Genomic DNA, 52,814 nt, shown 5'->3' on the forward strand with positions numbered 1-52,814 from the left:
CTCTCGGCATCGCGGGCCATGATGGTGATGTTGACCCCGCCACCCGTGCCGTAGGCCTGCGCCTCGCGCCGCGACAGCACGCGCTCGCCCCGCTGCAGGATCGCGGGCACCTCGTCATGGCGTAGGCCCGCCATGCCGCCGGAATGCATCCGGGGCGCAGCGGCAAAAGCCATGGCCGGGACCATCCGCGAGTGTCCGGCCGATCCGACCATCCCGCCCGCATGCAGGACGTTGGCGAAAATGCCGCCCGCCCCAGAGAACACGCCGGAGAGCGCATTGGCGATCGGCCCGAGGATGAACCGTCGCGCCGCAAGCTGGGCGAGATCGGCCAGCAGCGAGGTGACGAGATCGCGGAAGTTCAGCTTGCCGGTCTTCACGAACTGGCCAACGGCGTTCTCGGCCGACTGGAAGGCCCCGACCAGGCTCTGGCCGATATCGCCGCCGATCTCGCGCGCCTTGCTGGCGTAGTCCGACAGCGCCGCCGTGACCGCCTGCCAGCCGGCGACGGCCGCCTCGGTCGCGGGCTCCTCTGCAGCGGCAGCAGCCCCGGCCGCCGCGCCTGCACCTGTCGCCGCTCGTCCGGCATCGCCGAGCGCCGTCTCCAGCCGTTCGGCCGCACCGGTGGCCTCAGTCAGCGCATCCGCGCTCGCCTCGTCGGTGCCGCGCACGGCATCGCGCAGCGCCTGCCAGCTTTCGAGCGGCGCGCGGGCCCCTTCCGCAAGATCGCGCGCGGCTCCGCGATACAGGTTCGCGGACTCGAGCGCCCTGTTCGCCGCGTCGGTCAGGCCGAGATCGGGCGCGGTCAGCGGGTTGTCCTCGAAGGCCCGGTCGAAGGCTGCCTGCGCCGCTGTCGTGGCAGCGCTGGCCGCGCCCTCGAAGCGGTTCTCGATCTCGCCGAGATCGAGGTCCGGCACCAGCGAGATGCGACGCTCCGAGCCCAGCGCTTCCAGCCCCTGGTTGATGCCGCCGATGAAGCCGTTGATGCGCGAGACCACGCCGTTCAGCATCGCCTCGACACCGTCGACAAGGCTGTTGGCCGCCTGGAACGCCAGATCGCCGATGGCGGCCGGCAGCAGACCCCAGATCGCCTTGATCGCCTCGTAGGCCCCCTCGAACGTGTTCGCGGCCGTGTTGCCGAAACCGACCACGCTCTCGATGGCGCTCTGCATGCCCGAGGCGGCGTCCGCCTTCAGGTCGAAGAACATCGCCGTGGCGGCGGCACCCGCCGCAGCGGCGCCCATCTTGATGCGTTCCCAGACCTCGACCGCGACGTCTTTCAGCAGCGACATCGCCTCGCCGAAGCCGCCCGCGCCGGAGACGAGACGGGTGAACTGGTAGACGAGTTCACCTGCACCAACGATCAGCGCCCCGATGCCGGTGCGGATCAGCGCCCCGCGCAGGACGACCAGCGCCGTGGCAAGGCCGCGGACCGAGAGCGCGGCAGCGGCCATCCCGGCGACCCAGCGTCCCGCGAGGAACGCCGCGAAGGTGGCGGCATAGGTGGTCAGGCGGCCGATGTTGTCGAAGAGACCGCGGATCGCGATGCCGAGCGGGCCAGAGCGGCTGGCGACCGCCGCCATGGCGTTGGCGACCGCTTCCAGCGCAGGCGCCGCTGCGACGGCAAGCTGGTTCGACAGCCCGCGCCAGATCAGCCCAAGCCGGGAGATCGCGTCGTTCGTCCGCTCGATCTGGTCGGCATCCTGCTCGGAGACGACGACGCCGAAGGCGCGCACGTCCTCGGTCGCCTGGCGCAGCGTCGCCGTGTCGATCCGGCTCATGGCGATGGAGCCTTCCTCGCCGAAGAGCTGGCCCGCGACGGCCGCGCGCTCGGCCGCAGGCACGAAGCTCTCGATGGCGGCGTTGATGGCGCCGACGCGCTGATCCAGCGGCAGCGCAATCAGGTCGGTGGCCGAAAGCCCCAGCCGATCGAGCGCCTGCGCCGCGGGACCGGTCCCGGCGGCCGCCTGGCTCAGACGACGCGTCAGATCCTTGGTCGCCTGCTCGATGCCGGACATCGAGACGCCCGCCAACTCGCCCGCCCGCTCCAGCGTCTGGATCGAGGCTACGGTGGTGCCGAGCGACTGCGCGAGCTTGGCCTGCGCATCGACGGTCTGCAGACCGGACCGGATCATGGCCACGCCAGCGGCGGTCGCGGCGGCAACTGCGGCAGCGGCAGCCACTGCTACACGGCGAGAAAACGCCGCCAGCCGGGTGTTCGCGGCCTCCATCTCGCGGCTGAGCCGGCCGAAGCCTCGCGACCCGGCCTCACCGACACCTTCCAGCTCGGCGCGCACCTGTCGGCCGCCAACCGCAGCAAGGCGGACAGAAACGCGCTTTTCAGCCACTGGAATGATCCATTTGTTCGTTGATCTTCGCCACCATCACCGCCTCGATGACGGGCAGCAGTTCGGCCATGGCGATCGGCGGCACGCCGAGGGCATCACCGAGCGCGAGCGCTGCCGACATGTCCCAGCCGATCACGGCGCCGGGCAGCACGCGCAGCTGGCCGCCGAGACGGCCGACCAGGTCCCAGACCTGCCAGCCCTCCGGCGTTTCCGGACGGTTCAGCCGCGCCGGGCAGTCCGGGCAGGCTCGCGCGCAGGCTTGGCAGTAGCGCTCGCCCCCGCCGAAGGACCATTCGGCGAGAGCGCGGAGGCGTTTTTTTCCTGTTCCAGCAGTAGGCCCTTAGAGACGTAGGTCAGCTGGAATGCCTCGAAGATCGGCCAGACATCGAGCAGCGCGTCGATTGCCTCCGGGCTAGGATCGATCGGCTTGCCGTCCGCATCGCCGATGCCCTCCCAGGCGAGCACGGCGCGGCGCGCGAGCGCCTTGGCGAAGGCGACGGCCCGCTCTTCGTCGGAAGCCTCCTCGGGCACCGCCTCGACGGCCGGATCGCTGCGCGTCGCCACCATCAGCGCGGTGGTCAGCGGGCGGAGTTGCACCCGGACACCGGGGGCGAGATCATGCCAGCGGGGCGCGTTCGTCAGGTCGAGCGTCAGCATCCTCAATACACCTCTATGTCGTTGATCAGGGTGGCGGTGCACATCCGGCCGACGACGCTGTCGCGGGCGGCCTGCCAGTCGAAGGTCGCCTGCACGCCCTGCGGCCCGGAAATCTCGATGCGCGGGCGCGGCAGGTAGACGGCGTGCACCGTGAAGGTGAAGCTCTCGCCAGACGGCAACACATAGGCGAATTCCATCTCGCAGGCCTCGCCGTTGATCGCCTGCGTCACCAGCGTCTGGTCGGCGAACCGCACCTCGATCCGACCGGTCAGCGCCGCGATGGACGGGTCGGCGCCGTCAATGCGGCCGTCGTTTCGGATCGTCTCGATGCGGTCGAGGTTGTTGGCATAGGTGATCTCGGCCGAGACCACGTTGCCGAGGGCAGTCCCATTCCGGGTGATCGCCCCGTTGAAATGGCCGAAGCGCTTCAGGTCCAGCGCAGCAGGCGTTCCGGCGCTGGTGGTCGTGCCCACTGTCTCGCCCTGCGCGACCAGCCGCGCGGTTGCGGTGAGCAAGCCCGAGCGCTGCATCTGCCAGGTGATCTGGTCGAGCACGCAGCCGGAATACATGGCGTAGCGCGGCACCTCCGGCATGCCGGTCTCGATCGACATCGAGGGCAACGTCCAGGACCCCGACTGGAACTCGTGGCTGTAGGGGGCTTCCGCGCCCGTGGTCGTGGGCGCGCCGAAGGCTGCTTTCAGCCAGAATCCGAAGGCCTCGGCGTCGAGCGGGACCACGACATCGCCATCGGCCGTCACCGCGTCCTTGATCGGCGCCAGCGGATCGCGGCCGTAGCCGAGCAGTTCCGAGTTCAGCAGCGGTTGCTCGGCACCGAGCGAGGTGCTGGCGAAGGGCATGCGGGTGAAGCCGCTCGCGGGCGGCGTTCCATAGGTCGTCTCGAACGCAAGCGCCATCAGCGCCCGCGCCCCCTGGGCTCGTGCCATGGTGTTCTCCTCGGGTTGTCGGGATCAGCCGAGCGGATCGGCCGTGGAATAGTGCAGAACCACCGGGATCACGGCGGCCTTCAGGCTGGCCGCGCCCTCGACGGGCAGATCGACCGGGCGCGGAGCTTCCGCCTCGACCCAGTCGCAGAGCCCGCCCAGCGTGCGGTCGGCGGCGATGGCCGCGCCGATGCCGGCGGTCAGCGTGTCGAAGGCGGCGTCACGGGTTGCGCCCTGCACGAACGCCTCGATCTCGGCGCGGTGCTGGTAGTGGTAGCGCAGGGGCGACAGCGTGACCTCCGGCTCGCCCGGTTCGCCGTCGCGAAGGATCAGGAGACCCTCGGCCGGCACGCGCTCGGGCAGCACCTCACCGCGCAGGGCGACGGCGGGCAGCGCCGAGAGCCGCGCATTCAGCGCGGTGAGGATGGTTTCACGAGGGCTGGGCATGGAGATGGACCACGATTGGCGACTGCGGAAAGAATACGCCTCAAGCCCAGTCGGACCAATGCAGCAGCATTCACGGACGGCGCCAATGTGCTAAGGTCGTGACGCGGGTCAGCGGTGGAACTCATCCTCGTCAGGCTCATAATTGCGACAAGCTTCGACGCCTGTAGCCACCGCGTCGAGCAGAGCCTCCACATCGTGCAGAAGATCCGCAATCCGGGGGCTGCTAATCCGATAGCGCACGAAACGACCATCGCGCATGCTGGTTACGAGGCCACACTCCGACAGACATCGAAGGTGGTTCGAGACGTTGGGTTGTGTCAGGGCCGTGCGCCCGACGATCTCGTGAACGACCAGCGGCCCGGCGCACAGAGCATCCAGGATCGCCAACCGGCTCTGGTCCGCGAGGCCGCGAAAGAACTTCGCCCGCCGCTCGGTGGCCGTCGCGACGGCATTGCGGTCCGCGGCGATTTGTTCCATATCATTCTCCGCTGATGTGTTTCGCACATCAAGATAGCAGGACCAATGCAAGCATGGCCAATGCCCAAGGCGCCGAACCGACCGCAGATGTCGCATCTTTCCGCTACCGCGTCTCCGGAATGGATTGCGCCAAGGATGCCGCCCAGATCGAGCGGGCCGCGCAGTCGGCGGGCGTGGCGCCGGAGGCAGTAAAGGTCTCCTCCGCCACCCACATCTTGACGTTGAACGTCCCCGAAGCGCGGCTGTCCGAGATCGAACGGGCCGTGGCCGCGACCGGCTACGGGTTCGATCGCATCGAAGCGGGCGACGACGAAGCGCAGGAGGGCGCAGCTTACCAAGACCCGGCCTATCGGCGCGCGCTCTGGATCGTGGTAATTCTCAACGTCGGGTATGGCATTGCGGAGATGATCGGCGGCTTCATTTCCGGATCGCAGGCCGTGAAGGCCGACGCGCTCGATTTCATTGGCGACGGCCTCATCACCTTTCTGGGTCTTCTGGCAATCGGTTGGAGCATTGTCTGGCGGGCGCGATCCGCCCTGATCCAAGGCATCTTCCTTGGCGTTCTGGGCCTTGGGGTTCTTGGGACGACGATCTGGCGCGCCTTTACCCAGACGACGCCGGACGCCGGTCTCATGGGGCTATTCGGTCTCATCGCTCTCGTGGTCAACGTCCTCGCGGTCCTGCCGCTGCTGCGGTTTCGCAAGGGTGACGCGAACATGCGGGCCGTCTGGCTCTTTTCGCGCAACGACGCGATCGGCAATGCGGCCGTGGTTGTGGCCGCGGCCCTCGTCGCGTGGCTGGGCAGCGCATGGCCCGACCTGATCGTCGCGTTCGGGATTGCGGGACTATTCCTGCATTCGTCCTGGTCGATTATCCGCGACGCGCGGGCTGATCTGAAGACAACTTGATGCTATCAGTTCGAAGCGGCCATCGCGGACATCGTCGAATAAGCGCAAGGCCCGCCACAGCAGTCATCTTCAGAACCTCTGCTCCACCCAGCTCGCCACGATCAGCCCCGGCACACCGTCCACTGCGCGCTCCGCATCCCGCGCCAGGTCCAGCCGCTTCGGCAGCTTCACCTGCGGCACCAGCAGGAAGATCGGCGCGGTGACCTTGCCGCGGCCGGTCTTCGACCGCGACACGACCGCTTGACCCTTCGTATTCAACCGTCCTTCCGCCACCAGCAAGCTCGGGCCCGTGCGGCGATAGACGAAGCGCAGGCGCAGCCCGCGCCGTCGTTCCCATTCGCCGGGCGTGATGCGGCCGCCGCGCAGGGATTTGCCAGCAGCTGGCAGCGGGATCGCCAGCCAGAACCCGTCTTTCGAGCGGATCAGCGGGCCGGTGTCATGCGCGCCGACGATGACCGGCGCTTTCGACCAGACCAGCGCCGCGGCGTCGAGGCTCTCGCCCGACCTCGGGAAGTTCTGGCTGCGGATCGAGTTGGCGAGCCGGGGGCCGAGCCCCGCGCCGGTGATCTGCAACCGCCAGGCCGACTTCAGCCCGGACCCGGCCTCGCGCATGGCGGCCGTCACCGCGCGTTCGCCCGCCGCGACCTCGGCCGCCATCATCGCGACGATGTCGGGATCGATGTCGAGCTTCAGCTTCATCACGGTCACGCCGGGCGCAGATCGACGGTCCAGACCAGCCGCTCGCGGTCGCGGACGGGCTCGCCCTGGATGAGGAAGGCGTCGCCGTCGATCTCGATGCGGTCACCGGGGCGCGGGTTCGCCACCTCGGCCACGCGCAGATCGATCCGCGTGGTCTCGGACCAGAGTCGCGCATCGCCGAAGTCGGTGATCGCGTCCGCACGCCGGGCGACGGCGCGCACCAGCACGGGCGCGCCGCCGTCGGCGATGTAGACCGCGTCCCGACCGACGTTCGGATCGGCGAAGAGCGCGCCCACGGCGGCGGCAAACGCGCTCATAAGAACGCCGCGTTCAGGCGGACCCGGCCGATGGTGTCACCCGCGCCGCTCGCCACCGCCTCGATGGCCACGCCGATGAGGGTGTTGTCGGTGGCCACGGTTGTGCAGCGCTTGTTGGTGTCGTCCCAGTAGACCTTGGCGCCGACGGTCCAGGCCTGCGAGCCGACCTTGGTGATGTCGAAGACGCCGACAAGCGCGGTCTCGACGGGCTCGCCGAGGGCGGCGGTCCCGGCCGCGATCCCGAAGATGGAGCCGACGAGCAGGCCATCGCCGGAGACGACGGCATAGGGCGCGGTCAGGGTGATCGTGTTGCCGGGCTGGACGAAGTTTTTCATGGGGGTGATCCTCGTGGAAAGACGAAGGGCGGCCCGATGGGACCGCCCGGATGTCAGGCTTCAGCATGGGGTGCGGGTTACGCGCCCGGGTTCTTGTAGAGGCCGCGCCAGTCGATCGCCTTGGCACCGAAGTCGAGGCGGCACTTGATCTCGACGCCGTCGACATCGAAGCCGTTGCGTGTCTCGATGTAGGCGCCTTGCTGACCCTCGAGATAGGCGTATTCGATGGTGTCGATCTGGTTCGGGCTAGCCGCCAGATACCAGGCGGTCTCGCTGGCGGCGTCGAGCCGGGGCTCGCTGATCGGCGCGAGGGTGCGGATCGACTGCGGCACCACGCTGGAGGTCGCGGCGGGCACCAGGTTCTGCGCGACCAGCTGCTCGGCCTTCAGTTCCAGCGAGGCGGGCACGATCAGGAAGGCGGGGCGGACGTTCAGCACCGTCTTCTTGTCGAGGCCGGTCTGCTTGGCCATCGCGGCGCGGGCCGCGCCGACGCTGCCGACGTCGAGCGCCGCGCCGGTGCCGGCGAGGTTCTTGTGGGTGGTGTGGAACAGCGCGTTGCCGTCGGCCATCGCTGGGTTGGCGGTGATGATCCCCCAGACCACGTCCGACTCCAGCTGGGCGATGGAGTTGCCGTACATCGCCGGGATGCGGGTAAAGGCGTCGAGATCGTCGTTGATCAGCGTCTGGCGGGTGATGGCGACCACCCGGCCATAGGTCTTGACCTTGTAGCTCTCCTTGCTCTCGCCGAGCGTGCCGCGCTTGAACTCGCCGCTCTCGCCGACCTCGAGCAGCTGCGGGGCCTCGCCGAGCTGGACCCTGTGCATCGCCTTGAAGTCGGTGGCCAGCACCTGGCGGCAGAACAGCATGAAGGTGCGGGGATAGGCCTCGTAGGCCTGCCGCAGGGTCTTGTTGGTGACCGCCGACAGGATCTCGGGGAAGTCCGAGGTCGAGTGCAGCGCCCGCGTCGCCACCTCGTCGCGCGACAGGCCGCGCGTGTTGACGCCGGCATTGCCGAGACTTTCGCGGGCGAGCTCCAGCAGGGTCATGCCGCGATACTGGCGCGCGGCGTCTTCCAGCTGGAACAACGTCGGGCTGTAGCGGTGCAGCAGCGCGTTCGCCACCGCGTCGCGGCGGGTGATACGTTCATCGCGTCCACCGAGGGGCACGGAGACATGCGGGAAGGTCCGGGTCTCGTCGAACTTCGCGGCGACCTGATCGAGGATCAGGCGGCGGGATTCGTCGACGCTGATGCCACGCTTGACCAGATCCTCGGCGAAGCTGCGTTCGAGGTTCAGCCGACCAGCCAGATCGTAGATGGTGGAGACGCGGTCGCGCTCGGCCTCCCGGGCGCGGGTCGCGATGGCTTCGGTGTCGGGGGCCTTCGGCTGGCTGCGCGTCTCTGGCGCGCGCGTTTGCGCCTCGGCCGCGCCGGTCTTGTCGTCGGGCATGGTGATCTCCTCGGTCGCTGCCGTATCGGTTGTGTCGTCGGCCGGGGCGGCCGGTGTCGTCTTGTCGGTCATCGGGGATGCTCCTTCGCTGGTTTCGGCGTCCCGGCGATGGAGGACGCAGTCGTGGTGTTCGCCCTTGGCGCGGAAGCCCGCGGCGGGATCGGCGCCGACCGGCACGGCCGAGATCTCGAACGGGGTCCAATCGACCGCCCGCCAAAGCTCGCGCCCGCCATCGGGTTTCGAGACGTCGAAGCGGTGGACCTGGTAGCCGATCGAGACCGCCCGGATGTGCCCGGCCTGGATGTCGCGCCAGATCGGCTCGACGTCAGCGCGCTCGCTGATCCGCACCTGCGCGATGCCGCGACCGTTCTCGATCCGCACTGAGCCGGGCACGACCGAGCCGATGACGGCGTCGAGCGTGTCGAGCTCGTGCACCTTCAGGAAGGGCGCGCCCGCGTTCAGCCGGTCGAGGCGGACATGGGCGGGGTCGAGGCTCAGCTCCTCGTCGTAGGGCTCGCCGAAGAAGGTCGCACGCCGGACGCGGGCCCCGGCCGACCAGACCACCTCGACGGTGCGGCTGTCGGCATCGGCCGTGTTCGGCGCAAGCTCCGCCGACCGGCGCATGGCCGGCAGTTCGATCATCGTGTCCATGAAGGTCAGTCCTGTTGGTCGGCCTGCGCCGGTGTGGTTTCCGGATCGGCGGGGGCTGTCGGGTCGCCCGCCTGCGCGCTGCCGGTCTTGGTGACGCGGCGCGGGTCGCTGTCGAGGACCAGCCCCAGCGCGTCGAGCTTGGCGTTGGTCGCAGCGATCTCCGCCAGCACGGCGTCCGGATTGTGGCCTTGCCGGGCGATGGCCTGTGCCAGTGTCATCGTGCCTGTCCGGATCGCCAGCAGATCGGCCATCGCGTCCTTGTAGGGATCGACTGCGTCGAACTTCGGCGGCGACCATTCGACCGGCACGTCAGGTGTCGGGATCTGGCCCGCCGCCCACGCGGCTTCCGTGAACCAGCGCCAGACCGGGGCGCAGAACATCGGGATGAAGAGCTGCCACTGCACGGCATCGATCATGCGGCGGAACTCCACGAGCCCCGCCCGGATCGAGGAATAGTTGACCTGGCTGAGATCGCCGGTCAGCAGCTCATACGGCACCCGGAACCCGGCCGAGATCGTGTGCAGGCTCGCCCGCTTGTATTCGCCGTAGCCGCCGGTGGCCGAGGGCTGGTTGAAGCGGATGTCCTTGCCGCCGCGTGCATAGGCGATGAGCCCCGGCTCGAACTGCTCGACCCGGTTGCCGTCGACATCGACCACGGCGGGCGCGATGCCCTGCTGCGCCTCGTCGTCGCCGAAGACGATGGCGGTGACGCAGGCTTCGGTCTTCTTGCGGACCAGTTCGGCCACCTCGTAATCGTCGAGATCGCGCAAGCTACGGATCACCGGGGCGCCCCAGGGAACGCCGCGTGCCTGCGTGCGCTGCTTCTCGTAGACATGGGCGACCTCGGTCGCTGGGACCGGGCGCGATCCAAGTGCGCCGTTCAGCGCGCCCCAGGCATCGCCGGGGTGCTCGGCATGCAGCCAGTAGGCCCGGCGTTTGCCGACCGGGTCGAACTCGATCCCTTGGACTAAGCGTCCCGCGCCCAAGGCGCCGGATTTCGAGGCGTCGAGGAAGTCGGCCTCCAGCACCTGCAATTGCAGCGGCACCGCCAAACCGTCGCTCGCTCGCCGCTGGCGGCGGCGCACCAGGACTTCGCCCGCCTCGACCATCTCGCGGCAGATCAGGGTCTGGAGCCCATAGAAGTCGAGCTGGCCGTCGGCATCGCAGTCCGCCGTCCAGCGTTCGAAGAGCGCGTCGACCTTGCGGTCCAAAGCCTCGTTACCACTCGCGGCGCGCGGCATGATCCCCGCGCCGATGATATTGTTGACCAGCACCGCGACGGCTTTCGCCGCATGCGGGTTGTTGCGCACCAGATCCCGCATCCGGTCGCGCAAGAGCGCCCCGGCCACCCCGATCTCGGTATCGGCGGAGGATCCCGGCGCCCGCCAGCCCTCCGTCCGCCGACCTTTCGCGGCCCCGTCATAGCCCCGTGTCAGGGCCTCGAAGGCATGCCGAGCCATCACGCGCCTGGCGGCGGCCCGAGGGGCGACGGAGGCAATAGCCTTGTCGAACCAGTTGGCCGACATCACCGATCCCCGCGCGAGAAGCCCGCCAGCCCGGCAACCGGCAGCGGTCGGCTGACACCCGCAATGGCGCGTTCGATGGTGCGGATGCGGGCCAGCAGGTCTTCGGCCGAGCCGTAATCGACTGACTTGCCGTCATAGCTGACCCGGGTCGTGCCGCTGGCATAGGCCCGGCGCAGCGCCGAGAGCTCGGTTTCCGTCCAGTCGGTCATCTTCAAAACCATCCTTCCCGCCGCCCAAGCCAGTCGGAGCGGCGCTTGCCCTGTGGGGCCTGTCCGGGCCGGTGAATTTGACCGGCGGGATCGGTGTCACCGTAAGACGCAGCCCCGAGCTGATCCTCGAGGTCGCGCCATTTCTCCTCAGTCCAGCGGTCCGCGCCCGCGATCCAGGCGGCGGCGCGGGCATAGACCCGGCAATCCAGCGCCTCGTTGCGTTCGCGCAGCTTCTGCCACTCGAGCTTCGCGAAGCCGCGTTTCGTGCGGACGGTGACCAGTTGCTCGGCCACAAGCTGCTTCAGCCACTCGCTTTCGACCCATGTCGGCAGGTGGATCGTGCCGGGCACAAAGGCCGCGCCTTCGGCGCGTTCTTCTTCAGTCGGCCGTTCCAGCCGAAGAAAGCGGTAGGTCTCAGCCTTGAAGGTCGAGACCGCTACGGTCCAAAGCCGGGCTCCGCGCCGCAGACGTTTCCCACCCTCGGTCGCATCGACAAACGTCGGCCCTGACACCGGGCTCGAGCGGTTGAACCCCTCGACACCTTTCACCGGCGACACCTGTGCAAACCCGGCGTTGCGCGACCAGGAATAGACCGCCGAGGCCTCGTAGCCCGTATCTATGGCGAGCCGCGCAATCCGAAGATGCGCCCCACGTTCATGCGGCCAGCTTCGGTCGAGCAGCGCGGTCAGCTCTGACCATGCGTCGTGCCGGTCCGGCCCGCCCTCGATCACGACGTGATCGACAAGCCAGCTTTCCAGCCCGCGGCCCCAAGCCCAGACATCGACCTCGATCCGGTCCTTCTGCACATCGGCCCCGGCGGTCAGGAACAGCCCGCCGGCAGGCACCGTGCCCGGTTTCCAAGCCTCGCGCCGGTCGTAGAGACGCTGCCAGTCTGGGGCTTCCCCGGTCTCGACCCATGTCTCGCCCAGCGACGTGTTGACGAAGGTCTTCATCGTCTCGTCCCCGCCGGAGCGCGCCGAGAGGAAGGCCCGCACCATCGCCTCCAGTCTGACCCAGGGCGAGTAGATCTCGTTCAGGTGGAAGCCCGCCACGCCCGCGAAGGGCTGCTCCGCCACCCAATGTCCTTTTGAGACGGCCGCCCAGCGGGTCTCGTCCCGCCACGCCGCATCGCATTCCGCGCAGTGGTAGCGCGCGGTTTCGGGCCGGTGGTCGCCCTCGGGCCCCTTGCTCCAGCGCACCTGTGTCCAGGTCAGCACCTGTTCCGCCCCGCAGTCCGGGCATGGCACCCAGAACCGGCGCTGGTCGCTTTCCTCGAAGGCCGCCTCGATCCGGCTGGTGCCCTTGTTCGTGGGCGTCGAGACCAGCACGATCTTTCGGTTCCAGAAGGTCACCGTGCGTTTCCTGGCGAGGTTGACCGGATCACCCTCGGCGCCCGCGCTGAACGGGTAGCGGTCGACCTCGTCGCACAGCAGCAGGCGGATCGGGCGGCTGGCCAGACCCGAGGGTGCGTTCGCACCCACGATGGTCAGATGCCCGCCCGGAAACCGCTTGTGCAGGATCTTGTTGTTGCCGTCGCGCGAGCGCGGATCGGCGATCTTGCCCTGCAGGCAGGGCGTGTCGCGGGCCATCGGCGAGAAGCGGTCCTTTGACCAGGTTTCCGCGTCGCGCTCGGTCGGCATCACCACCATGATCGGCGCGGGATCCTGATCGATGTGATAGCCGCAGGCGTTGTTCAGAACCTCGGTCTTGCCGACCTGGGCCGAGGACATGATGACCACCGTCTCAGACGAGGCGTCCGAAATCGCCTCCATGATCCCGCGCTGATATTCGGCCCGGCTCGTCCGCCATTGCCCGGGTTCGGCGCTGGCCTCAGAGCTCAGCCGTCGGTTCTGGTCGGCCCAATCGCTGATCGTCAGTTCCGGCGGTGGGCGCAGCACCTTCAGCGCCGCTTCCACCGTCCGCTTCAGGATCGGGGAGCCCGTCAATGTCAGCGCTGGCTTCGAGTTGGACATCTGGCTGCGCGAGATCATCGAGCACCTCGCGGATGGTCATTCGGATCAGGTTCCGGGTGTCTCCGACGGTTGATTGTTCGAAAACCTGCGGCGCCAGCCGGTCCGGCAGCGCGAGCAAGCGGGTGCGCAGAAGCGCCAGAACGGCGATCCAGGCGGCCTCGATCTCTTCGGCCGCAATCAGCGCGCCACGCTTTTCCTCGGCCTCCATCTCGGCGAGATCAGCCCGCGCCCGAATGAAGCGCGCCCGCTCGGCCGCGTAATCCGGCACACCGGCCTGCGCCTTAGTGGCCTGATCGCGCAGATAGCGGACATAGCCGCGCACCGATCCGATCAGGTCGTATTGGCCGCGCTCGGCCTTCGGGATCACGCCTTCGCGGCTCAGCTGCTGGACCCGGCGTTCCGACAGATCGAGCAGCCGCGCGATCACGCCGATGGGTTGCGTGGCTGACGACATGAGATGATCCGCGCACTCCGATTAAAGCCATGTAATTGCTGCGATTATACTGGATGATGTGCCCCGGCAGAGCGAAGCTGATCCTACGAAAACGATGCACCCCACGGAGCCTGCCATGACCCTCGCCGAACGCTACAACCTTGAAGCCGCCCGCCTTCTTCCGCACATGGCCGCCGACCTTCAGGTCGATCCCGCCATCACCCGCGCGACCGAGATCGACGAAATCGTCTTCCGACGCGGCGAGTTTCTGGGCGGCATGGCCTGCGCGATCCTCGCGATGATCGAGCAGAAGAACTGAGGGGCAAGATGATGACCGACCGCCACCAACTCCGCGCCGAACAGGCCCGCAAGAACCAAGAAGCCGCACTGGCGGCCTTCATTGAAAAGAAGGCCGAGTTCGACGCGATGCTCGCCCGCCTGCAGAGGCTGACCGACGACCACTTCAACGCCCGTCCTGACGAGATCAACTGGGGCCACGTCGGCACCCTCGACCACTATTCAAGCCTTCTGAAGCGCATCACCGACAGCGCGTTCGGCGAAGGCGAATTCGCAGGCTGACCTCCGGCATCTCCGGAACCTCTGCCGCGCGCGGGCGCGGCTTGGGGTCGTAGAAGGGATCGCGACGGCCGCGACCCGAATACGGAGACGACCCCATGACCCAGCTTTCCGATGCCCAAGCCATCATCCTCAGCGCCGCCGCCCGGCGGCCCGAGCACATCGCCTTGCCGCTGCCCGAGAGCCTGCGTGGGGGCGCCGCCGCCAAGATGGTTGGCGCGATGCTCGCGAAGGGCTTGCTCGAAGAGGTCGACGCCGACACGCGCAAGGGCGAACCCGTCTGGCGCGAGACCGGCGATGGCCACGGCGTCACGCTGGTAGCCACCGACGCAGGGCTCGCGGCCATTGGCATCGAACCGGACGCCTCCGCCGCCCCCGAACCCGCACCCAAGACGCGCACGCCTCGCGAGGGCACCAAACAAGCGACCCTCATCGCCATGCTTCGCGCGCCGGACGGCGCGACCATCAAGGAGATTATGGCCGCGACGGGCTGGCAATCGCACACGGTGCGCGGCGCGATGGCCGGGGCGCTGAAGAAGAAACTCGGGCTCGAGGTGGCCTCGGAGAAGATCGAGGGGCGCGGCCGGGTCTACCGGCTTTGAGCGGCATTGTTTGCCATGCACTCGCGTTGAACGTACCTTACGGATCGTTTTGATCCGCGACCCGACGATTTCCCAGAAACATCAATGGGCCAAGTCCATGTGACCATGAAGGTCGAATAGCCGCGCCTGCCGTTCAAGCGCGGCTATTTCTTGGGTTCCGAACCCGAGATCGGCCAAGATCTTGTCGACCATTTCTCGCGGCTCCGGCAGTTGGTTGACGCGCTTTCGCGTCTTGTTCCAGCTCACCATTTCCGGCGGCGCCAGAGCGATTATTTCTTTCTCGAGGCTTTCGAGTTCGGGTTTAGAGCCTCTCAACGGGATGCATGCGGCGCGGCAATGGCGACGAATGAACTCCTTGCGGACGAGTTTGGCCAACTGTGCGTCGGTGCCTACGTGACAGCTCAGTTTCCGGTTTCGCCACATCCTACCAATATTGTAATTGCAGGCCAGTTTGTGGCTTCGCTCCTCACTCCCATTGACGTGACGGCTATAGATCCGGTCCCGAAATGAGCTGGCTTCCGTGATTCCGACATAGTGTAGATCTCCGCGGTGATCAGCGAGCGCGTATACCCCGACAGCATCAGGAAGATCGTCAATCCGTCTCAGTTCCTGCGACTGCAATGCGGCGAGGCATTCTGCTGGCGAAAGAAGGAATTGGGACATCGTGAGTTCACACAGCAATCAAGGGTCTTTGGGGAAGCGGTTCGGTCGTTCCCGAGCCCAACTGCTTCGAATATCCTTCTAATGGAGTACGAGCGGACAATCGAGACAATGGTGAAGACAGCGCCCATCTTCAGGTTCTGCGCCAGCGTCGTGTGCAGGCCAAAGATCGGGAAGATCAGGATCTGCGCGACGACCGCAACGCCGTAGCCGACGATCACGTTGGCGACTGCCTCGACCAGTGACATGAGGCGGGACTGCTTCATGCCACGGCCTCATCCATCGGCCAACAGTTCAGCCGCCAGAGTTCGCAGCGCATGCGCTGCAACCAGGGGGACCACGCCGTTGCCACAGAGGCGAAGCCGGTCCACCCGGTGGGCCAGCCCATCAGCGCCTCGACGAACAGCGGGTTCAAGGTCCGGCGCGGCTCGGAGGTATTCGGCCCAGCCATCGGCGTCGCCAGGACCTGGCGGCCAAGCAGGCCGTTCACCGGCGTATTCGCCAATGTCGTCGCCCCGTCCTTGTGGTCGCGAGCCGTCGGCGTCATCCACATCTGACTGGCATGGGTAAGATCTGCCGTCCGGCGATTGCCCGCGCTCGGCTTGTTTCCGTCCGTTGCCATCGGCGTCGGCCAGTCCCGCGCCATCCGGTCCAGACCTTTCTCGTCGCGCCGGTCGCCGCCCCGGCTCCGAAAGCTGTCGGTCTGTGGCGTCGGCCACATTGCAGCCTTCGTCGCCAGATTCATCCCGTGCTGGCCCGCTGCCTGCGAGGGCGTCGGCTTCGTCTGCCGGTTCTCGTTGGCGCTGGCCCTCGGCGTCGGCCACAGGCGCAGCAATTCCGTCCGATTCCCGCCACTCGACCGGATGCCAGAGCAGGCGCGCGGGGTCGGCCAACTCGTCTCCCTCGCGGATGGCGAGGATGAAGAGCCGTTCGCGCTTGTGGGGCGCGCCGACTTCCGCCGCCGTGAAGAGGCCTGCCGCAAAACGGTAGCCCATGCCGACCAGTCCGCTGGCGACTTCGGGGAAGCCGAGGCGGAGATGATGGGCGACGTTCTCGAGGAACACGAAGGGCGGCTCGCACTCGCCGATAATGCGGGCGACATGCGGCCAGAGGTGGCGCGGGTCTTCCGCGCCCCGGCGCTTGCCCGCGACGGAGAACGGCTGGCACGGATAGCCCGCAGTGACGATGTCCACCGCGCCGCGCCACGGGCGGCCGTCGAAACTGGCAACATCGTCCCAGATAGGCGCGTGATCCAGAGACGCGTCTTCCATCCGCGCCACGAGAGTGGCTGCGGCGAAGGTTTCCCGTTCGACATGGCCCACAGTTCGATATCCGGGCAAGGCGATGGTGAGCCCGAGGTCGATGCCACCGGCGCCGGAGCAGAGCGAGAGGCCGAAGAGGCATGCGTCGCCTGTTCCGTCAGGCAGGCCTGCGGAAGGTAAAGCCAGGTCATCCATCCCTCAGCGGTCTTTGGTCTTGAGGTCGTCGTAGGGCGTTCCATCCCCGTCGAGGACGGCCTGCTTCCCGGTGAATTTCTGCCAGCGCTGGACGGCCACATCGACATAGGCCGGGTTCAGTTCGATGCCGTGGCAGACGCGGCCCGTGGTCTCGGCTGCGATCAGCGTGGTGCCCGATCCCATGAAGGGCTCGTAGATCGCCTGACCCGGGCTCGAATTGTTGAGGATCGGCCGGCGCATGCATTCCACGGGCTTCTGGGTGCCGTGGACGGTCTTTTCGTCCTGGTCCTTGCCCGAGATGTGCCAGAGCGTCGTCTGCTTGCGGTCGCCCGCCCAATGGCCCTTGCCGGACTTGCGCACGGCATACCAGGCGGGTTCGTGCTGCCAGTGATAATCGCCGCGGCTCAGAACCAGCCGCTCCTTGGCCCAGATGATCTGGGACCGGATGGTGAAGCCCGCGACCTCAAGGCTTTCCGCCACGGTCGCCGCGTGCAGCGCGCCGTGCCAGATATAGGCGACATCGCCCGGGAACAGCGCCCAGGCCTCGCGCCAATCGGCCCGATCATCGTTCAGCACCTTGCCGGTGCGCTTGGTCTTGGCCGCCCCGGCCTGGTTGCGCCAGCCCGGGTCATATTCCACGCCGTAGGGCGGATCGGTGACCATCAGAAGCGGCTTCACCGGCCCGAGCAGCCGCTCGACATCGGTGGCAACCGTGCTGTCACCACAGAGAAGCCGGTGGTGCCCGAGCAGCCAGAGATCGCCGGGACGGCTGATCGGATCCTCCGGGGTTTCCGGGATCTCGTCTTCGCCCTCCTGCGGACCGGTGCCCGCATCGAGGCTCGACATCAGCGCGTTCACCTCGTCCTCGGTGAAGCCGGTCAGGCCGAGGTCGAAATCCGCCTCCAGCAGATCCGCCAGTTCGAGGTTCAAGAGGTCCTTGTCCCATTCGGCATTCTCGCCCGAACGGTTGTCCATGATCCGGAAGGCGCGGGCCTGGGACGCGGTCAGCCCCTTGGCGACATGCACCGGCGCGGTCTTGAAGCCGAGCTTACGCGCCGCCTCCAGCCGGGTGTGCCCGGCCAGCACGACCATCGCCTCGTCTACCACGATGGGTTGGCGCCAGCCGAACTCCTGGATCGAGGCCGCGACCGTGGCGATTGCCTGCTCGTTGCGCCGGGGGTTGCGCGCATAGGGAATGATCTGCTCGAGCGGCAGGTCGACGACGTCCATGGGAATGTCCTTGGGGTGCCGGGCGGCGAAATGGGGGGCGTGAACCGAAATGCCCCCGCAGGGCCGTTTCGGTTCAGGCATGGGGTCTCGGGCCGTCAGACCCTTCGCGTGTTGCCGCGAGGCCCGAAGCGAAACGAAACGGGTGTTTTTCAGGGTGTCACTGGGAAACCCTCGCGCTTCGCCCGCCCGCATAGGGTGGACGCCGGGAAGGACCCGGAAACTTAGTCAGCGGCAATAGTCATTTTGGGAAAGGGAAATGCTTCACCTTGGAAGCTGCGTCGCGACATTTCGTCTTTGCCAGATTGAGGCGTGTGACTGCCTCCTGATACTGACTTGATTTTCCCGCAGACGAGATGAGCTCATCGACCCACACCTGGTTCCTCATCGGAGCGCAAATACCGGAAATCTTTGTCTTTCCAGAGTTCCGACTTTTCCTATATTGCCGGATGTCTCCGGTCGTAATGTTCAGTCGCAGCAACTCTCGGTGTTCGGCTGCCATTGTGGCTAGCGCAAGCTCATCGAAATATTCATCGACAAGCGGACGAACCATAGCCCTGATTTGTTCTTCCACTTTGCGTTGCTCGTTTTCTGCCGAACGCAAAGCATTACTCTCCGCCTTTGATGAGAGCGAGCAATGCCCCATAATCCATTCACTCGAGCACTTTGCGCAAGAAATGAAATACGAAATGTCGGCACCGCTCCAAGGATTGTCCTGTGTTGTGATAGACTTGACGATGGCTCCGTTACCACAAGGGCACTTCCCAACCTCAAAATCGACGGTTTCAGATGTACTCAAGGCATGCCCTCCCAACACAGCAAGACTTCCCGCAGCACTTCAGGACGTCAGCAATTAACTGGCACAACCAGAGTAATGCCTCAATGGTCTTCTGATGGAGGGCAGATCGGGGAGAGCCGTCTTCCGACGCACTCTCCCCATCATATCCTTCAGATAGCACGGATATGTTGCAGCTGTCGAAGACCAAAGTGTTGCAACATTTCACGCAGCCGCAGCATTTAGCCGCGCGGCGATCTTGGTGAGCGCGAGCTTGTGTTGCCGCCAGGCGGTGGAGCGGTCGACGCCCAGCTCATGGGTGATCTGCTTCCACGGCCGACGGGCAGCGCGCCACCAGATCAGGCGACGTTCACTCTCGCCGAGCCAGAGCACCCAATCGAAGGTTTGCTCGAGCCGCGAGATCGCGGCGGCCGAGGGCCAGACCCGCATCGGTTCGGGCTCCATGGCGAGGATCTCGCGTTCGGTGCGGATGACCTGCGGCCAGGCGTTGAAATAGCCCTGCACCTTCACCGGCGGCAGTTTGCGCAGGGTGCGGAAGGCCTCCTCGAAATGATCGGCGACGTCCTCGGCGGTCCAGATGTGCTCAGCCATGGCGCAGATCCTCGGCCGGGCGGGGACCATAGAGCCGCGTGCCCAGCTGCTCGACGAGTTCGCGCTCGGGCCAGGTCAGGCGCTGGTCATTCACGCTGACGGCCAGCAGGCCCTGTTCGCGCCAGCCGTCGCGCTTCACCTCATCAGGCGATCGGCGCTGGCCGCCATAGCCCTTGGGGTGGAACCTCATGCCGCACCTCCACGGGCGTCGAGGGCCCAGAGCAGGATGGCGATGGCATCGGCCTCGTTGTCGTCTTCGGGGCTGAAGCCCTTCGCGCGGGCCGCATCGATCATGGCCTGCTTGGGCGCGTTGCCCTTGCCGGTGGCGTGGCGCTTGATCGTGCCTACCGGCACGCCCTCGTAGGGCACACCCCGCAGCTCGCCCCAGCTGGTGAGCGAGGCCATCAGCCCGCCATAGACATGGGCCGCGTCGGTTCCGGCGTGGCGGCGGACCTCCTCGAACCAGATCGCGGCGATGGGCCCCGACAGGCGATCCAGTTCGGTCAGCCAGTTGGTGAAACGCAGATAGCGCATGCCACCGCCGTCATAGCGCCCGGGCCGGAAACTTGCGGTGCCGCTGGTGATCAGCCCATCGTGGCTGCGCAGCGCCCAGCCGGTGGTGGTGCCGAGACCAAGCGCAAGGATGCAGCGCGGGTGTTCGTGGGATTGGGTCATGAGAGACCTCCTCTTCGCGTTTGTGAGCGAGGCGAGCGGGCTGGCCGGTGAAGGCTGCGGTCTCGCCAGGCCCCGAAGGGTGGTCTGGTCAGTTCATGGGCTGGGCGGCTCGGCCGCCCGGCAAATCCTTCAGAACCTTCAGAGGGGCGCCTTGAAAGATTTCCGCCCCTAAGTAGTTGTCCTGTATGTGTAATATATAATCTTTCAATTATTCAATATTTCAATAGGTACCTGTCTCTCTCTATTAGAACGCGCGTGCACGCGTATAGGGGAAAGGGGTCCTCTTGAAAGATTGAAGGATTTGAAGGATCCGGTTTTTCCCTTTCGTTTCGGCTGCTTGTCGGCATTTCGGCTTCAAGGGCCGTTTCCGGCGGATTGAAGGATCTCCGGTCACCCGCCCCACCGCGCCATCCGGTAGACCATGGCCTGCTTGGTCGAGGAGCCGCGCATGCCCGTCGTGATGTCGCCGCTCTCGATCAGCGTCAGCAGGATTTCGTCGCGGTCGCGCGATTTCAGCCATTGTGAGGCTCGGGTGATCTCTGATTTGGTGATCCCCTTGGGCCCGGCGGCGCGGACGATTTCCTTCAGACGCTTCAGATGCGCCTCGGTCTCGGTATCCGCCACATGGCGCTCGACCGCCTCCATGGTGCGCCGCGCGTAATGGCGCACGAAGCCGATGGCCCAGTCCGCCGCGGTGATGTCGATCTCGGTGCGTACGGGATCGCGCCCGACAGCGACGATCAGCGCCAGCTTCAGCGCGTTCTCTCCGATCCGGGCGAGGATGGCGGTAAAGGCCGTGCCGGCCGCTGCCCGCAGCTCCTCGGTCAGGGTGTCGCTGAGGTCGGCAAACCGGGCGCGCGCAGCGTCGGACATCGGCACGGTCATCGGGTTCACGGCGGTGTTCTGATCGGCGGTCTTGCCGGTCAGGTTGCCCTTCACGGTCCCGCCGCCGCTCGCGACCAGCTGGAGCGCCTGGATCAGCGCGGGCGGCGCCTGCCGGATGCCCACGGCGAGGTTCTCGTCGGGATAGTCCTCATCGCTCGGCAGGATCAGAAAACGCGCGAGCGAGCCGTCGACCACATTCGCGCCCTGCAGCGCGCCCCAGAAATGCAGGGGCGTCGTGGTGCCATAGACGCAAAGGCAGGGCTGGTTGATGTCGCGCCGCTCATTGGTGCCGTCGCGGTTCGCATATTCCGCCCCGAGGAAGATCCCGCCCGCGGCCGTGAACAGCTCGGTCATGTTGTCGAGGATCTCGGTGATATGGCGCGGGCTGCGCTTCCGGTCGGCGGCGGCCGAGAGAAACATCCCGAATTCGTCGATCTGGAACAGGATCGCCGGCTGCCGATGAAGCGCCGTCAGGAGCCCGGCGCCAGAGGCGATCTTGTTGCCGCCGAGATGGTGGGCGAGACCCGCCTCGAAGAAGACCTCGTTGATGATCTCGCGGGCGTGGTTCTTGCCCGAGCCGCTGTCGGCGATCCCCACGACATAGAGGTTCGAACGCAGGTTGCTGGTCGTGCGATACCGCCGTCCCATCAACGCCCCGATGGCGCAGAGGCTCGCCCCGAGCGACAGAAGCGGTTGCGGGCGGCGGGCGGTGGCGAGCATATAGCCGGTCAGCTCGCCGACGAGACCGTCGGGGATGGTCAGGCTGAAGGCGGGATTTTCCGGGTCGGCGACGGTGGGCGCGCTCCCCTCCAGCCGGGCCAGCAGATCGGCGGCCGGATGCGGGCCGTCCGGATCGAGGCTGCCATCGAGGCGCAAGGCGGCGTCGGGCTGCCAGCCACGCTCCATGGCGAGGTGGTAGATCGTGCCCGCGCCGATCCTGTCGGGCTTGAAGCTCGCCCAGGCGCGGGCCGTGGTCGCGGGCACATCCTTGGCCGCCTGGGCCGACCAGGTGGCAAAGACCTCGCCGCCCTCATCACCAAGCGCACCTTTCAACGCCATGCCGATGCGCATCCAGCTGTCGTAATCGAGCTCGTCATTCGGCAGCCAGTCGAGTGCCGACCGGATGGCGGGCAATGTGCCGATCTGCCCGTGGTTGCGCAGGAGTGTGGCCGGTGCTGCCGAGCGCAGCCCACGCTGACGCAGGGCCTCGGGCAGGATCGCATAGGCTTCCTCGAGAAAGGCCGTCGCCGCTTCCGCCGTGATTTCCGGAAGGTCGCTGATATCGAGATCGGCCAGCCCCTCGTCGGGCCAGACATAGGGCGCGCCGGTGTCGGGGTGGTCGGCATAAGCCAGAAACTGCTGCCCGAGGCAGAGCACCTCGAGCGGATGGCGTTTGATGCCCCTAAACGGTGCGGCCGTGCGATAGACCAGCATGCGCTTCGGGGCGCGGCCGATGCGCAGCGCGGGCGTGTCGCCAAGGCGCGCCCGGGCCAGCGCCTCGATCTGCAATGCCAGTTCGGCGTCCGTCGCGATGTCGATATCGACCGCTGCCACCGCACCACCGACGATGCCGATGCCGCAGTCGGGCCAGGCAACCCAGGTCGCGACCTCGACCTCCGTGGTCGGGCGTTCGGCATGGCGGTTCCATTCCGGGTAATCGGCCCAGCCGCCGCGCTGGAACCGGCCGGGCTTCTTGGTGCCCGGGCCGATCGGCAGGATGGCATAGCCATTGGTGACGAGCCGCGCGCCGAAGCGCGCCATCCAGGACGTGTCGGCCATCAGAACGGCACCTCCGGCGCCATCGCATCGAGCCGGTTGCGATCCTTCGCCGCCAGCGCGCGCAGGTGGTCGCAATAGCCGGTGACGACCGCGTCGAGAAACCGGGCCCATTCCTCCTCGGACAGGGTCGCGAGGTCGGACTTGCCGATGGCTTCCAGATATTCGCCCCCCATCTGGCCGCCTGTGGCCATGGCCTCGGTCTCATTCGGGGTCGGATCGATCATGCCCTTCCTCCCATGACAGAGGTCCTGACAGGCGCGGCTGCAGAGCCGCTTGCGGCTGGCGTCGCGCCGAGGGTCGGTGCGACGGAACCCCGGTTCGAACCAGCCAAAGCCGCGAGGTTCCCTGTGGCAGACGGCGCAGAGGCCGGGGTCGGATGGGCGCATGGGGCGAACCTGTAACCGGAGATCTCAAGATAGCGGCCCGAGGGACGGACCGAGATGTCGCTGGGGCGCGCAAGGCGGCTCGTCTGCGCGAGGGCCTCGGCCACGCTCAGCGGCACGGGGCAGCCGGGCGCGCGCTTGCGCCACCACTCGGCCGCCTTCTGGCGGGCATAGCCCTGATGCTCGAGGCAGACCCATTCGCTGTAGGTGGCGAGGCCGCAGCTATAGGTCACCTTGAGCGACGGACGCCCGCCAGCCTTGTCGTGGCGGCTGTAGGAAACGCCCGTGACCGGAAGCCATTGTTGCTTTGGCGAAAGCACCGGCAGCGTGGCGGCGGTGGGGGCGATCTTCACCTCGCGCGCCGGGAAGACATAGCCGCAATCCGGGCATTCCGTCGCCGAGAGCGCGATGATGCTGTCGCACTCCGGGCAGACCTTGGTCGGTGCCTCGCCCCCGCCGCCATCACCGGGGCGCTTGGGCCGCACCAGATCGATCGGTCCGTGGCGACGGACATTGCCCGCGAAGTCCAGCACCAGGCAATTCTCCTTGCCCGGCGCGAGACGGGTGCCGCGCCCGACCATCTGCACATAGAGCCCGGCCGATTGCGTGGGGCGCAGCAGCGCGATCAGGTCGACGCCCGGCGCGTTGAAGCCGGTGGTCAGCACGCCCATCGAGGCCAGCGCCCGGATTTCGCCGCGCTTGAAGGCGGCAAGGATCGCATCGCGCTCGTCCTTCGGCGTGTCGCCGAAGATCGTGCGGCAGCTGATGCCCTGGCGGCCGAATTCCTCGGCCACATGGCGCGCGTGCTCGACGCCCGAGCAGAAGGCCAGCCAGGACTTCCGGTCACGGCCATGCTCGATGATTTCGGTGACGGCGGCGCGGGTGATGGCGTCCTGATCGACCGCCGCCGCCAGATCACGCGCAATGAAATCGCCCGCGCGGGTGCCCACCTTTGAGACGTCGAGCCGGGTTGCGGGCTGCTTCGAGACCAGAGGGCTCAGATACCCCGCGTCGATCAGCTCGCGGACCGGGGCCTCATAGGCGATGTCGGTGAAGAGCGCATTTTGCCCCTCATGCAGCATCCCGCAATCGAGCCGGAACGGCGTGGCGGTCAGCCCGATCACCTTGAGCGCCGGGTTGATCGCTTTCAGCGCGTCGAGGAAGCGCCGATACATCGTGCTCGACTTGCCGGGGATCAAATGCGCCTCGTCGATCAGCACAAGATCGGTGTGTCCGATTTCGGCCGCGCGGCGGTGGATCGACTGGATGCCGGCGAAAAGGATCCGCGCCTGTGCCTCGCGCTTGCCGAGGCCCGCCGAATAGATGCCAGCCGGGGCCTCGGGCCAGAGGCCGATCATCTCGGCATGGTTCTGGGCGATCAGCTCGCGGACATGGGTCACGATCAGGATGCGCTGATCGGGCCAGGCCTTCAGCACGCCCTCGATGAAGGAGGCCATGACGAGCGACTTGCCACCCGCGGTCGGAATGACCACCAGCGGATTGCCGGTGTGGGTCTGGAAATAGCCGTAGATCGCGGTGATCGCGGCCTGTTGATAGGGGCGCAGGGTCAGCATGGCGCGGCCTCCGGGGAACGGGCGTCGTTGGTCCAGGTCGTGCCATCGGCCATGCGGTAGGTGACGAGATCGTCGCCCGCATCGATGACCTCGCCCGGGATGAGGTCGGGGATGAAGAGATGGCGGCCGCAGGCCGTGCGTTGCTCGGAAGGCGCCAGCATCCGGTCGTGTCGGGCGCAGTGCCAACCACCGTCGACCGGCGTCGCATGCAGGCAGGAGCGGCAGGTCACCGCCGCGCCACCGCCGTCATGGCAGGCCGCATGGTGATCGCAGAACCGGCATTCGAACCAGGCCGGGTCCTCGCTGATCCGCGCGGGCGGATGCTGGGCGAAGATGATGCGCCCGGCCTTTTCCAGCAGGCGCTCGGCCATCGCGCGGTCCGCCTCGATGCGCTCGACATGCAGCGCGTCGTTGTCCTTGCAGACCGCGACGTAGAGCGCGCGCGTGATTCCGGTCAGGTGCATGTAGACCTGCATCTGCGCGGCATGCTGGGGCTTGGCCAGAACGACACCCTTGGCGACCAACTCGTTGAAGCTCTTGACCGAGTGGGTCTTGAACTCCAGCACATGCCAGGTCTTCGGCGCCTCCAGTAGCCCGAGGGCTACGCCGTCGAGCGAGCCGCCGAAATGCCCGCCATGGGCCTCGACCCGGAACTGGCGGCCGGTCTCGGGATCGACTTCGAGCACGGTTGCCCCGGTGGCACGCAGGTTGCGCACAAGCCGGTCCTCTTCCAACTGCCCAGTCTCGAAGAGGCGCAGCAGACGGCCGGAATGGCGCGCGGGCGTGACCCAGCGGAAGTCGTACCAGAGTGCGCGGGCACAGGATTTGCCGATGATCGACGCCCCGAGGTGATCGCGGAAACCATCGCCCTGGCGGGTCTCGTAGTCGGCATAGATCGCCGTCAGCGTCGGCGTGGAGGCTTCGGGAAGTTCTGCCATCACAGCCCCTCCCGTTCGCTACGGGCCTGTGCCTCGGCCAGAATGCCATCCCAGGTCTCTGGGTCATGGCGTTCGCGCAGGATGCCGATCAGCACGTCCTTCAGCTTTTCGCGGCGACGGCGGCCGGTGCCTTGGGCGAGAAGTTCTGCCCGCTCGCGGCACAGGTGGCGCAGGGCCGTGCGGGCCCGGTGGAACCAGTCCGGATCGATCGGCTTCTGGCCGCGCTGGCGGGCCAGATCGGCCGTCGCGATCTGCGTGCGGATCTTGGCGATGGCATCGTCGAGCTCGATCAGCCGCCGCTGGTTTTCAGGCAAGCCGGGGTTGTTCACGGCCACGGGGGCCGCGTTGGTCATGTCAGTCATGGGAATTTCCTCAGATGGGGTTGCGCGCTGCCCCGTCAGTCAGGGCGCAGGGCAGCGCGAAGGCTCAGCCCTTCTTGTTCCAGGGCGCGGAGGCCATTTTCGGCGGCACCGAAGAGCCGGCCGGATCGGGCGCGGGCTTTGCCGGGCGGGCGGCCGGGGTCGAACCACGCTCGGGCGGCAGGTAGGCGATCGCGTTGCTCTCGCCGTAGCCGTTCTTCGGTGGCCGGATCTTCACCTGGATCGTCATCGGGATCAGGTGCAGCTCCTCGCTGTCGCTGACATGCATCCGGCCCGTGGCATGGCAGATCGCCGAGAGCGTGCGCTGCGCGATTTCCACCGTGGTCGGGTTCGGGTTCACCAGGTTCAGCTGGTCGAAGATCTTCCGGCCTTTCTGCTCCCCGTCGAGAATGTCGAGCATCAGCCAGAGGAACTGGCCCATGCCGTTCCTGGTGACGCGCATCTCGCTCTCGACGATCTGGGCGCGGTATTTGCCTGCGGGCAGCAGCTCATAGGCGGTGGTGGGTTCGACGCTGGTCGCGTCAAAAGAGGTGTCGAAACGTGCCATGGTCTTGTCCTTTCAAGGCAATCATTCAGGTTGGGGCATGGCTGCGAGGAACTCTGACCACTCGAGTGGCAGGGTATCCGGCAGGCCGTAACGGTTCTTGGCGAGGAAGGCGGGGCGCTCTTCGGTGTGCATGACGCGTGCACCGGACCCGAGCGCACGGGTCACCTTCTTGTTGAAGCCGACATCGGATTTTGCGACCGAGATCTGATAGTTGGCAAAGAGCACCACGTCGGAATGCTCCTGCAGCAGCGCCGAGGCGCGGGCCTGCAGTTTGATCACATAGCGGTCGTAGGGCTCGTGCTCGGGGCTGTCGAAACGCTTGATGTCGGTATGGGCGATCTGGATGACTACCATGCCTTTGCGGTCGCGCAGCGCGTTGAGCCGGTCGAGATATTCGCGCCAGATGGTCAGCGCCTCGGCATAGCCCTTGCCAAACCCCGGCGCCTCGATCGAGGCCCAGCCGTTGCGCTTGCAGGCCTCGGCCCAGATCAGCGGCTCCAGCCAGTCGACGCTGTCGACGACGACCGTACCGAAATCGTGGTCCTCGTTTGAGAGCGCATCAAGCGCCTCGGCCACCTCCGCATAGCTGGTCGCGAGCGGGAAATGCGGGACCTGCAGCTTGCCCAGGCCATCCTCGGTCATGAGGAAGACGGGCCGGTCGGCATCGGCCGCGAAGGTGGATTTGCCCACCCCGGCCACGCCGTGGATCAGGATGCGCGGCGGGGTCAGCACCGAGGTCGTGCGCAGGGATGCGAGCGAAATGGCCATCAGCGCACCTCCTCGTTCAGCACGAGGCGGAACTTGGGCTTGCCGGTGCGGACTGTGCGCGCGGGCTCGAAGCCCTTGCGCCAGCTTTCCGGCAAAGCGCCGTATTTGCGCTCGGAGACCGACAGCTTGGTCTCGATGAATTCCGCCGGGTCCTCGCCCGCCGAGGCGATGTTCTCGGCGATCTGCGCCAGCAACGCCTGATCCCAGTCGATGCGCTTGGGCAGTTCGGCGATCACGGTGACGCCGTCATCCTCGAACCGGATCGTGCCGGTGTCCTTGCCCGCCTCTTGGCGGGTGTCTTGGGCGCGGTCCGCGTATTTCAGAGAGATGGCACCGTCGAGCCAGTCCGCGACCGACTTCGCCTGCGTCAGTTGCTCGTCGGCCGCGCTTTTCAGCAGCGCGAGCTGATCGGCGGGCAGCGCCGCGATCTCGCCCACCGGCATGCGGTGGACATCGGCCAGGGTGATGTGATTGGAGATCGTCATGTTCCGCCCCCCCTCACGCCGACATCGGACGATGGGGTTCGTGATCCACGCCGCGGATCTGTTCGGCCTCGAAGGCCTCGACATCCTCGAGCCGATAGATCACCCGGCCGCCGAGCTTGATGAATTTCGGGCCTTCGCCCGTCCACCGCCAGCGCTCCAGCGTGCGGTGCGAAATATTCCAGCGAGCCGCCAGCTCGATCTGGGAAAGGTGCCTGGTCGCCATGTGAACCTCCTTGGGATTTCTGCGAACACTTGCGGGTTCAACATGGCGGAGGGGCTTGGAGGCGCTGGGGAGGCAGCCGGTAGGCAAACTGGGAGTTCGGAAAGATCTTCGCGCTGAAACAAAAAAAGGCCGCCCCGAAGGACGGCCTTTTGGTCAAGCGTGGAACGATCTTATGGACCGCGGTAATCGAAAATCCACATCCAAGCGAACAGGCATTGAGGGAACGCTGCCCATTGGATCGATGCCGTCGGCCGCAAGCTGGTCAAGACGTTCTTTCTGTTTTTCATCCAATGCCCCGAACCAATCCGGATTGAAGAAAACATTCTCGACATGCTTCATCACAAACTGAAGGCATGCCGAGGCTCGTGTCTCGTCCGCCAGTTCTTCGAGCTGATCTGCGATGACCTTTCCGGGTGCACCGTCGATATTCCGCCAGGAAATGCAGATCATTGCGCTGGACTCACCCGCAAATGAAGAAACAAAAACCTGCTCGAGAAGCTCGTCTACGTATCCTTTTTGAAGTTCTGCGCCGTGGAGGTCAGTAAACGGCGACCACGCGCCTGCAAACATGAACGGAATAGGCGCCGCAAATTCAAAGATCAGAGAGCTAAGCACATCTGTCCGGGCGGCCACCAATGCTGCGGTTAATGCGTCATGAGTGGCCTTCAGATCGCGTCGAGCAGCTTCGTTGCCCGTGTCTATTTCATCAAGCATCTTCTGAAGCATGAACTGCTCAAAAGGTTGCAGCCCCTTATCGGCGCCCCTCAACGTTTCGCGTAAGTGAGAGCCAGCATCTTTCCCATAGAGTTCTCGGCTCATCGTCCGATAAGCGACGGCGAGACACTGGTCGGGGCGTCCGGTAAAGACTTCATTCTCGATGCAAGAAAAAATCTCCCGATCATGTTTGCTGCAAAAACCATGGAAAACGGACGCATCCTTGATGCCAATCCTCTTCACGGATAATTTGCCACCGTTTTTATTCATATCAGGAATGCTGGCGCCGTATTGCAGCACATGCCCATTCTCGGCGATCTTGGCGAGATTCGGGCCCCGCGAAACAGTGTGTGCTTTGATCACGCCGCCTTCGCAATCTCCCAAGCCCACGTCGCGTGCCCAGCACTTCTTTTGGGAAAATGCCTTGCGATTTACATCTACCGCGGCCCAAGGATTTTCTTTTGGCTGAGCATCACGACCAAGGTGGCACTTCTTATACTTCTTGCCAGAGCCACACCAACATGGGGCGTTTCTCTCTCGGCCTTTCATTGCACGACTATCATGGTATCGGGACATGCCTTTATTTGTGGGGGTAATTGTCATCGGGCTATCTGCTCAGGTTGCAAAGATTGCTGCAAGGCGTGGCAGCAGGCAAGCCTGGCTTGAAATGAACATCGCGTTACCGGCCATGGTTGCGCTCGGCTGTACTGGGTCATGCAATGGTCCACCAAGGATCACGGCCAACAGTCTGAAAATGCCATTTTCAAGCTTCAATCCAGCAATTTCCGTCGTCGAATTTGATGAAGGCCTGCCAATCCTCGCGTCGGCCAAAGGCTTTCTTGAGCGAGTTCACCTGTCCGCCATAGCCTGCCTCTTCCAGCACGGCGGCCACCCGCAGAACCGGTGACCCGGTCCAGTAGGCGGCAAACATGATCTGGAGAAGTAGCCGCTGCTTGTCGCCGCCGAAGGTGAGGGTCGTGTCACCATGCCAAACGAGTCCGCAGTCATTTGAATGATCGATGGGAAATCGCCGCTGCGCTTGCCCGGGGAACACCCGAGCCCCGAGAACCTGCGGCGAGACCGCGAGCTTGGCCGGATCGCCCGCAACATCCGCCACGTTGATGATGTGGTTGCGCTTCTGGGAGGTCTCTGGGATGCGCTCGCCGGGTGTGGAGGTCAGGATGATACGGATTTCCTGTGGTGGCTTGCGCGCGATCATCGCCTCGAGTTGCGCCCAGACACCTGGATCCCCGAGCCGCCGGGCAAACCAGACGGGGACCGAGGCTTTCGCCCTGGCGAGCTTGATGGTTCCCACGTCCCAGACGAGATCTGTGATCAAGGGCGCCGGGCGTGAAGGCCCGGCACGCTCGAACGCCACCAGCATCTTGGCAAGGGCCAGGCCAAAATCGACCCTACACGCCGCGATGTCCTGATTGGCGACCTTGACCCAGCGGCCGATGCTGTCGTGATAGCCGAATGATTTCAGCTCGGCCGACCAGGTGGCCTCAATGGGTTCATCCTCATAGTCGTCCATCCCTGCGACGACCGGGACATGCCCGCCCGACACCAACAGCTTGGCTGCGATCAACGCGTCGGTCGCGCTTCGGGAAACCTGGTGCAACGCCGATGTCTGGAGAGACATGCTGCGGGCTTCCATGGCCCGCAGCAGAAGGTCGATCGCACGCTTACCCAAGGACGTCGCCTTCGTCGTTGTCGTCCTTCAGGATGCCCCAGAGCCGCAAATACTTCTCGCCGATCAGGCGCTCTTGCGGGGTCATGTCCTTCAGGTTGCAGCCATGCGGCATGGTCACGGTCATCGAGAGCGATTTGCCCCGCCCGCCATCGGGGCCCGGGTGGAACTTGATGGTGAAGCGCGCACGGGTGACCACCCATTCCGCCACGTCGCCGGTGCCACCCAAGACACGCGCGCCGCCACCGATGTCGAGGCCGATCCGGTGTTCCGCCATCTGCCAGATCGTCCGGTCGGCACCCGACATGGATTCGAGCGTGATGCGCTCCTTCGCATCGCCCAGATCCATCAGGCGCAATTCCTTGACGGTCACGCCGGCAATCCCGTCGGCCGGGTCAGTCGGGAAGTCGAAAGGCCGCAGCAGCATGCTGAGATCGTACTCGCGCAGCGGCAGCGTCTGCTCCTCAGTAAGGGTGATGCCCAGCAGGTCGCGCGCCATGTACCGGGTCAGATCGATCCGATCCTCGCGCGTCTTGGCCACGACCTCGATCACGCCGGTCGCAGCCTCATAGGTCAGCGCCGCCTCGAAGACCGGCTTCACGATCCGACGCGACAGGGTGCTGTTGGCGTCGAATCCCAGCGTGTCCTCGGGACGCCCCTCCCGGTAGACCGCGACCTGGACCAGTTCGCATTCCTCGCCCTCAAGGATCACCCGGTGGCGGTCGAAGATGTCGACATGGACGTTGGGCGTTTCGAACCGTTCGCGGATCGCGGCCGTAAACGCGGCGAGCGAAACCGGGTCCTTCTTCACCGCGAGATCGGGATCGACGCCGAACCCGCTCCACGACCGCCCGCGGCGGCGCTCGTCATTGTAGCGCACCTCTTCGGCCAGGCGGAACCGATCGTTCTCGTTGAGGAAAACCCAGAGCGAGCGGTTGTTGGCCCCTTCGAGCGTATCGAAGACGGCGCGGTTCAGGACAACGTTCTGCAACGCGTTCTGGCCGGGCTCATCGGCCAGCGCCGCCACACGGGCCGCATCGAGGACGACACGCTGCTTTTCGTCATCGGACATGGCATCGACGGCCTTGATCAGCGGTTCCACCACCTCGGGCTCGGGCTTCGTCCAGTCGATGGGCGCAAGCGAGGTGAACCCGCCAGCAGTGAAGTAATCCTGCAGACGGATCACGGGGGTCTTGCGAAGAAACGCGGCGATGGCGGTCATGAGAGCCCTTTCTTTGGCCGGGGAGGAGGACAGAATCACAAAAATGCGATACGATGTTGTTCGATATATACCGAACAGATCGCCACGTCTACTTGCGCGGCACAATTTTGTTCGGCATATCGAACAAACGTCCTGCAACCAAGGAAACCAAGGATGATACGATGACCACGTCCCTCGGTGCGAAGATCAAGCGCCACCGTCAGGAAAAGGGATATTCCCTCGACAAGCTCGCCGAGCTGACCGACTCCAGCAAGAGCTACCTCTGGGAACTCGAGAACCGCGATACGCGAAAACCGTCGGGCGAGAAGCTGACCCGCATCGCCCAAGCTCTGGAGGTCACGACCGATTACCTGCTCGATGACAGCGAGGAGCCCAGCGACGAGGTTCTGAAAGAGGCCTTCTTCCGCAAGTTCAGCAAGCTCGACCCCGAAGACCAACAGAAAATCAACCAGATGATCGACATGTGGGGGAAGAAGGATTGAGCCTGCCGACGACGCCGAAGGGGTGGGCTATCCGCCTGACACAGATCCTGTCGATGGTCCAAGGCACCCATGGCCTTCCGCGGTTCCCCATTGATGTGGCCGCGCTGGCGCAGGATTTCTCGCGTCAGGTCTTTCCGGACGCGCCGATTACCATCGTGAAGGGGCTTCCGCTTTCCAAGGGCGTTGAAGGCATGCTGATGCCGCATCCCAGCGGTTCCGGCGAGTGGGGCATTGTCTACAACGAGACAATCCGGTCGCCGGGGCGGCGCAACTTCACGCTGGCGCATGAGCTGGGGCACTACCTCCTGCACCGGCAGGCCAACCCGGGCGGGCTCCAATGCACCAGCCGCAACATGGCCGACTGGGATGAGGCCCGTAACCGGATCGAGGCGGAGGCGAACACATTCGCCTCCTACCTGCTGATGCCCGTCGACGATTTCCGCGAGCAGATCAAAGGCCGGATCATCGATATCGACGTGATGACCGAGCTTGCGGATCGCTATGCCGTATCGCTGACCGCAGCGATCCTGAAATGGATGACCATCACCGACAAGCGCGCGATGATCGTGGTCGGCAAAGAGGGCTTCATCGATTGGGCCTGGTCCAGCGAACCGCTGTTGAAATCCGGGGTTTTCTACAGGGCACGGCAAGAGGTGATCGAATTGCCGCCCGCCTCGCTTGCTGCGCAAGAGGTGGACGGGGATGAAGGGCGCTACGGCTGCCGCCATCCGGGCGGCGTCTGGCCCGGCTCTGAACCGGTCCACGAGATGACGGTGTTCTCGCCCAGCAATGACCAGATGACGATCTCGCTTCTGCTCTACCCCGACCGCGCCCCATCGCGATGGGAGATGGCCGAACTGGAGGAAGAGGCAGTCCTCGACAGCTTCGACAAGTTCATGGACGGCCGGACGAGTTGATTCGCCACGACCGCCCGACCGACAGGTCAGTGCGGGGGCATTTCTGCTACGCAGATTTTCGCCACGCAGCGCAGATGTCCTCATCGAACGTAATAAACTGATTTACTTGATATTTTTCTGATTTCGCGACACATTTTGCCTATCACAACAGTCGCGAAAACCCGCCATGTCCATTCCCTCCGAAGACCCGGTTTCCGGGCCCAATCCTCTATGCCCTGAACGCATGTCCCCTGATGCCCGGCTTGCCGAGTTGGGTCGCATCCTCGCCGCAGGCGTCGTTCGCCTGAATGCCGGGAAGTCCAGTTCTTTATCGCCCGCAGACGGAGACAGTTCCGTGGACTACCCGCTCCGAAAGAGCGGTGGTCGTCGCAGGAAACGCATCCGCATCGGAGGAATTGATGAAGCATCACAGTAAGATAACGCCGCCTAAACCTGGGCAGGACGCGCGCCTGGACCATAGCGTCCTGTCGCGCATCGTCGCGCTCAAGGCCATGTCGGTGAAAGAGTTGAAGACCGAATGGGAACGGCTCCTCGGCAGCGCCGCACCGAACAACAGCCGCGCCTTTCTCGAGGCCCGCATCGCCTATCGCCTGCAGGAACTGACCTATGGCGGCCCTGATCACGAGACCCGCCGCATGCTGGACCTGCTTGCCGACGAGGTCGAGGGCGTCTCCCGCCGCAAGAACCAGATCGCGGATCCCCGCAATCCGGTGGCTGGCACACGGCTGATCCGGGAATGGAACGGGGTCGAGCACACCATCACCGTGCTGAAGGACGGTTTTGAGTGGCAGGGCCGCAAGTACAAATCGCTCTCGGGGATTGCGCGGGAAATCACCGGCGTGCGCTGGAACGGCTATCGCTTCTTCGGGCTGCAGGTCCGACCTCGGGAGGTTTGACCATGGACATGAACACGCGCCTCGGCCGCCGCCTGCGTTGCGCCATCTACACCCGCAAGTCGAGCGAGGAAGGGCTCGACATGGAGTTCAACAGCCTCGACGCCCAGCGGGAGGCTTGCGAGGCCTATATTGCCAGCCAGAAATCCGAAGGCTGGGTTGCAACCCGCGACCGCTATGACGACGGCGGATTCTCGGGCGGCAATCTGGACCGGCCGGGGCTGAAGCAGCTGCTCGCCGACATCGACGATGGGCTGATCGACGTGGTGGTGGTCTACAAGATCGACCGGCTCAGCCGTGCCCTGATGGATTTCTCGAAGCTGGTCGAGGTGTTCGACCGCAACGGCGTCACCTTCGTCTCGGTCACGCAGTCCTTCAACACGACCACGTCGATGGGGCGGCTGACGCTGAACATCCTGCTCAGCTTCGCCCAGTTCGAGCGCGAGGTCATCGGCGAACGCATCCGCGACAAGGTGGCCGCCTCGCGCAAGCGCGGGATCTGGATGGGGGGCTATGTACCGCTCGGCTACGATGTGCAGGACCGCAAGCTGGTGATCAACGAGGCTGAGGCCGCCTCGGTGCGCCGGATCTTCGAGCGGTTCGTCGAACTCGGCTCGGCCACGATGCTGGCGAAGGAGCTGCGGCGGGAGGGGTTTCGCAGCAAGCAGGGCACGCTGATCGACAAGGGCTACCTCTATCGGGTGCTCCGCAATCGCGTCTATCGTGGCGAGGCCGTCCACAAGGGCAAGGCCTATCCGGGCGAGCACGAGGCCATCGTCTCTGACAAGCTCTGGGATCAGGTCGACGTCATCCTGCAGGGCAACCGCCACGCGCGGTCCAGCAACAGCCGCATGCAGACGCCCGCGCCGCTGAAGGGGCTGATCTTCACCGACACCGGCGCAGCGATGACCCCGACCGCGACCAAGAAACGCGGCAAGCTCTACCGCTATTACGTCTCGATGGACGTGATCAAGAACCGCACCACGGAGGATGACTGCGGCGACCTCGCGCCGACCCGCCTGCCAGCGGGCATGGTCGAGGACGCCATCGTCACCGAGGTCCGGCGCATTCTGCAGACCCCCGAGGCGGTTACGCAGGTGCTGGCGGCGCTGAAGCGCGATCAGGTCTCCGAGGCCGAGGCCATCGCGGCGCTGCATGATTTCAACACGCTCTGGGCGCAGCTGTTTCCGCTCGAGCAGGCGCGGATCATCCAGCTTCTGGTCCGGCGCGTCACCGTCACCGCCGCCGGGCTCGAGGTCGACATCCGCCGCGAAGGCGTCGCGGGCGTCATCCGCGAGATGATCGCCCCACGCGACATGGAGGTCGCCGAATGACCCGAAGCAATGACACGATCCGCGTGCTGATCCCCCTGAAGCTGCGCAAGAAGAACGGGCGGCCCAAGATCATGCCGCCCGCCGACTACAGCCCGAGCGAGGATCAGACGCAGGACCCGCACATCCTGCGCGCCATCGGCCGGGCATGGGGCTGGCGGCGGCGCATGGAGGCAGGCGAGTTCGCCACGATCCAGGAACTGGCTGAAGCCGTCGGTCTGGCCGAACGCCATGTCAGCCGCCAGCTGCGCCTCGCCTATCTGGCGCCGGAGGTGCTGAAGCGCCTGACCTGCGGCCGCGAGGCATCGGCGGTCAGCCTCTATGACCTGTGCTTTCTGGCGGGGGAGACATGGCAGGAGCAGGCTGAGCGGGCGTTTCACGATATTTCAGCGGAGCTTTGACTGGACAAATTGCATGGTCAACGTGATCGGCGCATCCTGATCCTGACTACCTTGCGCTGCCTACAAGAAATGAATTCCACCCGGAACGCGTTTGGCTTTTCGTCGTCTTTGCGAAGCAAGAAGGAAGGCGTGTCCCAGAAATCTTCAATGCTGAGCCCCCCTTTTTTCATGGCCTTCTTTGTGAGCGCCAAGTCGAGGCGGGCACGGGTGCGATGGTTTTGGAAAGTGAATATGTATTGGTCTGCCGCGTCTTGCAGATCGTCGAGGTCGTAAATGTCCAGCGTTTTTCCGCTGCGATCCTTTATGACTATTGGGCCACGCACGACAGGCGGGGACTTCAGGGTTTGACTACCATTATCGGTGCAAGGGTGCTTCGGCCAAGGCCAACCAAGATCATCAAAGAAAACCCGGCCGCCGTAACGGCTCTGGTAGTAAAACACCTTTTCCCCGCATACCGGACAATAGGCATTGGGGTTCACATAGGATTCAACGGTCCGGAAAAGAGCGTTAGACGGGGAGCTAGAAGATGTGGCAGCGCACCAGCCACCGTTTAGGTGGATTGGCTTCAGCACGCCATCAACGTGCCGAAAAACGATCGGCTCACCACAGGTCCAACAAGTTGCCAAAGCTAACCCAGAAATTCATCGCAATTTTCAAACGTTAATCTCGACATTCGATGGATGTCTACATTGTCGTCGACAAGGTAGCTGGCAGAGGTCAGTGAAAGCTCGCCTGAAAGGACGTCGCGGTCAGCGAGACATGCGCGTCCAGCGGCGGGTGCAGCTCGAACGCCTTCGGCTCGCGGGCGAAGTTCCAGAGCCGGAACAGGGACCATTCCGAGCGCCGCTCCTCGGCCACGGCCAGCTCGTTGCGGCTGATATGAAAAGGCGTACGCTCCCAGCCATTCGTCGTCTTCACCTCAATCAGGCGCGGACGGCCATCCGGCGCGAAGCTGGCGATATCGTAGCCGGCGCCATCGCCATCCTCCTCCGAAACCCATCTGACCTTGCGCGCAAGATCGTCGCGGCCCGCTGATTTCAGGGCTGCACGCTCATGCGCTAGGACGCGTTCCTCACCGGCACGGCCGAGGGCGCGGTTTCGCTCGTCTCGCGCCGCGACATCGAATTTGCGGGCGATGTGCAGCATCTGCTCCAGCTCCTGCGGCGGCGGCTGGTTCGACAGCGTGGGCGGCGGCCCGATCCAGATCGGCCGCGCCTCCGCCAGGCCAGTCGGCTCTCCTGGACGAGAATGGCGGCCGAGCCAAGCCGGATTCAGCGCCAGCCAGCGCGCCACTGCATCCACCAGCGTCATCTGGAAATTGAAGGCGGGCTTGTAGCCCGGGATCCAGTCCTCACCCAGCCCCTTCAGCACGGCGCTGATGTTCTGGTGCTTGAACTCGACCGATCCCTCGGACCGATTATTCAACAGGGGCAGCAGCCCGCGCCGATGCTCGGCCTTGTTGTAGGGGCGACCAGAGACGTCGTCGGCCAGCATCGCGAAGTAATCCGCGACGATCAGGTCATTCTCTTGATCAGTCCAGGCCCCGTTTGACATCACGCCAGGCTAAGGGCGGAAACTGCGTTTGTCATCAGAGACTTCCCGCAAAACTCCCAAGACATACCAACGAGCACGCCGCGCGTGTCGCGTCGCCATCGGCTTTGAGACAACCCGGAACCAGCGAAACACGGGCGCAACCCGATCCCGTCAGTTCGTTGAAATCTATTGGAATTTTGAATCCGTCTCGCCGGGAGCGAGGGGCGGGTGGAAAGAGACGGTGGGCGTTCGGAGACCGATCTTGCGCGGCGGGTCTGTCTCCGAAGGGCGGATGGTGCCTGCAAACCCCTTTGGCACATAAAGAAAAAGGCCCCGCGAGGGACCTGTTTTCGGGTTTGCACTGTGCAAGTGGCGGAGGGGATGGGCCTGATATCCAACCTTCTCCACCACAAGTCTTTGATTTTGCATGAAAGAAGCACGCGCCCAAAGAATGCGCTTACTGAATTGAGCCGTCGGCGGCTGCTCCGTGCAATCGGAACACATTCCTTCCAACGGTAGCTTCTTCCATCGATGCCCTTTCCTACAGCCTACAGCTAGTGCTTTGACACTAGAGGTTTGGTACATCGCGATGCCGTCAGGGGAGAGCGGCATCCACTCCATCTCTGGCAGACTTTGCCCCGATCTTCGCAAGTCAACCGGAGCCGAAGGGGCGCACCCAAAAGACGACCAGGACCACGTAAACGGCATAGACGACCGGGAAGACCAGCACCTGCCACCGCCGGAAGCCGGTTTCGCGCCCGCCCCACCAGAGAAGCGCCGCATAGAGCGCAGGCATAATCGCCACGAAGGCCAGGCTTACCCAGTACAAATGCAGATTACCGATCGGCATTGCGATGATCGTGAGCGGGATGAAGGCGATGGTCATTGTCGCCGCCATGTCGCCTATAACGTCGGTCACCGCCGCCGTGATCTGTCCCTTGCGGGCAAGGCTCCATGTGGCGAAAACCTCCGGCAGCGCCGCCACGGGCGCAGTGATGAACAAGCCGCCGACGATCTTCTGAATACCAAGGGCGCTCACGATCTGCTCGGTCGAGAAGACGATGAAATAAGCCCCGACCGCAAGCGCGGCCACGCCGCCGCCCGCGAACCATTGTTCGCGCCGGGTCCATTCGACTCCCTGCCCCTCCTCGCGACCGCGCAAAAGCGCCTGCGCGAGGTAAGCCAGATAGGCTAGAAGCAGAATCCAGCCGTCAACCGGCTGAAGGCCCCGCCACGGCGCCGGAAGCGTGAGCAGTGCGACCAAGGCCAGAATGCCGAGATAAGGCAGCGCCTGCACCGTGATCGCGCCGGGGTCCACGGGCAGGAAGTGCTCGCGCAGATCTCGTTCGTGATCGCCGTGCTCGTTGCCGAGTTCCTTCTTACGGGTGGCGAGATAGGCGGTGACCACGAGAATTGGCACAACTATGATGTTGGCGCCCAGCATGGCTCCCAGTCCAATATCGGCAACTCCGCGGATGGCGCTCGTGACGTTGATGCCGATCTCCGGGCTTGCGGTGGCAAGTCCGATAAACGAGCCTCCAGCGGCGACGGAGAAGCCCCACTGCCGCCGCAGCTTCTTTAGTGGGTCGGCCAGGTGTTCCGCCCCCCAATGCGCCAGCCATACGGCAGCAAGAAGAACTCCGGCCCAGACAGCAATCACGACTCACTCCGAGGTCTGACATTACTCATCATGAACCGGCTCTTCGGTATGGCCGGCAATCTCGCTGTATCGATCTGCAGATCCTGATCCGGCACGTCGTAATCGACAGTTGCCGCGAGAAACCCGCAGGAGACTTTCATAAGCTCAATCGTGATCCACTCGCCGGGGCAGCGATGGTTGAGGGCGTGGTCGCCGCCTCCCTGCGGAATGAAATTGAAGGGACTGCCATCCCAATCCCGAAAGCGCTCCGGCCGGAACTCCTCCGGCGCATCCCAGGCTCGCGGATCGCGATTGGTGCCGTAGAGGTCCAGCATCACGCGCCGTCCCCGCGGAAACCGATATCCGTTCCATTCGAGATCACGCCTTGCGCGCGCCAGCACCGCGGGAAAGAACGGATAGAAACGCCGAACCTCCTGCACGAAGAACTCCAAACTCTCATCGTCGGTCCGAAGCTCCTGGCGACAGGCCGGAAAACGATGCAGAGCGTGCGCGGCGAATGTGATGAATACGGAGACGGCGACGGTCGGCCGCAAGATGTTCAGCAGTTCCACCGCGGCGACGCGTGGACTTAATAGCGCACCGTCCAGGTCCCGCCATGTGGCGATCACACGCGCCGCGCTGTCTTCCGGTGGGTTCAGGCGGCCGGCACGAATCTGCTCTATGATGTCCTCAATCCACCGCTCCGAGCCCTTGCGGGACAGGCGCGACCACCAGTGCCTCGGTCCGATCGCCCCCGCGTCGTCGAACAGCGCCGTCAGCTGTGCGGTGCGCCGACTCACCTCCGGTTCGGGCAGTGGAACGCCGGCCCATGCGCAAACGGCTTTCGTCAGGAGCTCTTGCACCTCATCATAAAGGACGACCCGGTCCATCGCTGCCCATTTCCGAGCGTAGACGTGCCACAGGCCGTCGACCAGCTCTCGCAAATGGTCGATCCGCTCGGGCGCCATGAGCGACATGAACATCTGCTTGCGGTGTCGGTGCGCTTCGCCGTCCATCCCCTGAACGCCGCCACGTCCGAAGAGGGTCTTCTGGATCCGGCCCGGCGTAGCGCCCCGCCGGACGAACAGGTCCTGCCGATAGAACAGTTCGGCCGCCTCCGGCCCGGTCATGCAGATCGTCTTGCGGAGCAGGATTCGCGCGAGGAAGAGATCGGACCGGTAGCGTCGGCACCTTTTCGAGACAAACCCGTAGGGGTCCAGGAGCAGAGCGATCGTGCTATCGGGATTTCGGTCGCGCGGGATGCGAGGCATCGGCTATTCTCCAAACCTGTCGGGAGGGGCCGGAGGTGGTCGCCTCTGAGGGACTGTTCCGCACGGTTCGCCACTGGTGCCTCCGTTGCAGGGCCGGCCTTTGCTTGCGGCGGTTTGCTCGCTCTCAAGCCTCCGCACGTCTTCTCTCGTCCTTCGCGCGAAAGCTGTCCAATATGAGCAGCGTGGCGCCACAGACCACCGCCACGTCAGCAAGGTTGAAGGCCGGCCAATGGTAGGCCCCCAGATGGAAATCGAGAAAGTCGGTGACCGCTTGAAAGCGCATCCGGTCAGCCACATTGCCCAGAGCGCCGCCGATGATCAGCCCAAGCGCTGCGCTGACCACCCGGCCTTGCGCTCGCCACAGCCAGACGGAAAGCCACGCCACTATCGCGAAAGCGAGCAGAACCAGAGCCCACCAGGGCACGATCCCGCTGAGCATCCCGAAACTGACACCGCGGTTTTCCACGAGGACAAGGTTCAGAACGGGGAGCAACTCAAGGCCGTTCGCCAAGGCCGGCGAGCGAAGGGCGAAGGCCTTGCTGCCCTGGTCCAGAGCGAACGCCGCTACAGCGCAGGCTATGCCAACCCCGCGGACGTTCATGCAACCTCCCGCAGGTCGGCTCTCGCATCCCGGATGATCGACGATGACGAATGCAGGAACAGTCCGGCTATGATGGCCGCGACAACGAGATCGGGCCAGGCTGTCCCCGTCCAGGCGACCAGACCCGCCGCCACGACGACCGCCGCATTTCCTATGGCGTCGTTGCGTGAGAACAGCCAGACCGCCCGCACATTGGCGTCCCCGGTCCTGTGCGGCAGAAGCGGAAGAACCGCGACCACGTTGACGACGAGTGCGATCACGGCGAAGAGACCCATCAGCCCGGCTTCGGGCTGCTGCTGCACCAGCACGCGGTAGGCCGTGTTGGCGAGGACCCCGAGACCGAGCGCGCCAAGAAAAAGGCCTTGGATCATGGCGGAACGGGCGCGCCAGACCAGACTCCATCCGATCGCGAGCACCCCGAGGAACGTGATCAGGCCGTCACCGAGGAAATCGAGCGCATCGGCTTTCAGCGCCTGCGAGCCGGAGATGAACCCGCCGACCATCTCGATGACGCCGTAGCCGACATTCAGCAGAATGACGATCCACAGTGCTCGCCTGTAGGCTGGCGTGATGTGGCTCAAGTCCTTCGGGAGATCGTCGAGGTCGCCTTCGTGATCGACATTGAGGCCGTCCAGACGGTCCAGCCGGTAGCCGATCCCCGCAACGGCGCGCTCCACTTCCGGCAGCTGCACGCCCGGATCGGACACATGCAGCGTCATGACCTGCGTTGCGGTCGAGACCTTCACTGCCTCCACGCCGACCGATCGAACCGCTTTCTCGATCTTTGCGGCGCAGGAGGGGCAGTCCATCCCTGTGACGCGATACCGGGCCATCTCTTCGGCATTGTGGATCAGGTCTGGGCTGCTCATTAGACTCTTCCTATCATTGGCACGAATAAGGTATCACTGAGGGCTGATATGTCTAGTGTAGAAATCCAATCCGGGGATAGGGAAGACTCCGAGGTCTGCCTGAAGCGGGCCAAGCTTCTTAGGGGCTTCGCCGATTCCTCCCGACTGGCAATTCTTCAGGCGCTGAGGGACGGTCCTCTGTCGGTGGGGGAGATCGTCAGAGCGACAGGTCTCTCGCAACCCAACGCGTCGAACCACCTACGCTGCCTGAGCGAATGCGGTCTGGCGGTGGGAGAGCAACGGGGACGTCACGTCCATTACCGCTTGACTGACCCGCGGATTTCCCAGCTGCTTGAGCTCCTGGACGAAGTACTGACCGGCGTGGCGACTGGGGTTGAGAATTGCCAGAACTACTAGCCCGCAAGTACATATGCTGCCCGCTCGTTCAGCCGATCCGCGCAAGGACCGGGAAGGCGTCCAGGAGCCAGTAGGCCAGTGCACTTAGCCGACCAGTCACCATGGCCAGCCCCATCAGGATCATGACGCCTCCCGCAGCCTGATTCAGGCGGCGACCCCAACGACCAATGCCCCGCAGCTTGCCGGCAATGGCGTCGGTGAAGCCCGCAACAATGAGAAATGGGATGCCGAGACCCGCCGAATAGAACGAGAGCAGAGTGATCCCGTCGGCGACGGTTGAACTGGCTGCGCTGGCCGTGAGAATGGCGCCTAGGATCGGACCAATGCACGGCGTCCAGCCGAACCCGAAGGCAAGCCCGAGGACGTAAGAGGAGACCGGTTTCCCGCCCGGGAGGTCGAGATGGAAGCGCATATCCCGTTCCATGGCCGAGAAGCGCGCAGCTCCGATCATGAACAATCCAAACAGGATCACAATCCCACCACCGATGATGTTGAGCTCGTAGCGCCAGCGCAGCAGCGCCTGACCGAGCGCCGTGGCGGAGGCGCCGAGTGCAATAAAGATCGTGGAGAAGCCGAGGACAAAGCAGAGGCTGAGCCACACCGCCTGCCTCCTCGACGGCGCCTTCTTGCCGGAGACCGTTCGCCCGGCGACGTAGGAGACGTAGCCGGGAACGAGCGGCAGGACGCAAGGCGACAAGAAGGAGATCGCGCCCGCCAGCAGTGCTGCCGAAACCCCAAGGAGGGAAAGGTCGACCATCATGCGCCCGGCCGCAGTCCGAGAGCGCCTCGCGGGAGCCGCAGGGCCGCAAGGTAGGCGAAGGTGGGAACGATCACCCACTGCAACAGCGGCGTGAGACCCGCGTCGAGGATCGGAACGACCGGCATGATCTCCCGATAGGCCCAGGCCGCTCGAACGACGATGTTCAGCCATTCGCTGAAGACCGTGTAGGCGACGCCGAACGCCACAGCCACGACCAGAACCCGGCGTACCCGTTCAAAAGGCCACGTCGCATCCCCAACCAGGAAGAGCGACAAGAGCATCGTGCTCATTGCGATGAGAATGTCCCCACCCGTGCAATGCACGATCGCGAAGGCGATCTCGCCCCAGGTTCCCTCCAGCCAGATGGTGTATAAGGGGATGTGGCCGATCTCCCAGACCAGATGTGCGACGGCCGAGAACAGCACGTATCTCCGGAGAACCAGGAGCCAGTCTGGTGCGGATGCTCCGTGAGTGGCCGCGCTCGTCATCTGACCAGCCCCAGGACACGATCCAGAAGACCCGGCTCGGGCGGGCGGACGTTGCTCAAGCCATTGATGTAGAGGACCATGTTCACATAGCCGAACTCCTCACCGTGGAAGATGCCGGCGTGACGCCCGCCGCGGTCGAGAACATGGGCCTCGGGGCTGATCTCTTCGCGCGAGGAAAGCTCGGCAAAGCGTGTCGCCAGGGAAGCGGCTGTGGCGCCGTTGGACGGGTCTACGGTGATGAGGTTTGACGCGGCCGGCTTCTCGCCGCCGTCGCCGCCCTCGGTAACCGCAACGAACGAAACCATGTCGCGCATCGGTGTGACGTTCACCGCCTCCCGGACCCGAGCGAGCAGCGCCTGCTGCGCGGCGCAGGGATCCCCGCAGCCTTCGGGCACGAAGCTCAGGACCACGATCTGATCCGAGAGACCGCCGAGATCGAACGGTTCGCCGGAACCATCCACGACGTCGAGTTCCGGCGGACGCCGGACATCCGTGGCTTCGAAAGCAGGCTCCTTCTCCGCCACGGCTTCGTCGAGCCGGTCTTCTGGATGGTTGGCCAGGGCCGGCCCGGCAAAAAGCAGCACCACGAGGAAGATTACTGATTTCATGGCCGTTCCTCCGTGGGGCCCATCGCACCGGGGCCGAGGACCGGAACGTCCACCGTCACATCGCCTGTGCCTTCGAAGACCAGCGTCATGGGGAAGCTCTCCCCCTCCTCGAGCTTCCGCGAAAGGTCCATCAGCATCAGGTGCGAGTCGCCTGGGGCAAGCGTCACTGGTGTACCGGGAGAAACGTCCAGTTCTTCGATGTGCACCATGCGGGTGACGCCCGCAGAATCGGTCGCGACTCCGTGGAGCATCACGTGTCCGGCCACCGGGCTCGTCACTTCGAGCAACCGATCGGGCGCATCGCTGGTCAAGGTGAGGTACGCGGCGCTTGGCCGCGAGGCGAGAACGCTGGCGCGGGCCCAAGGGTCGGTGACAATGATCTCGGCCTGCGCTGCCAGCGGCCAGGCGAAGGTAAGGAGGGATGCGGTGAGCAACTTCATTCCTGCTGTTCTTCCTTTGCGATCTGCATGAGGATTTCCTCGGCGACGGCTTCAGGCGGCTGGTCGCGTTCCTGAAAGACAGCCTCGAACCGCCCGTCTGGATCCATCAAGTAGATGTGGCCGGCATGCGCCATCATGTAGCCGTCGGGCGCGGTCTTCTCCTCGACCCGCTCGTACCAGGTTCGGAAGGCTTGCGCCGCCTCGGCCACCTGCGCCTCGGTCCCGGTCAGGCCGACAAGGCGGGGATGGAAGGCGGAGACGTATTCGGCCATCACCGGAACCGTGTCGCGCACCGGATCGACGGTGATGAAGAGCTGCGCCACACGGTCTGCCTGAGGGCCAAGCAGATCAAGCACGCTTGCCATGTAGGCCAGCGTCGTCGGGCAAATGTCCGGGCAGTGGGTGAAGCCGAAGAATACAAGCTGCCATCTTCCGGCGAAGTCGGCCTCCGTCACGGCACGGCCGGTATGTTCCATCAGCGCGAACTCCGAGCGGATGTCCGCTTCTCCGACAGAAGTCGCTCGGGGTGCTGGCGGCGCCATGTACGTGCGCACCGTCAGCGCGCCGCCTGCCAGGAGCAGGAGAGCAGCCGCGCCGGCCCAGAGCGCCAGCCGGACGTGCCGGAGAGTTTGCGTGGTGGGTTTTGAAATCATTGTCCAACTCGGGATGGTCCGCCCGGGCCGGAACCCGGGCGGAGTGGTGTCAGCCGTCCTGCGGCTCGGCTTCCGGGGCCTGCATCTGGTCGGTCTTGGCCTGCATCATCTCGGTGCAGGCCTCCATCATCGGTCCCATTTTCTGCATCATCTCCATCATCGGCATCATGCCCTCCATACCGGACATATTCCCGCCCATCATGTTTCCGGGCATGCCGTCCTGGTTCTGCATCGTCTGACCCGATGGCTGGTCCCCGGCCTCCTGAGCGAGGGCGGCCGTGGTCAGGAGCGCCGCCAGAGCGGTCGCGGCAAAGCCGAGCTTGCGTGTGGTATTCATTGTCGTCTCCTTCAGGGTTTTGGGTTCAGTTCTTCGTCGGGTCCGGCTCTCCGGCCGGATTGCTCTTGCTCGTGCAAGATTTCGAGCCGCCCATCATGCAGAGCCCCAGCCCGCACATCACGGCGCAAGGTGCGAGGCTCAGGATCAGCGGCGCCGCACCCACGGCGGTGAGCCAGCCCCAGTTGAAGGCGATACCTGCGCCGATCAGCGCCATCGCGGCGAGCATCAGGCCTCGACGGCCTAGCGGCAGTCGCAGCGGGACGGCCCGTCGCGTTGCCGGCATGGTTGTCGTCTCGGTCATGGCCTATTGGCTCCTTTCGTCGATGAGGGACTGGATTTGGGCGACGGCTTCAGGGCTGTCTCATTGGGCCGGGCCGGCAAGGCGACCGCGCTCGTGCCCCGCGCGGTCGATCAGGATCGTCGTCGGCAGCCCCACCACGGCGAAGGCAAGCATCGCGCGAATGTTCTCGGCGAAGTACATGTCGAGGTGACGAACGCCTATCTCTTCGTAGAAGCGGCGCACGGGCTCGAGTCCCGCCCGATCGATCGATAGCGGCACGACGTGGAAGTCCGGCCCCCCAAGGCGTGCTTGAAGCGCGTCGAGCGTCGGCATCTCCTCGCGGCAGGGTGCGCACCAGGTGGCCCAGATGTTCAGGAGCACGACGCGCCCTTCGAAGTCAGCAAGCGTCAGCTCGTGCCCGTCTCCGTCCACGAAAGGCGGCGACAGGAGATCGCGCGGAGCTCCATGCAGGGGCATCGTTGGCCGTGCGGCCGCGGGAGTCGCCGCGAGGGCCATCATTCCAGCGAGGAGTTCGCGACGCCTCATGAGCCGCGCTCCGACTGCAACCGGCGCACGACCGGCAGGATGTCGTTCTCAAACACGCGCCTGTCGAAGGGGCCGACGTGCTTGTAGGCGATGCGTCCTTCGGCATCGATCACGAAGGTCTCCGGCAGTCCGTAGACGCCCCAGTCGATGGCTACGCGTCCCGATCTGTCCGCTCCGATGCGCGTGAAGGGATCGCCGAGCTCTTCGAGAAAGGCCAGCGCCTCTTCGGGATCGTCCTTGTAGTTGATCCCGTAGATCGGGACGGTGCCTGCTTCGGCCAGTTCCACGAGAAGCGGGTTCTCCGTGCGGCAGGGAACGCACCACGATGCCCACACATTGACGAGGGAAACCCGGCCCTGCAGGTCAGCCGAGGACAGGCCATCCTGCCGCCCTTCGATTGGCGAGAGCGCGAACTCCGGGACCTGCTTTCCGATCAGCGTCGAGGGCAATCGCTCGTCGTTGTTCCAGAGGCCCCAGTAGAAGGCCGCGGCCAGCACGCCGAACACCGCCAGCGGCAAAAGCAGAACCAGCCGGCTCCCCCGGCGTCGAGGCTCTTGCTCGACATCCTCGCTCATGATCCGCCCTCGTCGTTTGCGGTGACGTCCGCCTGAAAGGCACGCTGGCGGTCCGGCCATGTGCTCTTGATGAAAGCGAGCACCGCCCGGATCTCCGCGTCCGTCAGCACGCCCTCGAAGGCGGGCATGTCGCTCTCGTAGCCCGGCACGACGCCGCCGACCCCGAGCTTCGTGATGGTGAAGAGCTGCCGGTCGGCATGGTGCCAGGTATGCCCGGTCTCGTCGTGCGGCGGAGCCGGCATGCGGCCGCTGTCGAGCCGGCGCTTCCAGTCGGGTTGACCCTCGAGATCGGCGCCGTGGCACGACGCGCAGTTCGCAGCATAGAGGTCCTGCCCAAGGGCGAGTTCGTCCGCCGTCACGGGCTCGCCGAGGAAGGTCACGCCGTCCATGTGCGCCTCGCCACCCTGCTGTTGCGCAAGCGCGGCGATGGCCGCCAGGCCCGCAACAGCGGCGCCGAAAAGGACGGTCGCTTTGCGCTTCATCGCGGCCCTCGCAGGTATTGCACCAGCGCCACGAGGCTGAGGACGAGGACTACGACGACCAGAAGCAGCACCAGCCCGCCACCGATCATCATCGCGCCCATCATTGGCCCGTTCATCATTCCCATGCACTCACTCATCGGAATAGACGGTGACCCCGTCCTCGCCGAAGGCGTAGGTCTTCAGAGTGCCGGTCTTCTCGGGCGCCATGCCGGGCGCGTTCGCCGGCATGCCGGGGAGCGTGATGCCGGCAATCTCCGGACGTTCCGTCACCAGCCGCTCGATGATCTCGGCGGGGACAAGGCCGCTGACGTAGTAGCCGTCGATCTCGGCCAAATGGCAGCCGAGTCCCTGCTCCGGCACGCCTGCCTCGACGGAGCGCCGGTCGAAATTTGGGTCGTCGATGCGCGTCACCTGATAGCCGTTGCCTTCGAGGTATTCGGCGTAGGCGTCACAGCATCCGCAGCTCGGGTCGCGCCAGATCGTGATCTGTTTCGAGGGCACCGCCTGTTCCGTGGCGGCAGCATCAGTGGTGGTCGTCCGACCCGAGTCCTGTGCCGAGGACAGCGTGGCGAAGGCGATGCCACCCGCGACCGCGACGGCTGCAATTGAGGTGAATGCAAGTGCGTTCTTCATGGTGAACTCCTTCAGGTGGCCGCGAGCGCGGACCAGGTGGCGCCGCCGTCGCGGCTCTGCTTCAGGCCGCCATCCAGCGCAGCGACGATGTGGTCGGGATCGACCGGGTGCACCGCCACCGCGACGGCGAACCCGACCGCGAGGTGCGACCAGACGACGCCGCCGTCGCGGGAGGTCCAGATGCCCGACGGCAGGGCGGCATAGAGCATTTCGGGCGCGGCCGGCGCGCTGGCCAGCGCATGGATCGGCTCGCCCGCCGGAAGCGGCGCCTCTGATGGCGGCGCATCGCCGGAAACCAGAGCGTCCATCGCGTCGCCCGGCTGGACATCCTGCCAGCGACAGAAGCAGTCGGGAACGCGGGTCAGGCCCGCTGGGGTGCCGGCATAGATCCAGATTCCACCCATGCCCGAAGCCAGATCCACCGAGGTGAGTGCGAGCAGGTCGCGTTCGGCGTCAGCGAGCCAGGGGCGGTCCATGGCAAGGCTCCAGTTTTGACCGGCGTCCTCGCTCTTCCAGAGCCCGTCGCCCTGGACCGAGGCATAGATCATGTCAGGCTGCCCGGCCGCGATGGCCACAGCGTCGACTTTGCCTTCGGCGAGACCGCGGGAGCGGCCTTCCCAGGTGCGTCCACCATCTTCAGACAGCGCGACGCCGCCAGATGCGAGACCGGCAATGATGCGGCCGGGCCGTTCGGGGTGCGTCGCGAGAGCCAGGACGACGGCAGGGACGGGCAGCGCCGTCCATGAGCTTCCGCCATCATCGCTGCGGAGCAGGTCTGAACCCGCCGCAAGCAGAGCGTCACCGTCGAAGGCGAGCGCCACCATTGCCGGCCTCAGCGGTTCAGCGGAATGCAGAACCTTCGGTAGCGCCAACACGCCGACCGCAGTGCCGGAATACAGAAGGAAACTGCGACGTGTCAGCCTCGGATAAGTTGGGCCGGGCATGGTAACTCCTGATCAAACCCTTGGTCCTCCGCCGCGGCCGGAAGGCACGCGACGCGGGAAAGGACTGCACTTCGGGGCGCATCCGCCGCCGAGGCGCTCGATGACGTGCCGGCTGCGCGCGTGCCGCCGGGCGTCAGATCAGATGAGGGTTCGAGGAGGGTGCTTGGCTGGGGGGCTAGAAAGGCCGCAGAAGTCCTGCGTCACCGCGGGCCCAAGCGCCTCACGTGGAGACGAAACGATGCCGTTTGCCAGCGGCGCAACCACAGCTGCGAAACTGCCGGCTCCGCAGACGAGTTCGCACGCGAGACCCATCTCGCCCGCGCCGGTGTCATCACAGGCGGCGCAGTCGGACATCGGCATCACAGCATCACCGGAGGCGATCATGGCGGCAGCCATATCTGCCGAGCCCGCAGCATGCGCAACCGGACTCACCGCGAACACCGCGAGGACGGCAACGAGAATCAGGCGGGCTACGAACTTCATCTGAGTACTCTATTCTGTATGGAGCCCGGTTTCCACTGCGCGGTGTTCGCAATCGGGTGAATGGCTGGACTTCATCGGTCTTCGGATATTTGGTCCATTCAGGCCGTTCCGGAACGTGCAAGGTCGTTCATGATGGGACAATCGGGACGGTCGTCGCCCTGACAGCGCGTGACCAGATCACGAAGCGTCGCGCTGAGTGCCTGCAACTCACCGATTTTTTGATCAATCCGCGCAAGGTGAGTCTTCGCGAGCCTCTTCACGTCTGAACTTGATCGATGGCGATCTTCGTAAAGGGATAAGAGCGTCCTGCATTCTTCTATGGTGAACCCGAGCGACCGGGCGCGGGCCAGGAAGGCCAGCTTGTGCAGGTCCTGAGATCCGAACTCCCGGTACCCGTTCTCGCTGCGCGAAGGCCGAACAAGCCCGATGTCTTCGTAGTACCGAATGGTCTTGGCCGGCAGGCCGCTCCGTTCCGACACATCTCCGATGTTCATGGCCGCGCCACCTTTCGCTCTGTCCTTGGGCGAGCACATAGGGCTTCCACTTACTGGAAGGTCAAGAGCGCAATTTGAATCTTTTGGCATTGACCTTCCATCCGCTGGAAGGCCTACCTGTCGATGCGATATCAACCGGAGGACCGAAGATGGATGTCGCGCACGCTTCAACGGGAGTGGCCAGAGACCCCGTCTGCGGCATGGTGGTCGAACCGAATGACAGCGCCCTTCATCATGAGCATGAGGGCCACGTCTACCACTTCTGCTCCGAGAAGTGCCGGTCCAGGTTCGCCGCCTCGCCCGACGACTTTATCGAGGCCGTCGATCCGGTCTGCGGCATGTCGGTTGATCGGTCGATGGCTGAGCACCTGTCGAAGCACGCGGGCGAGCGATTCTACTTTTGCTCGGCTCGGTGCAAGGACAAATTTGACGCCGCGCCGGAGATGTACCTGAAGGCAAAGCCGACGCCGGAGCCGATGCCGGCAGGCACGATCTACACCTGCCCGATGCATCCCGAGATTGAGCAGGTCGGACCCGGAGACTGCCCGATCTGCGGCATGGCGCTGGAGCCGAAGGGCGTTCCCACCGGCGAGGAGGGACCGAACCCCGAACTCGTCGATTTCACCCGCCGCTTCTGGATCGGCGCGGCGCTGACCATCCCGGTCGTGCTGCTGGCGATGGGCGGCTATGTCGGCATGCCCATCCGCGACTGGACGGGGGAGAGGCTTGCGCACTGGTTCGAGCTGATCCTGGCCACGCCGGTGATCCTTTGGGCGGGCTGGCCGTTCCTCGTGCGCGGCTGGAAGAGCTTTCGCACGCTGAACCTCAACATGTTCAGCCTGATCGCCATGGGCGTCTTCGCGGCCTGGGCCTTCAGCACGGTTGCGGTGATCGCGCCGGGCCTGTTCCCCGCGGGCTTCCGCGACGATCAGGGCAATGTCGGCATCTACTTCGAGGCCGGCGCGGTGATCGTCGTGCTGGTCCTGCTGGGCCAGCTCCTGGAGCTTCGGGCGCGGGAACGCACCGGCTCGGCGATCCGGGCGCTTCTGGACCTCGCGGCGAAGACCGCGCGTGTCATTCGCCCGGACGGGAGCGAGGAAGAAGTGCCGCTGGAGGACGTCCATATCGGCGACCGCCTGCGCGTCCGGCCGGGCGACAAGGTGCCGGTGGATGGCGAGGTGGTCGAGGGCCGCTCGTCTGTGGACGAATCCATGCTGACCGGAGAGCCGGTGCCGGTCGAGAAGGTCGCGGGCGATCCGGTCACGGGAGCGACGATCAACGGCACCGGCAGCCTGATCATCGAGGCGCGGCGCGTCGGCAAGGACACCATGCTCGCGCAGATCGTCGAGATGGTGGCCTCGGCCCAACGGTCGCGCGCACCGATCCAGAAGCTGGCGGATTCCGTGGCCGGCTATTTCGTGCCGGCGGTGATCGGCATCGCGGTCCTGTCCTTCATCGCCTGGGCCATCTGGGGCCCCGAACCCGCGCTTGCCTACGGGCTCGTCTCGGCCATCGCGGTCCTCATCATCGCCTGCCCCTGCGCACTGGGGCTAGCCACGCCCATGTCGATCATGACGGCCACGGGGCGTGGCGCGCAGGCCGGCGTGCTCATCAAGAACGCCGAGGCGCTGGAGGCGTTCGAGAGGGTGGACACGCTGATTGTAGACAAGACCGGCACTCTGACGGTCGGCAAGCCCGAACTGGCCGCCGTGCTACCCGAGGCGGGGCATGACGAGGCGGAGATCCTGCGCCTTGCCGCCAGTCTCGAACGCGGATCCGAGCACCCCTTGGCCGAAGCCATCGTGCGCGGGGCAGAGGCGCGGGGGCTGACGCTTGCCAACGCCGAGGCGTTCGAGGCCGTGACCGGCATGGGCGTGAAAGGAGTCGTCGATGGCAAGGCCGTAGCCCTCGGGAATGCGAAGATGCTGGCGCAGCTGGGCGTCGAGGCGCCTGCAGCGACTGCGACCGCGAATGCCCGGCGCGACGAAGGCGAGACGGTGATGTTCGTCACCGTCGATGGCGCCGTCGCGGGCCTCGTCGGTGTGGCCGACCCGGTGAAGGAGACGACCCCGCAGGCACTGAAGGACCTTCACGCGCTCGGCTTTCGCATCGTTATGGCGACCGGCGACAACGAACGCACCGCCCGCGCCATCGCCGGCCGCCTTGGCATCGACGACATCCGGGCCGACGTGCTGCCCGAGGACAAGGCCCGCATCATCCGCGAGCTTCAGGCGGAGGGGCGCAAGGTAGCGATGGCGGGCGATGGCGTGAACGACGCTCCAGCACTGGCGCAGGCGGACGTGGGCATCGCCATGGGAACCGGCGCCGACGTCGCCATCGAAAGCGCCGGCTTCACCCTGGTCAAGGGCGACCTCGGCGGGATCGTGCGGGCGCGGCGGCTGTCGCTGGCGACGATGCGCAACATCCGGCAGAACCTGTTCTTCGCGATGATCTACAACAGCGCCGGCGTGCCGATCGCGGCAGGGCTGCTCTATCCGTTCTTCGGGCTCCTGATCTCGCCGATGTTCGCTGCGGCCGCGATGAGCCTCTCGTCCGTCTCGGTCATTGGCAATGCGCTGAGGCTGCGGGCCGTGCGACTCTGATCGAGAGCTTCTCGCTCAAGCGCGGGCGCGGGACGGTTCATGCTCTTGCCGGTTCCGGCCTCCCGTGCTCTCGCCGCCGCCGCGGAAGTGCAGCCAGAGAAGTGCCGCGGCCGCGGCCAGGAAGGCGAGGTTCAGGAAGAAGGTGTAGTCGATCGCGAACCGCACCATCTCCTGCAGCGACGGCCGCTCGGTCGGGATCATGCCGAGCAGTGCGAAGAGGTAGTGCACGGTGACGCCTGCCGCGACCATGCAGACGTAGAGCAGGCCCGAAAGATAAAGGGCGTAGCGCCAGCCGTAGTACTTGGCGTGGACCCAGATCACCGTCGCCGCCACGAGGTCGGCTCCGAGGAACGCCACCACGCCGCCGAAGGACGCATCGCGCGACCAGAGCATCGCCGTCAGCGGCACGTTGCCCATCGATCCGATGAAAGTGAAGAACGCCACGACCGGCGCGACGAGTGCGTTCTCCAGCACGATGAGGAATCCCGGGCTGTCCTGCGCGCCGCCGTCGCTGATGAGGAAGATCGCATTCCAGAAACTCTGCGGCACGAAGACCGAGATGAAGCCGGCGATGGTGAAGCCGAAGAGGATCTCCTTCCAGACCATCTTCCATTCCA

General features: G+C 65.2%; 66 protein-coding genes (1 of these 66 running past the window's edge). 11 read left to right on the top strand and 55 right to left on the bottom strand.

Annotated features, from left to right (window positions below):
* From BM075_RS04080 to BM075_RS04100, 6 genes are all read right to left on the bottom strand, one after another.
* Nucleotides 1-2,345 (bottom strand): phage tail tape measure C-terminal domain-containing protein (locus BM075_RS04080; protein WP_093359422.1); only part of this gene is annotated, 2,345 nt, incomplete at its 3' end.
* Nucleotides 2,338-2,496 (bottom strand): DUF7697 family protein, encoded by a 159-nt coding sequence (locus BM075_RS24360; RefSeq protein WP_177208243.1) that lies wholly within the window; start codon nucleotides 2,494-2,496, stop codon nucleotides 2,338-2,340. The genes BM075_RS24360 and BM075_RS04080, both read right to left, overlap by 8 nt.
* A 68-nt stretch (nucleotides 2,497-2,564) precedes the next feature.
* Nucleotides 2,565-3,002: a hypothetical protein gene (locus tag BM075_RS04085; protein ID WP_093359423.1), complete on the bottom strand. Its 438-nt coding sequence runs from the start codon at nucleotides 3,000-3,002 to the stop codon at nucleotides 2,565-2,567.
* 2 nt (nucleotides 3,003-3,004) lie between these two features.
* Complete coding sequence (locus BM075_RS04090) at nucleotides 3,005-3,946, bottom strand: phage tail tube protein (protein ID WP_093359424.1); 942 nt, start codon at nucleotides 3,944-3,946, stop codon at nucleotides 3,005-3,007.
* A gap of 24 nt (nucleotides 3,947-3,970) precedes the next feature.
* Nucleotides 3,971-4,390, bottom strand: coding sequence for an acyl-CoA transferase (locus tag BM075_RS04095; RefSeq protein WP_093359425.1), 420 nt, complete (start codon nucleotides 4,388-4,390; stop codon nucleotides 3,971-3,973).
* Nucleotides 4,391-4,498: 108 nt separating this feature from the next.
* The gene (locus BM075_RS04100) at nucleotides 4,499-4,867 is read right to left on the bottom strand and encodes an ArsR/SmtB family transcription factor (protein WP_093359426.1); all 369 of its coding nucleotides are present in this window, start codon (nucleotides 4,865-4,867) and stop codon (nucleotides 4,499-4,501) included.
* Nucleotides 4,868-4,920: 53 nt separating this feature from the next.
* On the opposite strand from BM075_RS04100, the gene BM075_RS04105 reads away from it, so the two are divergent.
* Nucleotides 4,921-5,775 carry a cation efflux transmembrane domain-containing protein gene (locus tag BM075_RS04105; protein WP_093359427.1) on the top strand — a complete coding sequence of 285 codons (855 nt, stop codon included), beginning with the start codon at nucleotides 4,921-4,923 and terminating at the stop codon, nucleotides 5,773-5,775.
* A 69-nt stretch (nucleotides 5,776-5,844) separates the two neighbouring features.
* On the opposite strand, the gene BM075_RS04110 is transcribed toward BM075_RS04105, so the two are convergent.
* From BM075_RS04110 to BM075_RS04140, 7 genes are all read right to left on the bottom strand, one after another.
* Entirely contained in the window at nucleotides 5,845-6,474 is a 630-nt protein-coding gene (locus BM075_RS04110) for a DUF6441 family protein (protein ID WP_093359950.1), read from the bottom strand.
* Between the two features lie 5 nt (nucleotides 6,475-6,479).
* Nucleotides 6,480-6,791: a head-tail joining protein gene (locus tag BM075_RS04115; protein ID WP_093359428.1), complete on the bottom strand. Its 312-nt coding sequence runs from the start codon at nucleotides 6,789-6,791 to the stop codon at nucleotides 6,480-6,482.
* Complete coding sequence (locus tag BM075_RS04120) at nucleotides 6,788-7,126, bottom strand: DUF2190 family protein (RefSeq protein ID WP_093359429.1); 339 nt, start codon at nucleotides 7,124-7,126, stop codon at nucleotides 6,788-6,790. Before BM075_RS04120 ends, BM075_RS04115 begins: the two co-directional genes overlap by 4 nt.
* A 77-nt stretch (nucleotides 7,127-7,203) precedes the next feature.
* Nucleotides 7,204-9,225, bottom strand: coding sequence for a prohead protease/major capsid protein fusion protein (locus BM075_RS04125; protein ID WP_093359430.1), 2,022 nt, complete (start codon nucleotides 9,223-9,225; stop codon nucleotides 7,204-7,206).
* A 5-nt stretch (nucleotides 9,226-9,230) separates the two neighbouring features.
* Complete coding sequence (locus BM075_RS04130; protein ID WP_093359431.1) at nucleotides 9,231-10,751, bottom strand: phage portal protein; 1,521 nt, start codon at nucleotides 10,749-10,751, stop codon at nucleotides 9,231-9,233.
* The gene (locus BM075_RS04135; protein ID WP_023851464.1) at nucleotides 10,751-10,960 is read right to left on the bottom strand and encodes a phage head-tail joining protein; all 210 of its coding nucleotides are present in this window, start codon (nucleotides 10,958-10,960) and stop codon (nucleotides 10,751-10,753) included. The genes BM075_RS04130 and BM075_RS04135 overlap by 1 nt, the downstream gene beginning before the upstream one ends.
* Before the next feature lie 2 nt (nucleotides 10,961-10,962).
* On the bottom strand, nucleotides 10,963-12,951 hold the full coding sequence (locus BM075_RS04140; RefSeq protein WP_245758737.1) for a phage terminase large subunit family protein: 1,989 nt from the start codon (nucleotides 12,949-12,951) through the stop codon (nucleotides 10,963-10,965).
* Nucleotides 12,952-13,502: 551 nt separating this feature from the next.
* Here BM075_RS04140 and BM075_RS24365 point away from each other — a divergent pair.
* The 3 genes from BM075_RS24365 to BM075_RS04160 all read left to right on the top strand — a co-directional run bounded on the left by BM075_RS24365 (nucleotide 13,503) and on the right by BM075_RS04160 (nucleotide 14,544).
* Complete coding sequence (locus BM075_RS24365) at nucleotides 13,503-13,685, top strand: hypothetical protein (RefSeq protein ID WP_043869402.1); 183 nt, start codon at nucleotides 13,503-13,505, stop codon at nucleotides 13,683-13,685.
* An 8-nt stretch (nucleotides 13,686-13,693) separates the two neighbouring features.
* The gene (locus BM075_RS04155) at nucleotides 13,694-13,945 is read left to right on the top strand and encodes a hypothetical protein (RefSeq protein ID WP_093359433.1); all 252 of its coding nucleotides are present in this window, start codon (nucleotides 13,694-13,696) and stop codon (nucleotides 13,943-13,945) included.
* A 95-nt stretch (nucleotides 13,946-14,040) separates the two neighbouring features.
* Nucleotides 14,041-14,544, top strand: a complete 504-nt coding sequence (locus BM075_RS04160; RefSeq protein WP_093359434.1) for a DUF3489 domain-containing protein — start codon at nucleotides 14,041-14,043, stop codon at nucleotides 14,542-14,544.
* An 81-nt stretch (nucleotides 14,545-14,625) separates the two neighbouring features.
* Here BM075_RS04160 and BM075_RS24610 read toward each other — a convergent pair whose 3' ends face one another.
* From BM075_RS24610 to BM075_RS04255, 20 genes are all read right to left on the bottom strand, one after another.
* Nucleotides 14,626-14,919, bottom strand: a complete 294-nt coding sequence (locus tag BM075_RS24610; RefSeq protein WP_093359435.1) for a hypothetical protein — start codon at nucleotides 14,917-14,919, stop codon at nucleotides 14,626-14,628.
* Nucleotides 14,920-15,146: 227 nt separating this feature from the next.
* Nucleotides 15,147-15,470 carry a DUF7220 family protein gene (locus BM075_RS25155; RefSeq protein ID WP_425445184.1) on the bottom strand — a complete coding sequence of 108 codons (324 nt, stop codon included), beginning with the start codon at nucleotides 15,468-15,470 and terminating at the stop codon, nucleotides 15,147-15,149.
* Between the two features lie 9 nt (nucleotides 15,471-15,479).
* On the bottom strand, nucleotides 15,480-16,661 hold the full coding sequence (locus BM075_RS04175; protein WP_093359436.1) for a DNA cytosine methyltransferase: 1,182 nt from the start codon (nucleotides 16,659-16,661) through the stop codon (nucleotides 15,480-15,482).
* A 3-nt stretch (nucleotides 16,662-16,664) separates the two neighbouring features.
* Nucleotides 16,665-17,891 carry a DNA modification methylase gene (locus BM075_RS04180; RefSeq protein ID WP_093359437.1) on the bottom strand — a complete coding sequence of 409 codons (1,227 nt, stop codon included), beginning with the start codon at nucleotides 17,889-17,891 and terminating at the stop codon, nucleotides 16,665-16,667.
* 238 nt (nucleotides 17,892-18,129) lie between these two features.
* A complete protein-coding gene (locus BM075_RS24100) occupies nucleotides 18,130-18,687 on the bottom strand; it encodes a hypothetical protein (RefSeq protein WP_143089812.1) in 558 nt (185 codons plus the stop codon).
* 201 nt (nucleotides 18,688-18,888) lie between these two features.
* The gene (locus BM075_RS04185) at nucleotides 18,889-19,275 is read right to left on the bottom strand and encodes a DUF6362 family protein (RefSeq protein ID WP_043869397.1); all 387 of its coding nucleotides are present in this window, start codon (nucleotides 19,273-19,275) and stop codon (nucleotides 18,889-18,891) included.
* Complete coding sequence (locus BM075_RS04190) at nucleotides 19,268-19,465, bottom strand: hypothetical protein (RefSeq protein WP_093359438.1); 198 nt, start codon at nucleotides 19,463-19,465, stop codon at nucleotides 19,268-19,270. Before BM075_RS04190 ends, BM075_RS04185 begins: the two co-directional genes overlap by 8 nt.
* Nucleotides 19,462-19,950 carry a hypothetical protein gene (locus BM075_RS04195; protein WP_093359439.1) on the bottom strand — a complete coding sequence of 163 codons (489 nt, stop codon included), beginning with the start codon at nucleotides 19,948-19,950 and terminating at the stop codon, nucleotides 19,462-19,464. The genes BM075_RS04190 and BM075_RS04195 overlap by 4 nt, the downstream gene beginning before the upstream one ends.
* Before the next feature lie 390 nt (nucleotides 19,951-20,340).
* Nucleotides 20,341-22,614 carry a DUF3987 domain-containing protein gene (locus BM075_RS04200; protein ID WP_177208246.1) on the bottom strand — a complete coding sequence of 758 codons (2,274 nt, stop codon included), beginning with the start codon at nucleotides 22,612-22,614 and terminating at the stop codon, nucleotides 20,341-20,343.
* The gene (locus BM075_RS04205) at nucleotides 22,614-22,838 is read right to left on the bottom strand and encodes a DUF6511 domain-containing protein (RefSeq protein ID WP_093359441.1); all 225 of its coding nucleotides are present in this window, start codon (nucleotides 22,836-22,838) and stop codon (nucleotides 22,614-22,616) included. Before BM075_RS04205 ends, BM075_RS04200 begins: the two co-directional genes overlap by 1 nt.
* Entirely contained in the window at nucleotides 22,835-24,571 is a 1,737-nt protein-coding gene (locus tag BM075_RS04210) for a DEAD/DEAH box helicase (protein WP_143089813.1), read from the bottom strand. Before BM075_RS04210 ends, BM075_RS04205 begins: the two co-directional genes overlap by 4 nt.
* Complete coding sequence (locus tag BM075_RS04215) at nucleotides 24,565-25,509, bottom strand: PD-(D/E)XK nuclease family protein (RefSeq protein WP_093359442.1); 945 nt, start codon at nucleotides 25,507-25,509, stop codon at nucleotides 24,565-24,567. Before BM075_RS04215 ends, BM075_RS04210 begins: the two co-directional genes overlap by 7 nt.
* Complete coding sequence (locus tag BM075_RS04220) at nucleotides 25,509-25,871, bottom strand: hypothetical protein (RefSeq protein ID WP_093359443.1); 363 nt, start codon at nucleotides 25,869-25,871, stop codon at nucleotides 25,509-25,511. The genes BM075_RS04215 and BM075_RS04220 overlap by 1 nt, the downstream gene beginning before the upstream one ends.
* Before the next feature lie 64 nt (nucleotides 25,872-25,935).
* Entirely contained in the window at nucleotides 25,936-26,436 is a 501-nt protein-coding gene (locus BM075_RS04225) for a DUF669 domain-containing protein (RefSeq protein WP_093359444.1), read from the bottom strand.
* Nucleotides 26,437-26,457: 21 nt separating this feature from the next.
* The gene (locus tag BM075_RS04230; protein WP_093359445.1) at nucleotides 26,458-27,204 is read right to left on the bottom strand and encodes an ATP-binding protein; all 747 of its coding nucleotides are present in this window, start codon (nucleotides 27,202-27,204) and stop codon (nucleotides 26,458-26,460) included.
* Nucleotides 27,204-27,689 (bottom strand): hypothetical protein, encoded by a 486-nt coding sequence (locus BM075_RS04235; RefSeq protein WP_093359446.1) that lies wholly within the window; start codon nucleotides 27,687-27,689, stop codon nucleotides 27,204-27,206. Before BM075_RS04235 ends, BM075_RS04230 begins: the two co-directional genes overlap by 1 nt.
* Nucleotides 27,690-27,702: 13 nt before the next feature.
* Nucleotides 27,703-27,912, bottom strand: coding sequence for a helix-turn-helix transcriptional regulator (locus tag BM075_RS04240; protein WP_043869387.1), 210 nt, complete (start codon nucleotides 27,910-27,912; stop codon nucleotides 27,703-27,705).
* 153 nt (nucleotides 27,913-28,065) lie between these two features.
* Entirely contained in the window at nucleotides 28,066-29,229 is a 1,164-nt protein-coding gene (locus tag BM075_RS04245) for an SEC-C domain-containing protein (protein WP_093359447.1), read from the bottom strand.
* 160 nt (nucleotides 29,230-29,389) lie between these two features.
* On the bottom strand, nucleotides 29,390-30,319 hold the full coding sequence (locus BM075_RS04250; RefSeq protein ID WP_093359448.1) for a hypothetical protein: 930 nt from the start codon (nucleotides 30,317-30,319) through the stop codon (nucleotides 29,390-29,392).
* Nucleotides 30,312-31,538: a hypothetical protein gene (locus tag BM075_RS04255; RefSeq protein ID WP_093359449.1), complete on the bottom strand. Its 1,227-nt coding sequence runs from the start codon at nucleotides 31,536-31,538 to the stop codon at nucleotides 30,312-30,314. Before BM075_RS04255 ends, BM075_RS04250 begins: the two co-directional genes overlap by 8 nt.
* Nucleotides 31,539-31,699: 161 nt before the next feature.
* On the opposite strand from BM075_RS04255, the gene BM075_RS04260 reads away from it, so the two are divergent.
* The 5 genes from BM075_RS04260 (at nucleotide 31,700) to BM075_RS04280 (ending at nucleotide 35,562) form a co-directional block, all read left to right on the top strand.
* Nucleotides 31,700-32,020, top strand: a complete 321-nt coding sequence (locus BM075_RS04260; RefSeq protein ID WP_093359951.1) for a helix-turn-helix domain-containing protein — start codon at nucleotides 31,700-31,702, stop codon at nucleotides 32,018-32,020.
* Nucleotides 32,017-32,937, top strand: coding sequence for an ImmA/IrrE family metallo-endopeptidase (locus tag BM075_RS04265; RefSeq protein WP_093359450.1), 921 nt, complete (start codon nucleotides 32,017-32,019; stop codon nucleotides 32,935-32,937). Before BM075_RS04260 ends, BM075_RS04265 begins: the two co-directional genes overlap by 4 nt.
* Nucleotides 32,938-33,335: 398 nt before the next feature.
* Complete coding sequence (locus BM075_RS04270; RefSeq protein ID WP_093359952.1) at nucleotides 33,336-33,833, top strand: DUF2924 domain-containing protein; 498 nt, start codon at nucleotides 33,336-33,338, stop codon at nucleotides 33,831-33,833.
* Nucleotides 33,834-33,841: 8 nt separating this feature from the next.
* Nucleotides 33,842-35,164, top strand: coding sequence for a recombinase family protein (locus tag BM075_RS04275; RefSeq protein ID WP_218152822.1), 1,323 nt, complete (start codon nucleotides 33,842-33,844; stop codon nucleotides 35,162-35,164).
* On the top strand, nucleotides 35,161-35,562 hold the full coding sequence (locus tag BM075_RS04280; RefSeq protein ID WP_093359452.1) for a hypothetical protein: 402 nt from the start codon (nucleotides 35,161-35,163) through the stop codon (nucleotides 35,560-35,562). The genes BM075_RS04275 and BM075_RS04280 overlap by 4 nt, the downstream gene beginning before the upstream one ends.
* A 17-nt stretch (nucleotides 35,563-35,579) precedes the next feature.
* On the opposite strand, the gene BM075_RS04285 is transcribed toward BM075_RS04280, so the two are convergent.
* The 6 genes from BM075_RS04285 to BM075_RS04310 all read right to left on the bottom strand — a co-directional run bounded on the left by BM075_RS04285 (nucleotide 35,580) and on the right by BM075_RS04310 (nucleotide 41,475).
* Nucleotides 35,580-36,002 (bottom strand): hypothetical protein, encoded by a 423-nt coding sequence (locus BM075_RS04285; RefSeq protein WP_143089814.1) that lies wholly within the window; start codon nucleotides 36,000-36,002, stop codon nucleotides 35,580-35,582.
* Nucleotides 36,003-36,279: 277 nt separating this feature from the next.
* Entirely contained in the window at nucleotides 36,280-37,116 is an 837-nt protein-coding gene (locus BM075_RS04290; protein WP_093359453.1) for a protein NO VEIN domain-containing protein, read from the bottom strand.
* Nucleotides 37,117-37,747: 631 nt separating this feature from the next.
* Entirely contained in the window at nucleotides 37,748-38,755 is a 1,008-nt protein-coding gene (locus BM075_RS04295; protein WP_093359454.1) for a sodium:calcium antiporter, read from the bottom strand.
* Nucleotides 38,752-40,005, bottom strand: a complete 1,254-nt coding sequence (locus BM075_RS04300) for a cytochrome P450 (RefSeq protein WP_093359455.1) — start codon at nucleotides 40,003-40,005, stop codon at nucleotides 38,752-38,754. Before BM075_RS04300 ends, BM075_RS04295 begins: the two co-directional genes overlap by 4 nt.
* Nucleotides 40,006-40,129: 124 nt before the next feature.
* Nucleotides 40,130-40,606, bottom strand: a complete 477-nt coding sequence (gene lspA / locus BM075_RS04305; protein WP_093359456.1) for a signal peptidase II — start codon at nucleotides 40,604-40,606, stop codon at nucleotides 40,130-40,132.
* A complete protein-coding gene (locus BM075_RS04310; protein ID WP_093359457.1) occupies nucleotides 40,603-41,475 on the bottom strand; it encodes a cation efflux transmembrane domain-containing protein in 873 nt (290 codons plus the stop codon). The genes lspA and BM075_RS04310 overlap by 4 nt, the downstream gene beginning before the upstream one ends.
* 48 nt (nucleotides 41,476-41,523) lie before the next feature.
* Between BM075_RS04310 and BM075_RS04315 the strand changes: the two genes are divergently transcribed.
* Entirely contained in the window at nucleotides 41,524-41,871 is a 348-nt protein-coding gene (locus BM075_RS04315) for an ArsR/SmtB family transcription factor (protein WP_022699194.1), read from the top strand.
* A gap of 28 nt (nucleotides 41,872-41,899) precedes the next feature.
* On the opposite strand, the gene BM075_RS04320 is transcribed toward BM075_RS04315, so the two are convergent.
* The 15 genes from BM075_RS04320 to cueR all read right to left on the bottom strand — a co-directional run bounded on the left by BM075_RS04320 (nucleotide 41,900) and on the right by cueR (nucleotide 49,594).
* Nucleotides 41,900-42,628, bottom strand: coding sequence for a cytochrome c biogenesis CcdA family protein (locus BM075_RS04320; RefSeq protein ID WP_093359953.1), 729 nt, complete (start codon nucleotides 42,626-42,628; stop codon nucleotides 41,900-41,902).
* Nucleotides 42,628-43,119: a hypothetical protein gene (locus tag BM075_RS04325; RefSeq protein ID WP_093359458.1), complete on the bottom strand. Its 492-nt coding sequence runs from the start codon at nucleotides 43,117-43,119 to the stop codon at nucleotides 42,628-42,630. The genes BM075_RS04320 and BM075_RS04325 overlap by 1 nt, the downstream gene beginning before the upstream one ends.
* Nucleotides 43,116-43,727, bottom strand: a complete 612-nt coding sequence (locus BM075_RS04330; RefSeq protein WP_093359459.1) for a hypothetical protein — start codon at nucleotides 43,725-43,727, stop codon at nucleotides 43,116-43,118. The genes BM075_RS04325 and BM075_RS04330 overlap by 4 nt, the downstream gene beginning before the upstream one ends.
* The gene (locus tag BM075_RS04335; protein WP_093359460.1) at nucleotides 43,724-44,167 is read right to left on the bottom strand and encodes a copper chaperone PCu(A)C; all 444 of its coding nucleotides are present in this window, start codon (nucleotides 44,165-44,167) and stop codon (nucleotides 43,724-43,726) included. The genes BM075_RS04330 and BM075_RS04335 overlap by 4 nt, the downstream gene beginning before the upstream one ends.
* Entirely contained in the window at nucleotides 44,164-44,820 is a 657-nt protein-coding gene (locus BM075_RS04340; protein WP_093359461.1) for an SCO family protein, read from the bottom strand. Before BM075_RS04340 ends, BM075_RS04335 begins: the two co-directional genes overlap by 4 nt.
* Nucleotides 44,821-44,869: 49 nt before the next feature.
* Complete coding sequence (locus tag BM075_RS04345) at nucleotides 44,870-45,157, bottom strand: hypothetical protein (protein ID WP_093359462.1); 288 nt, start codon at nucleotides 45,155-45,157, stop codon at nucleotides 44,870-44,872.
* Between the two features lie 25 nt (nucleotides 45,158-45,182).
* Nucleotides 45,183-45,458 (bottom strand): hypothetical protein, encoded by a 276-nt coding sequence (locus BM075_RS04350; RefSeq protein WP_245758738.1) that lies wholly within the window; start codon nucleotides 45,456-45,458, stop codon nucleotides 45,183-45,185.
* Between the two features lie 60 nt (nucleotides 45,459-45,518).
* A complete protein-coding gene (locus BM075_RS04355; RefSeq protein WP_093359463.1) occupies nucleotides 45,519-45,983 on the bottom strand; it encodes a TlpA disulfide reductase family protein in 465 nt (154 codons plus the stop codon).
* Nucleotides 45,980-46,558, bottom strand: coding sequence for a DsbE family thiol:disulfide interchange protein (locus BM075_RS04360; RefSeq protein ID WP_177208247.1), 579 nt, complete (start codon nucleotides 46,556-46,558; stop codon nucleotides 45,980-45,982). Before BM075_RS04360 ends, BM075_RS04355 begins: the two co-directional genes overlap by 4 nt.
* Nucleotides 46,555-47,040 (bottom strand): c-type cytochrome, encoded by a 486-nt coding sequence (locus BM075_RS04365; protein ID WP_093359464.1) that lies wholly within the window; start codon nucleotides 47,038-47,040, stop codon nucleotides 46,555-46,557. The genes BM075_RS04360 and BM075_RS04365 overlap by 4 nt, the downstream gene beginning before the upstream one ends.
* Complete coding sequence (locus tag BM075_RS24955) at nucleotides 47,037-47,165, bottom strand: hypothetical protein (protein WP_264465426.1); 129 nt, start codon at nucleotides 47,163-47,165, stop codon at nucleotides 47,037-47,039. Before BM075_RS24955 ends, BM075_RS04365 begins: the two co-directional genes overlap by 4 nt.
* 4 nt (nucleotides 47,166-47,169) lie before the next feature.
* A complete protein-coding gene (locus BM075_RS04370; protein ID WP_093359465.1) occupies nucleotides 47,170-47,673 on the bottom strand; it encodes a DUF411 domain-containing protein in 504 nt (167 codons plus the stop codon).
* 11 nt (nucleotides 47,674-47,684) lie between these two features.
* Nucleotides 47,685-48,617, bottom strand: a complete 933-nt coding sequence (locus BM075_RS04375; protein WP_245758739.1) for a WD40/YVTN/BNR-like repeat-containing protein — start codon at nucleotides 48,615-48,617, stop codon at nucleotides 47,685-47,687.
* Between the two features lie 138 nt (nucleotides 48,618-48,755).
* Nucleotides 48,756-49,100, bottom strand: a complete 345-nt coding sequence (locus BM075_RS04380) for a hypothetical protein (protein ID WP_093359466.1) — start codon at nucleotides 49,098-49,100, stop codon at nucleotides 48,756-48,758.
* Between the two features lie 98 nt (nucleotides 49,101-49,198).
* The gene (gene cueR / locus BM075_RS04385; protein WP_093359957.1) at nucleotides 49,199-49,594 is read right to left on the bottom strand and encodes a Cu(I)-responsive transcriptional regulator; all 396 of its coding nucleotides are present in this window, start codon (nucleotides 49,592-49,594) and stop codon (nucleotides 49,199-49,201) included.
* A 149-nt stretch (nucleotides 49,595-49,743) separates the two neighbouring features.
* On the opposite strand from cueR, the gene BM075_RS04390 reads away from it, so the two are divergent.
* A complete protein-coding gene (locus BM075_RS04390; protein ID WP_093359467.1) occupies nucleotides 49,744-52,197 on the top strand; it encodes a heavy metal translocating P-type ATPase in 2,454 nt (817 codons plus the stop codon).
* A 15-nt stretch (nucleotides 52,198-52,212) separates the two neighbouring features.
* Here BM075_RS04390 and BM075_RS04395 read toward each other — a convergent pair whose 3' ends face one another.
* Nucleotides 52,213-52,814: the 3' portion of a permease gene (locus BM075_RS04395; RefSeq protein ID WP_093359468.1), read on the bottom strand. 556 nt of this gene lie beyond the right edge of the window; the window shows 602 of its 1,158 coding nt (coding positions 557-1,158); the start codon falls outside the window, past its right edge; it ends in the stop codon at nucleotides 52,213-52,215.

Origin of the sequence: Tropicimonas isoalkanivorans, from assembly GCF_900112335.1 — a bacterium.
Taxonomy (GTDB): domain Bacteria; phylum Pseudomonadota; class Alphaproteobacteria; order Rhodobacterales; family Rhodobacteraceae; genus Tropicimonas; species Tropicimonas isoalkanivorans.

What these genes read in the sequence shown, in the direction of transcription:
- BM075_RS04280 (WP_093359452.1), top strand. Translation starts at nt 35,161, where the DNA reads ATGACCCGAAGCAATGACACGATCCGCGTGCTGATCCCCCTGAAGCTG.
- BM075_RS04270 (WP_093359952.1), top strand. Translation starts at nt 33,336, where the DNA reads ATGAAGCATCACAGTAAGATAACGCCGCCTAAACCTGGGCAGGACGCG.
- BM075_RS04085 (WP_093359423.1), bottom strand. Translation starts at nt 3,002, where the DNA reads ATGCTGACGCTCGACCTGACGAACGCGCCCCGCTGGCATGATCTCGCC.
- BM075_RS04275 (WP_218152822.1), top strand. Translation starts at nt 33,842, where the DNA reads ATGAACACGCGCCTCGGCCGCCGCCTGCGTTGCGCCATCTACACCCGC.
- BM075_RS04230 (WP_093359445.1), bottom strand. Translation starts at nt 27,204, where the DNA reads ATGGCCATTTCGCTCGCATCCCTGCGCACGACCTCGGTGCTGACCCCG.
- BM075_RS04225 (WP_093359444.1), bottom strand. Translation starts at nt 26,436, where the DNA reads ATGGCACGTTTCGACACCTCTTTTGACGCGACCAGCGTCGAACCCACC.
- BM075_RS04210 (WP_143089813.1), bottom strand. Translation starts at nt 24,571, where the DNA reads ATGCTGACCCTGCGCCCCTATCAACAGGCCGCGATCACCGCGATCTAC.
- BM075_RS04235 (WP_093359446.1), bottom strand. Translation starts at nt 27,689, where the DNA reads ATGACGATCTCCAATCACATCACCCTGGCCGATGTCCACCGCATGCCG.
- BM075_RS25155 (WP_425445184.1), bottom strand. Translation starts at nt 15,470, where the DNA reads ATGAAGCAGTCCCGCCTCATGTCACTGGTCGAGGCAGTCGCCAACGTG.
- cueR (WP_093359957.1), bottom strand. Translation starts at nt 49,594, where the DNA reads ATGAACATCGGAGATGTGTCGGAACGGAGCGGCCTGCCGGCCAAGACC.
- BM075_RS24955 (WP_264465426.1), bottom strand. Translation starts at nt 47,165, where the DNA reads ATGGGAATGATGAACGGGCCAATGATGGGCGCGATGATGATCGGTGGC.
- BM075_RS04340 (WP_093359461.1), bottom strand. Translation starts at nt 44,820, where the DNA reads ATGATTTCAAAACCCACCACGCAAACTCTCCGGCACGTCCGGCTGGCG.
- BM075_RS04100 (WP_093359426.1), bottom strand. Translation starts at nt 4,867, where the DNA reads ATGGAACAAATCGCCGCGGACCGCAATGCCGTCGCGACGGCCACCGAG.
- lspA (WP_093359456.1), bottom strand. Translation starts at nt 40,606, where the DNA reads ATGAACGTCCGCGGGGTTGGCATAGCCTGCGCTGTAGCGGCGTTCGCT.
- BM075_RS04220 (WP_093359443.1), bottom strand. Translation starts at nt 25,871, where the DNA reads ATGACTGACATGACCAACGCGGCCCCCGTGGCCGTGAACAACCCCGGC.
- BM075_RS04240 (WP_043869387.1), bottom strand. Translation starts at nt 27,912, where the DNA reads ATGGCGACCAGGCACCTTTCCCAGATCGAGCTGGCGGCTCGCTGGAAT.
- BM075_RS04310 (WP_093359457.1), bottom strand. Translation starts at nt 41,475, where the DNA reads ATGAGCAGCCCAGACCTGATCCACAATGCCGAAGAGATGGCCCGGTAT.
- BM075_RS04255 (WP_093359449.1), bottom strand. Translation starts at nt 31,538, where the DNA reads ATGACCGCCATCGCCGCGTTTCTTCGCAAGACCCCCGTGATCCGTCTG.
- BM075_RS04200 (WP_177208246.1), bottom strand. Translation starts at nt 22,614, where the DNA reads ATGGCCGACACGTCCTGGATGGCGCGCTTCGGCGCGCGGCTCGTCACC.
- BM075_RS04095 (WP_093359425.1), bottom strand. Translation starts at nt 4,390, where the DNA reads ATGCCCAGCCCTCGTGAAACCATCCTCACCGCGCTGAATGCGCGGCTC.
- BM075_RS04330 (WP_093359459.1), bottom strand. Translation starts at nt 43,727, where the DNA reads ATGAAATCAGTAATCTTCCTCGTGGTGCTGCTTTTTGCCGGGCCGGCC.
- BM075_RS04185 (WP_043869397.1), bottom strand. Translation starts at nt 19,275, where the DNA reads ATGGCTGAGCACATCTGGACCGCCGAGGACGTCGCCGATCATTTCGAG.
- BM075_RS04320 (WP_093359953.1), bottom strand. Translation starts at nt 42,628, where the DNA reads ATGGTCGACCTTTCCCTCCTTGGGGTTTCGGCAGCACTGCTGGCGGGC.
- BM075_RS04325 (WP_093359458.1), bottom strand. Translation starts at nt 43,119, where the DNA reads ATGACGAGCGCGGCCACTCACGGAGCATCCGCACCAGACTGGCTCCTG.
- BM075_RS04360 (WP_177208247.1), bottom strand. Translation starts at nt 46,558, where the DNA reads ATGAGCGAGGATGTCGAGCAAGAGCCTCGACGCCGGGGGAGCCGGCTG.
- BM075_RS04365 (WP_093359464.1), bottom strand. Translation starts at nt 47,040, where the DNA reads ATGAAGCGCAAAGCGACCGTCCTTTTCGGCGCCGCTGTTGCGGGCCTG.
- BM075_RS04290 (WP_093359453.1), bottom strand. Translation starts at nt 37,116, where the DNA reads ATGTCAAACGGGGCCTGGACTGATCAAGAGAATGACCTGATCGTCGCG.
- BM075_RS04195 (WP_093359439.1), bottom strand. Translation starts at nt 19,950, where the DNA reads ATGACCCAATCCCACGAACACCCGCGCTGCATCCTTGCGCTTGGTCTC.
- BM075_RS04380 (WP_093359466.1), bottom strand. Translation starts at nt 49,100, where the DNA reads ATGAAGTTCGTAGCCCGCCTGATTCTCGTTGCCGTCCTCGCGGTGTTC.
- BM075_RS04175 (WP_093359436.1), bottom strand. Translation starts at nt 16,661, where the DNA reads ATGGATGACCTGGCTTTACCTTCCGCAGGCCTGCCTGACGGAACAGGC.
- BM075_RS04215 (WP_093359442.1), bottom strand. Translation starts at nt 25,509, where the DNA reads ATGGCAGAACTTCCCGAAGCCTCCACGCCGACGCTGACGGCGATCTAT.
- BM075_RS04260 (WP_093359951.1), top strand. Translation starts at nt 31,700, where the DNA reads ATGACCACGTCCCTCGGTGCGAAGATCAAGCGCCACCGTCAGGAAAAG.
- BM075_RS04130 (WP_093359431.1), bottom strand. Translation starts at nt 10,751, where the DNA reads ATGTCGGCCAACTGGTTCGACAAGGCTATTGCCTCCGTCGCCCCTCGG.
- BM075_RS04105 (WP_093359427.1), top strand. Translation starts at nt 4,921, where the DNA reads ATGGCCAATGCCCAAGGCGCCGAACCGACCGCAGATGTCGCATCTTTC.
- BM075_RS04315 (WP_022699194.1), top strand. Translation starts at nt 41,524, where the DNA reads ATGTCTAGTGTAGAAATCCAATCCGGGGATAGGGAAGACTCCGAGGTC.
- BM075_RS04115 (WP_093359428.1), bottom strand. Translation starts at nt 6,791, where the DNA reads ATGAGCGCGTTTGCCGCCGCCGTGGGCGCGCTCTTCGCCGATCCGAAC.
- BM075_RS04140 (WP_245758737.1), bottom strand. Translation starts at nt 12,951, where the DNA reads ATGATCTCGCGCAGCCAGATGTCCAACTCGAAGCCAGCGCTGACATTG.
- BM075_RS24365 (WP_043869402.1), top strand. Translation starts at nt 13,503, where the DNA reads ATGACCCTCGCCGAACGCTACAACCTTGAAGCCGCCCGCCTTCTTCCG.
- BM075_RS04390 (WP_093359467.1), top strand. Translation starts at nt 49,744, where the DNA reads ATGGATGTCGCGCACGCTTCAACGGGAGTGGCCAGAGACCCCGTCTGC.
- BM075_RS04125 (WP_093359430.1), bottom strand. Translation starts at nt 9,225, where the DNA reads ATGGACACGATGATCGAACTGCCGGCCATGCGCCGGTCGGCGGAGCTT.
- BM075_RS04190 (WP_093359438.1), bottom strand. Translation starts at nt 19,465, where the DNA reads ATGAGGTTCCACCCCAAGGGCTATGGCGGCCAGCGCCGATCGCCTGAT.
- BM075_RS04370 (WP_093359465.1), bottom strand. Translation starts at nt 47,673, where the DNA reads ATGAAGAACGCACTTGCATTCACCTCAATTGCAGCCGTCGCGGTCGCG.
- BM075_RS04155 (WP_093359433.1), top strand. Translation starts at nt 13,694, where the DNA reads ATGATGACCGACCGCCACCAACTCCGCGCCGAACAGGCCCGCAAGAAC.
- BM075_RS04300 (WP_093359455.1), bottom strand. Translation starts at nt 40,005, where the DNA reads ATGCCTCGCATCCCGCGCGACCGAAATCCCGATAGCACGATCGCTCTG.
- BM075_RS04180 (WP_093359437.1), bottom strand. Translation starts at nt 17,891, where the DNA reads ATGGACGTCGTCGACCTGCCGCTCGAGCAGATCATTCCCTATGCGCGC.
- BM075_RS04120 (WP_093359429.1), bottom strand. Translation starts at nt 7,126, where the DNA reads ATGAAAAACTTCGTCCAGCCCGGCAACACGATCACCCTGACCGCGCCC.
- BM075_RS04135 (WP_023851464.1), bottom strand. Translation starts at nt 10,960, where the DNA reads ATGACCGACTGGACGGAAACCGAGCTCTCGGCGCTGCGCCGGGCCTAT.
- BM075_RS04245 (WP_093359447.1), bottom strand. Translation starts at nt 29,229, where the DNA reads ATGACAATTACCCCCACAAATAAAGGCATGTCCCGATACCATGATAGT.
- BM075_RS04335 (WP_093359460.1), bottom strand. Translation starts at nt 44,167, where the DNA reads ATGAAGTTGCTCACCGCATCCCTCCTTACCTTCGCCTGGCCGCTGGCA.
- BM075_RS04375 (WP_245758739.1), bottom strand. Translation starts at nt 48,617, where the DNA reads ATGCCCGGCCCAACTTATCCGAGGCTGACACGTCGCAGTTTCCTTCTG.
- BM075_RS04110 (WP_093359950.1), bottom strand. Translation starts at nt 6,474, where the DNA reads ATGAAGCTGAAGCTCGACATCGATCCCGACATCGTCGCGATGATGGCG.
- BM075_RS04160 (WP_093359434.1), top strand. Translation starts at nt 14,041, where the DNA reads ATGACCCAGCTTTCCGATGCCCAAGCCATCATCCTCAGCGCCGCCGCC.
- BM075_RS04345 (WP_093359462.1), bottom strand. Translation starts at nt 45,157, where the DNA reads ATGAATACCACACGCAAGCTCGGCTTTGCCGCGACCGCTCTGGCGGCG.
- BM075_RS04350 (WP_245758738.1), bottom strand. Translation starts at nt 45,458, where the DNA reads ATGACCGAGACGACAACCATGCCGGCAACGCGACGGGCCGTCCCGCTG.
- BM075_RS04090 (WP_093359424.1), bottom strand. Translation starts at nt 3,946, where the DNA reads ATGGCACGAGCCCAGGGGGCGCGGGCGCTGATGGCGCTTGCGTTCGAG.
- BM075_RS04205 (WP_093359441.1), bottom strand. Translation starts at nt 22,838, where the DNA reads ATGATCGATCCGACCCCGAATGAGACCGAGGCCATGGCCACAGGCGGC.
- BM075_RS04355 (WP_093359463.1), bottom strand. Translation starts at nt 45,983, where the DNA reads ATGAGGCGTCGCGAACTCCTCGCTGGAATGATGGCCCTCGCGGCGACT.